General features: G+C 69.7%; 52 protein-coding genes and 1 pseudogene (1 of these 53 only partly in view). 28 read left to right on the top strand and 25 right to left on the bottom strand.

Going from position 1 to position 55,185, the window contains the following annotated elements:
- Positions 1-2,029 carry the 5' portion of a M1 family aminopeptidase gene (locus JYJ93_RS00255; RefSeq protein ID WP_206785696.1) on the bottom strand. The gene continues 578 nt to the left of window position 1, outside the view, so 2,029 of the gene's 2,607 nt are visible here — the first part of the coding sequence; its start codon is at positions 2,027-2,029; its stop codon lies off the left edge, out of view.
- A gap of 143 nt (positions 2,030-2,172) precedes the next feature.
- Here JYJ93_RS00255 and JYJ93_RS00250 point away from each other — a divergent pair, with 143 nt between their 5' ends.
- Positions 2,173-3,069, top strand: coding sequence for a J domain-containing protein (locus JYJ93_RS00250; protein WP_206785694.1), 897 nt, complete (start codon positions 2,173-2,175; stop codon positions 3,067-3,069).
- Here the strand turns inward: JYJ93_RS00250 and JYJ93_RS40475 are convergent.
- The 5 genes and pseudogenes from JYJ93_RS40475 to JYJ93_RS00230 form a co-directional block, all read right to left on the bottom strand.
- Positions 3,066-3,209: a DUF488 family protein gene (locus JYJ93_RS40475; protein WP_269013120.1), complete on the bottom strand. Its 144-nt coding sequence runs from the start codon at positions 3,207-3,209 to the stop codon at positions 3,066-3,068. The genes JYJ93_RS00250 and JYJ93_RS40475 overlap by 4 nt on opposite strands.
- 104 nt (positions 3,210-3,313) lie before the next feature.
- A pseudogene (locus JYJ93_RS40470) lies at positions 3,314-3,457 on the bottom strand (DUF488 family protein); the annotation flags it as partial.
- Positions 3,458-3,537: 80 nt separating this feature from the next.
- Entirely contained in the window at positions 3,538-4,509 is a 972-nt protein-coding gene (locus tag JYJ93_RS00240) for an endonuclease/exonuclease/phosphatase family protein (protein WP_206785692.1), read from the bottom strand.
- A gap of 149 nt (positions 4,510-4,658) precedes the next feature.
- Positions 4,659-5,057, bottom strand: a complete 399-nt coding sequence (locus JYJ93_RS00235; protein ID WP_206785690.1) for a DUF3037 domain-containing protein — start codon at positions 5,055-5,057, stop codon at positions 4,659-4,661.
- A complete protein-coding gene (locus tag JYJ93_RS00230; RefSeq protein WP_128794549.1) occupies positions 5,035-5,817 on the bottom strand; it encodes a HipA family kinase in 783 nt (260 codons plus the stop codon). Before JYJ93_RS00230 ends, JYJ93_RS00235 begins: the two co-directional genes overlap by 23 nt.
- Before the next feature lie 151 nt (positions 5,818-5,968).
- Here JYJ93_RS00230 and JYJ93_RS00225 point away from each other — a divergent pair, with 151 nt between their 5' ends.
- Complete coding sequence (locus JYJ93_RS00225; RefSeq protein ID WP_206785688.1) at positions 5,969-6,412, top strand: MarR family transcriptional regulator; 444 nt, start codon at positions 5,969-5,971, stop codon at positions 6,410-6,412.
- 44 nt (positions 6,413-6,456) lie between these two features.
- Positions 6,457-6,900, top strand: a complete 444-nt coding sequence (locus JYJ93_RS00220) for an organic hydroperoxide resistance protein (protein WP_206785686.1) — start codon at positions 6,457-6,459, stop codon at positions 6,898-6,900.
- A gap of 26 nt (positions 6,901-6,926) precedes the next feature.
- On the opposite strand, the gene JYJ93_RS00215 is transcribed toward JYJ93_RS00220, so the two are convergent.
- Positions 6,927-7,823 (bottom strand): bestrophin family protein, encoded by an 897-nt coding sequence (locus JYJ93_RS00215; RefSeq protein ID WP_206785684.1) that lies wholly within the window; start codon positions 7,821-7,823, stop codon positions 6,927-6,929.
- 172 nt (positions 7,824-7,995) lie between these two features.
- Between JYJ93_RS00215 and JYJ93_RS00210 the strand changes: the two genes are divergently transcribed.
- Positions 7,996-9,828, top strand: coding sequence for a patatin-like phospholipase family protein (locus tag JYJ93_RS00210; RefSeq protein WP_206785682.1), 1,833 nt, complete (start codon positions 7,996-7,998; stop codon positions 9,826-9,828).
- 6 nt (positions 9,829-9,834) lie between these two features.
- On the opposite strand, the gene JYJ93_RS00205 is transcribed toward JYJ93_RS00210, so the two are convergent.
- The 4 genes from JYJ93_RS00205 to JYJ93_RS00190 all read right to left on the bottom strand — a co-directional run bounded on the left by JYJ93_RS00205 (position 9,835) and on the right by JYJ93_RS00190 (position 13,835).
- Positions 9,835-11,070 (bottom strand): DUF6068 family protein, encoded by a 1,236-nt coding sequence (locus JYJ93_RS00205; RefSeq protein WP_206785681.1) that lies wholly within the window; start codon positions 11,068-11,070, stop codon positions 9,835-9,837.
- A 62-nt stretch (positions 11,071-11,132) separates the two neighbouring features.
- A complete protein-coding gene (locus tag JYJ93_RS00200; protein WP_277989440.1) occupies positions 11,133-12,353 on the bottom strand; it encodes a DUF6068 family protein in 1,221 nt (406 codons plus the stop codon).
- Positions 12,354-12,413: 60 nt separating this feature from the next.
- Entirely contained in the window at positions 12,414-13,130 is a 717-nt protein-coding gene (locus tag JYJ93_RS00195) for a double-CXXCG motif protein (RefSeq protein ID WP_206785679.1), read from the bottom strand.
- 3 nt (positions 13,131-13,133) lie between these two features.
- A complete protein-coding gene (locus JYJ93_RS00190; RefSeq protein ID WP_206785678.1) occupies positions 13,134-13,835 on the bottom strand; it encodes a TIGR02269 family lipoprotein in 702 nt (233 codons plus the stop codon).
- 124 nt (positions 13,836-13,959) lie between these two features.
- Between JYJ93_RS00190 and JYJ93_RS00185 the strand changes: the two genes are divergently transcribed.
- Positions 13,960-15,984: a hypothetical protein gene (locus tag JYJ93_RS00185; protein WP_206785677.1), complete on the top strand. Its 2,025-nt coding sequence runs from the start codon at positions 13,960-13,962 to the stop codon at positions 15,982-15,984.
- Here the strand turns inward: JYJ93_RS00185 and JYJ93_RS00180 are convergent, their stop codons facing one another.
- Positions 15,985-17,685, bottom strand: a complete 1,701-nt coding sequence (locus JYJ93_RS00180) for an amidohydrolase (protein WP_242543576.1) — start codon at positions 17,683-17,685, stop codon at positions 15,985-15,987.
- 183 nt (positions 17,686-17,868) lie between these two features.
- On the opposite strand from JYJ93_RS00180, the gene JYJ93_RS00175 reads away from it, so the two are divergent.
- The 3 genes from JYJ93_RS00175 to JYJ93_RS00165 all read left to right on the top strand — a co-directional run bounded on the left by JYJ93_RS00175 (position 17,869) and on the right by JYJ93_RS00165 (position 20,251).
- A complete protein-coding gene (locus JYJ93_RS00175; protein ID WP_206785676.1) occupies positions 17,869-18,513 on the top strand; it encodes an HAD-IA family hydrolase in 645 nt (214 codons plus the stop codon).
- A 65-nt stretch (positions 18,514-18,578) separates the two neighbouring features.
- The gene (locus tag JYJ93_RS00170) at positions 18,579-19,499 is read left to right on the top strand and encodes a DUF6310 domain-containing protein (RefSeq protein ID WP_206785675.1); all 921 of its coding nucleotides are present in this window, start codon (positions 18,579-18,581) and stop codon (positions 19,497-19,499) included.
- Positions 19,496-20,251: a DUF5953 family protein gene (locus tag JYJ93_RS00165; RefSeq protein ID WP_206786078.1), complete on the top strand. Its 756-nt coding sequence runs from the start codon at positions 19,496-19,498 to the stop codon at positions 20,249-20,251. The genes JYJ93_RS00170 and JYJ93_RS00165 overlap by 4 nt, the downstream gene beginning before the upstream one ends.
- A 218-nt stretch (positions 20,252-20,469) precedes the next feature.
- On the opposite strand, the gene JYJ93_RS00160 is transcribed toward JYJ93_RS00165, so the two are convergent.
- From JYJ93_RS00160 to JYJ93_RS00145, 4 genes are all read right to left on the bottom strand, one after another.
- A complete protein-coding gene (locus JYJ93_RS00160) occupies positions 20,470-22,263 on the bottom strand; it encodes a serine/threonine-protein kinase (RefSeq protein WP_206785673.1) in 1,794 nt (597 codons plus the stop codon).
- Complete coding sequence (locus JYJ93_RS00155) at positions 22,260-23,135, bottom strand: DUF2381 family protein (protein ID WP_206785671.1); 876 nt, start codon at positions 23,133-23,135, stop codon at positions 22,260-22,262. Before JYJ93_RS00155 ends, JYJ93_RS00160 begins: the two co-directional genes overlap by 4 nt.
- 108 nt (positions 23,136-23,243) lie before the next feature.
- On the bottom strand, positions 23,244-24,650 hold the full coding sequence (locus JYJ93_RS00150) for an NAD(P)/FAD-dependent oxidoreductase (RefSeq protein ID WP_206785669.1): 1,407 nt from the start codon (positions 24,648-24,650) through the stop codon (positions 23,244-23,246).
- 99 nt (positions 24,651-24,749) lie between these two features.
- Positions 24,750-25,523, bottom strand: a complete 774-nt coding sequence (locus tag JYJ93_RS00145; protein ID WP_206785668.1) for a rhomboid family intramembrane serine protease — start codon at positions 25,521-25,523, stop codon at positions 24,750-24,752.
- Between the two features lie 217 nt (positions 25,524-25,740).
- On the opposite strand from JYJ93_RS00145, the gene JYJ93_RS00140 reads away from it, so the two are divergent.
- The gene (locus tag JYJ93_RS00140) at positions 25,741-26,265 is read left to right on the top strand and encodes a hypothetical protein (RefSeq protein WP_206785666.1); all 525 of its coding nucleotides are present in this window, start codon (positions 25,741-25,743) and stop codon (positions 26,263-26,265) included.
- Positions 26,266-26,291: 26 nt separating this feature from the next.
- Here JYJ93_RS00140 and rnz read toward each other — a convergent pair whose 3' ends face one another.
- Complete coding sequence (rnz, locus tag JYJ93_RS00135; RefSeq protein WP_206785665.1) at positions 26,292-27,215, bottom strand: ribonuclease Z; 924 nt, start codon at positions 27,213-27,215, stop codon at positions 26,292-26,294.
- 129 nt (positions 27,216-27,344) lie between these two features.
- Between rnz and JYJ93_RS00130 the strand changes: the two genes are divergently transcribed.
- From JYJ93_RS00130 to JYJ93_RS00115, 4 genes are read left to right on the top strand one after another with little or no spacing between them, the layout of a single operon-like run.
- Entirely contained in the window at positions 27,345-28,046 is a 702-nt protein-coding gene (locus JYJ93_RS00130) for a DUF2293 domain-containing protein (protein WP_206785664.1), read from the top strand.
- A 58-nt stretch (positions 28,047-28,104) separates the two neighbouring features.
- Positions 28,105-28,869, top strand: a complete 765-nt coding sequence (locus JYJ93_RS00125; RefSeq protein ID WP_206785663.1) for a TetR/AcrR family transcriptional regulator — start codon at positions 28,105-28,107, stop codon at positions 28,867-28,869.
- Positions 28,866-29,972: an efflux RND transporter periplasmic adaptor subunit gene (locus JYJ93_RS00120; protein ID WP_206785662.1), complete on the top strand. Its 1,107-nt coding sequence runs from the start codon at positions 28,866-28,868 to the stop codon at positions 29,970-29,972. The genes JYJ93_RS00125 and JYJ93_RS00120 overlap by 4 nt, the downstream gene beginning before the upstream one ends.
- A 41-nt stretch (positions 29,973-30,013) precedes the next feature.
- Complete coding sequence (locus tag JYJ93_RS00115) at positions 30,014-33,133, top strand: efflux RND transporter permease subunit (protein WP_206785661.1); 3,120 nt, start codon at positions 30,014-30,016, stop codon at positions 33,131-33,133.
- A 178-nt stretch (positions 33,134-33,311) separates the two neighbouring features.
- Here JYJ93_RS00115 and JYJ93_RS00110 read toward each other — a convergent pair whose 3' ends face one another.
- Together JYJ93_RS00110 and JYJ93_RS00105 are read right to left on the bottom strand one after the other, a co-directional pair.
- A complete protein-coding gene (locus tag JYJ93_RS00110) occupies positions 33,312-33,725 on the bottom strand; it encodes a hypothetical protein (protein ID WP_014393433.1) in 414 nt (137 codons plus the stop codon).
- Between the two features lie 203 nt (positions 33,726-33,928).
- Positions 33,929-34,135, bottom strand: a complete 207-nt coding sequence (locus JYJ93_RS00105) for a cold-shock protein (protein WP_014393434.1) — start codon at positions 34,133-34,135, stop codon at positions 33,929-33,931.
- A gap of 282 nt (positions 34,136-34,417) precedes the next feature.
- Between JYJ93_RS00105 and JYJ93_RS00100 the strand changes: the two genes are divergently transcribed.
- A complete protein-coding gene (locus JYJ93_RS00100) occupies positions 34,418-34,966 on the top strand; it encodes a hypothetical protein (RefSeq protein WP_206785660.1) in 549 nt (182 codons plus the stop codon).
- A gap of 605 nt (positions 34,967-35,571) precedes the next feature.
- A complete protein-coding gene (locus JYJ93_RS00095) occupies positions 35,572-37,146 on the top strand; it encodes a Fic family protein (RefSeq protein ID WP_206785659.1) in 1,575 nt (524 codons plus the stop codon).
- Here JYJ93_RS00095 and JYJ93_RS00090 read toward each other — a convergent pair.
- From JYJ93_RS00090 to JYJ93_RS00080, 3 genes are all read right to left on the bottom strand, one after another.
- Positions 37,130-38,494: a hypothetical protein gene (locus JYJ93_RS00090; RefSeq protein WP_206785658.1), complete on the bottom strand. Its 1,365-nt coding sequence runs from the start codon at positions 38,492-38,494 to the stop codon at positions 37,130-37,132. The genes JYJ93_RS00095 and JYJ93_RS00090 overlap by 17 nt on opposite strands.
- Before the next feature lie 289 nt (positions 38,495-38,783).
- Positions 38,784-39,287 (bottom strand): hypothetical protein, encoded by a 504-nt coding sequence (locus tag JYJ93_RS00085; protein ID WP_206785656.1) that lies wholly within the window; start codon positions 39,285-39,287, stop codon positions 38,784-38,786.
- A gap of 138 nt (positions 39,288-39,425) precedes the next feature.
- The gene (locus JYJ93_RS00080; RefSeq protein ID WP_206785654.1) at positions 39,426-40,772 is read right to left on the bottom strand and encodes a TIGR00366 family protein; all 1,347 of its coding nucleotides are present in this window, start codon (positions 40,770-40,772) and stop codon (positions 39,426-39,428) included.
- Positions 40,773-40,857: 85 nt separating this feature from the next.
- On the opposite strand from JYJ93_RS00080, the gene JYJ93_RS00075 reads away from it, so the two are divergent.
- The 8 genes from JYJ93_RS00075 to JYJ93_RS00040 all read left to right on the top strand — a co-directional run bounded on the left by JYJ93_RS00075 (position 40,858) and on the right by JYJ93_RS00040 (position 48,641).
- Positions 40,858-42,330, top strand: coding sequence for an ATPase domain-containing protein (locus JYJ93_RS00075; RefSeq protein ID WP_206785651.1), 1,473 nt, complete (start codon positions 40,858-40,860; stop codon positions 42,328-42,330).
- A gap of 14 nt (positions 42,331-42,344) precedes the next feature.
- Positions 42,345-42,734, top strand: coding sequence for a response regulator (locus tag JYJ93_RS00070; RefSeq protein WP_206785649.1), 390 nt, complete (start codon positions 42,345-42,347; stop codon positions 42,732-42,734).
- Between the two features lie 32 nt (positions 42,735-42,766).
- A complete protein-coding gene (locus JYJ93_RS00065; protein ID WP_206785647.1) occupies positions 42,767-43,588 on the top strand; it encodes a hypothetical protein in 822 nt (273 codons plus the stop codon).
- Between the two features lie 128 nt (positions 43,589-43,716).
- Positions 43,717-44,130 (top strand): hypothetical protein, encoded by a 414-nt coding sequence (locus tag JYJ93_RS00060; protein ID WP_206785645.1) that lies wholly within the window; start codon positions 43,717-43,719, stop codon positions 44,128-44,130.
- Positions 44,123-44,380 carry a DUF5985 family protein gene (locus tag JYJ93_RS00055; protein ID WP_206785644.1) on the top strand — a complete coding sequence of 86 codons (258 nt, stop codon included), beginning with the start codon at positions 44,123-44,125 and terminating at the stop codon, positions 44,378-44,380. The genes JYJ93_RS00060 and JYJ93_RS00055 overlap by 8 nt, the downstream gene beginning before the upstream one ends.
- An 11-nt stretch (positions 44,381-44,391) precedes the next feature.
- Positions 44,392-44,667 (top strand): DUF5985 family protein, encoded by a 276-nt coding sequence (locus tag JYJ93_RS00050; protein WP_206785643.1) that lies wholly within the window; start codon positions 44,392-44,394, stop codon positions 44,665-44,667.
- A gap of 40 nt (positions 44,668-44,707) precedes the next feature.
- Positions 44,708-45,661 (top strand): aldo/keto reductase, encoded by a 954-nt coding sequence (locus JYJ93_RS00045; RefSeq protein WP_206785642.1) that lies wholly within the window; start codon positions 44,708-44,710, stop codon positions 45,659-45,661.
- 142 nt (positions 45,662-45,803) lie between these two features.
- Positions 45,804-48,641: a GAF domain-containing protein gene (locus JYJ93_RS00040; RefSeq protein ID WP_206785641.1), complete on the top strand. Its 2,838-nt coding sequence runs from the start codon at positions 45,804-45,806 to the stop codon at positions 48,639-48,641.
- Positions 48,642-48,662: 21 nt separating this feature from the next.
- Here JYJ93_RS00040 and JYJ93_RS00035 read toward each other — a convergent pair whose 3' ends face one another.
- Both JYJ93_RS00035 and adh read right to left on the bottom strand, forming a co-directional pair.
- On the bottom strand, positions 48,663-49,052 hold the full coding sequence (locus tag JYJ93_RS00035) for a DUF779 domain-containing protein (RefSeq protein WP_206785640.1): 390 nt from the start codon (positions 49,050-49,052) through the stop codon (positions 48,663-48,665).
- Between the two features lie 8 nt (positions 49,053-49,060).
- Positions 49,061-50,587: an aldehyde dehydrogenase gene (gene adh / locus JYJ93_RS00030; RefSeq protein WP_206785639.1), complete on the bottom strand. Its 1,527-nt coding sequence runs from the start codon at positions 50,585-50,587 to the stop codon at positions 49,061-49,063.
- A 218-nt stretch (positions 50,588-50,805) separates the two neighbouring features.
- Here adh and JYJ93_RS39725 point away from each other — a divergent pair, with 218 nt between their 5' ends.
- The 4 genes from JYJ93_RS39725 (at position 50,806) to JYJ93_RS00015 (ending at position 54,002) form a co-directional block, all read left to right on the top strand.
- Positions 50,806-51,483 (top strand): phosphoribosyltransferase, encoded by a 678-nt coding sequence (locus tag JYJ93_RS39725; protein ID WP_242543544.1) that lies wholly within the window; start codon positions 50,806-50,808, stop codon positions 51,481-51,483.
- Between the two features lie 3 nt (positions 51,484-51,486).
- The gene (locus JYJ93_RS39720) at positions 51,487-52,188 is read left to right on the top strand and encodes a dienelactone hydrolase family protein (protein WP_242543543.1); all 702 of its coding nucleotides are present in this window, start codon (positions 51,487-51,489) and stop codon (positions 52,186-52,188) included.
- On the top strand, positions 52,185-53,129 hold the full coding sequence (locus JYJ93_RS00020; protein ID WP_206785638.1) for a ribokinase: 945 nt from the start codon (positions 52,185-52,187) through the stop codon (positions 53,127-53,129). Before JYJ93_RS39720 ends, JYJ93_RS00020 begins: the two co-directional genes overlap by 4 nt.
- A 114-nt stretch (positions 53,130-53,243) precedes the next feature.
- On the top strand, positions 53,244-54,002 hold the full coding sequence (locus JYJ93_RS00015; RefSeq protein ID WP_206785637.1) for a hypothetical protein: 759 nt from the start codon (positions 53,244-53,246) through the stop codon (positions 54,000-54,002).
- A 140-nt stretch (positions 54,003-54,142) separates the two neighbouring features.
- On the opposite strand, the gene JYJ93_RS00010 is transcribed toward JYJ93_RS00015, so the two are convergent.
- Entirely contained in the window at positions 54,143-54,604 is a 462-nt protein-coding gene (locus JYJ93_RS00010) for a hypothetical protein (RefSeq protein WP_206785636.1), read from the bottom strand.
- Positions 54,605-54,675: 71 nt separating this feature from the next.
- Between JYJ93_RS00010 and JYJ93_RS00005 the strand changes: the two genes are divergently transcribed.
- Positions 54,676-55,155: an SMI1/KNR4 family protein gene (locus JYJ93_RS00005; protein ID WP_206785635.1), complete on the top strand. Its 480-nt coding sequence runs from the start codon at positions 54,676-54,678 to the stop codon at positions 55,153-55,155.
- Positions 55,156-55,185 lie beyond the last annotated feature (30 nt).

Below are 55,185 nucleotides of genomic sequence, written 5' to 3'. Positions count from 1 at the left end.
CCGGCGCGCGTACGCGGCCCAGGGCCCGGGCCGCCTCCGCCTCCACGAAGTAGCTGGCGTCTCCAGCCTCCAACAGCGCACGCAGGCTCCCGGCCGCCTCCACGTCGTGGCGGAACTCACCCAGCGCGGCGACGACGGCGCGGCGCACGCGCGGGTGCTCGGTGGCGACCGCATCCAGGAGCAGCGCGCGCGCCTCCGGCGTGCGGATGCGGCCCAGCGCCTTCGCGCACGCGGCGCGGGTCGCCCAGAACAGCTTCGCGTCCTTCAGCGCGCGGCCCAGCGCCTCCACCGACCGCAGGCCCCCGTCCTTGCCCAGCGCGTGCGCGGCCTCCGTGCGCGCGCGGGCCTCCGGGGCGTTCGCCAGCTCCTCGCGCCACAGCCCCACGGCCTTGTCCACGTCCAGCGTGCCCAGCACGTCGCGGCGAGGATCCACGCGCACCTGCGTGGGCGCGGCGGGGCAGGGCAGGTGGAAGCGGTGCTCCGCGTCCGTGAGCTCCAGCCGGTGGCGCGTGTCCTCGCCGTTCACCGTGACAGCCACCTCCAGCGGCAGCCGGAAGACAGGCGTGCCCGAATCCGTGCGCTGCGTCTGGCGCACGGTGATGCGCAGGCGCGCGTCGTCCGCCTCGTAGCGGACCTCCACCTTCAGCTCCGGGTGGCCGGGGGAGAAGACGTACTGGTCGAAGACCGGATCCAGGTTGTGGCCGGTGGCTTCTTCAAAGGCGCGCGCCAGGTCCACCGTCTCCACCACGCCGTGGCGGTGGGACGCGACGTAGTGGCGCAGGGCGCGCACGAAGAGGTCCTCCCCCACGCGGCGGCGCAGTTCGTGGAGCACCAGCCCGCCCTTCTCGTAGAGGTGGCGGTCGAACAGGTCCATGGGCGCCTGGAACTTCCGGGCGACGATGGGGCGCGCATAGCGCTCGCGCGTCTCGGAGAGGTAGGCCTCCAGGTCGAGCGCCCGGTGATGGTCGGCCTCGTCCCGGTTGTCGCCGCGCTCCTTCCAGAGCACCTCGAAGTAGGTGGCGAAGCCCTCGTTGAGCCAGCCGTGGGGCCAGTCGCGGCAGGTGAGCAGGTCGCCGAACCACTGGTGCGCCAGCTCGTGGGAGATGAGCGGCTCGGCGTTGTAGTCCAGGTGCGCCCGCGCATCGTGCAGCACGGTGTCCACCAGCGTGGTGGCCGTCGTGTGCTCCATGCCGCCCAGGATGAACTCCGTGACGAACACCTGCGCGTAGCCGCTCCACGGGTAGGGCTCACCGGTGATGGACTCGTACGCGGCGATCATCTGGGGCGTGCGCGCCACGCACCGGAGCGCGTCCTCGCGGCGGCCCTTGGGGAACAGGTAGCGCAGCGGTGTGGTGCCGGCGGTGTCGGTGGCCTCGTCGAACTCTCCCACCACCAGCGTGACGAGGTAGGGCGCGTGCGGCTGCGCCATGCGGTGGTGCTGGGTGCGCCGCTCGCCGGTGGTGACGTCGCTGACGAGCACGCCATTGGACAGCGACGTCATGTTCGCCGGGAAGGTGGCGATGACCTCCGACGTGGCCTTCTGCGCGGGCGTGTCCAGGCAGGGGAACCAGCAGCGCGCGTCGATGTCCTGCCCTTGAGTCCACGCCTGGAGCGGACGGTCGGGGTAGCCCGCGTCGGGGCCCCAGAAGTAGAGGCCGCGGCGGGGGCGGGCGCGGTAGGTGAGCGCGATGTCGCACGCCTGTCCGGCTTCGAGCGCGCGAGGCAGCTCCACGCGCACGTGCGCGCCGGAGTTGGAGAAGGCGACGGAGCGGCCGTCGACGCGGGCCTCGGTGACGTCCAGGTCCACGGCGTCGAAGGTGACGGTGGACACGGTGCGGACGGCGGACACGCGGGTGGTGCAGGTGCCGGCCAGGGCGCGCTGGGCGAAGTCCAGGTCCAGCTCGATGCGCACGTGCTCGGCGCGCACGGGGCGGGGCGCGGCGTAGTGCTCGGTGGCGCCGGGGAGGCTGAACGGATGCGGGTCGGAGGACCCGGCGGCGGCAGGGGCGTGGCGGTGGCAGCAGCGCATGGGGAAGGGGACTCTTCCGCAAGCCCGCCCCGGGGTCGAGCCGCTTCGAACCGGGTCTTGTCGGAATTCCTGGGTCCAGACCCAGGAGGTTGGGAGGGGAACGAATGGGGGCCGGAGCGCGAAGGCCCTAAGATGGGAGGACCGTGCAGGCCGTTCTCTACTTCTCCGACAAGCAGGTCCGCGAGAAGCTCTTCTCGTTCGTGGACGCGGCGCAGGGGCTGCTGCTGGTGGCGGGGGTGCGTCACGGCGCGGCCGTGACGCGTCCACCGCAGGCGCGCGAGCCCTTCGCGGCGCTGGAGGACCTGTTCGGACACGTGCTGTCGCAGGTCATCGTGGCGGACGAGGGCACCACGGAAGGCATGTGGAGGGATCCGCTGGGGGACCTGGGCGACCGGCTCTACCCGGACGACAAGAAGCGCGCCTACGCGGCGGCCACGGGCTACGTGCTGCTGGAGGGCGGCAAGCCGCGCGCGGTGGTGCGCAAGCACGCCAGCCCCGCGGAAGACCTGTGGTTCCTCCAGGAGGCGCTGAGCCGCCTGTCGCACGGCATCCCCGCGCCCGACCCGGAGAAACGCCCCGGCCACCGCCGCCCGGAGCCCGCGCCCCGAGCGCCGCCGCGCTACGGGCCCGTGAGCGACAGCGGAGCGCCGGAAGAACCCGCCGACCCCTGGCGCCGCTCCAGCGCCCGCGACGGAGGCCGGCAGGGAGCCTCCAGGACCCGCGACGACACGTCCTCGCGGGGAGGCACTGGAGGACGCCAGGGTTCCGGCAGGGCCCGCGCGTGGCAGGCCGACGAAGCCACGCCCCCGCGTGGCAGCCGCGCCGTCGCGGCCGAGCCCGAGACGAAGGACCCGTGGACGGTGCTGGGCATCGAGCGGGGCACTCCCAAGGACGAGGCTCGCAAGGCGTTCCGCGCGCTCATCGCGCAGTACCACCCGGACAAGGTGGCCCACCTGGCGCCGGAGTTCCACGCGCTCGCGGAGCGCAAGACGCGCGAAATCCTGGACGCGTGGGAGGCGCTGGAGCGCGACGCGGATTAGTGCACCGTGCGGCGCGGCTTCGTTCGCGCGGGGCGCTTCAGCCGGGCCTCCAGGTAGTCCTTCAACACCACGGCGTTGTTGTGCTCGGTGTCGCGGGCACCGAAGAGCAGGGTGACGCGGCCCTGGCGCGCGGCCTCCAGCAGCGGCTCCCATGCGTCGTGGTGCGCGTCCAGCTCGCGGGTGACCGGCGCCGGAACTCATCCCAGCGCGCCACGTCGTGGGCGAACCACCGCCGCAGCTCCGTGCTGGGCCCCACCTCGCGAGGCCAGCCGTCCAGATGGAGGTCCGCCTTCTTGAGCCCCCGAGGCCACAGCCGGTCCACCAGGAAACGGGTCCCCGCCCGAGGGTCCGGGCCGTGCTCGTCATAGACACGCTGGAGTCGAATCATCGTCGCGATCCCCCACAAGGCACGCTGCCCACGCGACGCGCGCGCGGGGAGCGCCCGGCGAGAACGCGGCGGCCCGCTGCTCAGGTCACCAGCGCGGGCGCCGGTGCGGCCAGCCGGAAGCGCGCGATGAGCGGCACGTGGTCGGACAGGCCGTGGAAGCGGCTGGTCAAATCTCCGAAGGGCCGCGTCTCCTCCGTGTCCACCCAGCTCACGCCGCCACCGGAGAACAGGTGGTCCAGGTGCATGCGCATGTGCATGAAGCCCGCGGTGGGGAAGGCGCGGGACAGGGCCGGGTTGATCTGCCCCACCGCCGCCTGCGCGCACGTCAGGTGCGCATCCCCCGTGAGGTAGCGGAACACCGGCGACGACGGCGGCGAGTTGAAGTCCCCGCACACCACGAACGGCTCCTCCTTCGCGTGCAGCCCGATGAAGCCCGCGAGCTTCTTCGCCTCGTGGAGCTGGTTGACGCCGCAGCCCATCTTGTCGCGCGTGGCCCAGAACTCGCGGGCGAACGGCGTGGGCAGGCTCAGGTGCGTGTTGAAGACGTGGAACGCGCGCTGGTCCGCGCGGCGGATGACGCGCATGTGCGCGCAGATGCGGCTCTGCTTGCGCTCCTTCAGGCCCTGCACGTGGTGGTGCGTGATGTGCTCCGGGGCCTGCACGTTGTGCTTGTCCACCTGGAGCGTGCGCGTGTTGACGAGCATCGCCAGCCCCGTCGTGTACAGCGACAGCTCCCCCACCTTGTAGTGGTGCGCGCGGAAGTAGAACGCCTCGTAGGGCATGTCCCTCCCCTGGAGGGCGAACGTCTCCTCCACGCGCTCCATGAAGGCTTCCAGCTGCGTCTCACCCGGGCGCGTGGGCCGGTGCACGATGTTGCTGCGCAGCGAGGAGGTCTCCACCTCCTGGAGACAGACGATGTCCGGCAGCGGGTCCAGGGTGGCCAATGCGGCGGCCACCCGGCGCTTGGGGCCCACGGTGCTCGCGAGCCCCCTCAGCATGTGGCCGAAGTAGCGGACGTTGTACGTGACGATGCGCAGCGCTGACGGCTCCATGGTCCGGTCGCTACCTCCCCATGCCTCGCGGTGAAAGTGGGAAGCCCTGGGACGAACGTCCAGGCCTCCCCGCCCTCTTCACCATGGGATGCGCCCGCGCCATCCGCGATGTGCTGGCAGGCGGACAAAGTGCCCGCCCGCCCGCCTGCTCACTGGGCGGGCTTTACCCGCACCATCGTGTCCAGCAGGTGCTCCAGCGCGCGGTCCGGGTCGTCACACAGGCCCGCGTGCACCGGGCCCGTCTGGAGCATCGTGCTCCGCGGGGCCACCAGCCAGTGCCAGCGCTCCTTCTGCGGCAGCCGCCCAATGGGGCCCGCATCCTTCCCGCCCACGCACACGCGGCGGAAGCTCTCCAGGTGGCCCGCGAGCAGCTCCACGTCCGCGTCCGGCGACAGCGCCTTCAGCCGCGCCACGTCCAATTCCACGCGCGCGCCCAGGTAGCGGTGCTGCACGCAGAAGAGAACGACGCCCACGTTGATGAACTCCTCGCGCTCCACGCGCGGCACCAGCCGGATGATGGCGTAATCAAACGAGCTGGGCGTGGGCACGCGTCGCCTCCTCGATGAACGCCGGCGCCGCTTCCAGCCTGCGCATCAGCCACGTCACGTACGCCGCGCGGTGCTCCGCCGTGGACGCGAACGCGGGCTCCTGGCCCAGCCACGCCTCCGGAATGGACCCCACGATGCGCTCCACCACCTCCCGCGTCACCCGCGCCTGGAGCAGGTCCCCGGCCTCCGCCAGCCCGTGCGCCCAGGGCAGCAGCACGTGGTCCTTGATGGGCGCGAAGCGCGTCTGGCTGCGCTCCTCCCAGCCGTCCCACGAGTGGTGGAAGTACATCGCCGCCCCGTGGTCGATGAGCCAGAGGTTGCGGTGCCACACCAGCAGGTTGGGGTTCTTCGGCGTGCGGTCCACGTTCGTCACGAACGCGTCGAACGCCACGATGGCGGACGCCACCTGCGCCTCCGGCACCGGCACCGCCAGCGGGTCGAACGTCACCGAGCGCGGCAGGTAGTCCAGCGCCAGGTTCAACCCCGCGCTCGACTTGAGCAGCTCGCGGATTTCACTGTCCGGCTCGTTGCGCCCCAACGACACGTCCAGCTCCACGAACACCAGCTCCGGAACGCGCAGGCCCAAGACCCGCGCCAGCTCCCCCGCCAGCAACTCCGCGATGAGCGCCTTGGCCCCCTGGCCCGCCCCACGGAACTTCACGACATAGAGCCCCGCGTCGTTCGCCTCCACGATGGCGGGCAGCGAGCCCCCCTCGCGCAAGGGCGTCACGTAGCGCGTGGCGGTGACCGTCCTGAGCATCCCTCGTCCTCGACAGTTCCCGGGCACTCCGGGGGTGGCGGCTGTACCACGGCCCTGCCCGACGGGGGAAACACCCTGCACCTGACCGTGCTTCCCCTCGCGCATCGCTGATTCAGTTGCGCGCAATTTAATTGTGCACTACATATTCCCCATGTCGACGGATGACTTCCTCCGGCTGGACCTGCAGCTGTGCTTCCCGCTCTACGCGGCGTCGCGCGCGATGGTGCAGGCCTACACGCCGCTCCTGGCGAAGCTGGGGCTCACCTATCCGCAGTACCTGGTGATGCTGGTGCTCTGGGAGACGGACGGGGTGTCGGTGAAGGAGCTGGGGGAGAAGCTGTACCTGGACTCGGGGACGCTCACGCCGCTGCTCAAGCGGTTGGAGACGCTGGGCTTCGTGCGCCGCGAGCGCTCCACGGAGGACGCGCGGTCGGTGACGGTGTCGCTCACCGCGCAGGGAAAGGGGCTGCGCCGCAAGGCCGCGTCCATCCCGGAGGCCATTGTCTGCCGCACCGGTTTGACGCTGGAGGAGCTGTCGCGGCTGCGCCGGGACATCCAGCGGCTGTTCGAAAAGGTTTCCTCACGCAGCGCTTGAGACACACGCGGTTTCCAACCCCGACGTCACGAAGGAGCAACACCATGGCCCCGGTCCAGATCTCCCCGCTCTACTCCACCACCGCCATCACCCACGGCGGCCGCAACGGCAAGCTCCTGCTGGACAACAGCCCGCTGAACAACCTGGAGCTGGCCATGCCGAAGCAGCTGGGCGGCTCCGGCAAGGAGACGGCCACCAACCCCGAGCAGCTCTTCGCCGCGGGCTTCTCCTCCTGCTTCGAGAGCGCGCTGCGCCTGGTCGCGGGCAAGGCCGGCAAGAAGCTGGATGAGAAGGCGGGCGTGAAGGCCACCGTCACCATCGGCAAGACGCCCGAGGGCGGCTTCGGCCTGGCGGTGGAGCTCACGGGCATCCTCCCGGGCATCCCCCGCGAGGAGGCGCAGCAGCTCATGGAGGCGGCCCACCAGGTGTGCCCGTACTCCAACGCCACGCGCGGCAACATCGAGGTGAAGGTCTCCGTCGCGGAGTAGTCCTTCACCCGGCCCCTGTCGCGAGCTCAGGCGGCGGAGTCGTCGCGGGCGCTCGCGGCGGGGGCTGGCAGCAGCGCCAGCAGGTTGTTCTGGATGTTCTGGCAGATGGTGTCGAGCGGCAGGTCGTTGTCGTCCGTGCCGAAGGGGTCTTCGATCTCGACGCCAATCTCCTCGATGCCAAAGAAGACATACGCGACGACGAACGTGGCCACGACTGTCACCCAGCCAAAGGTGTCCACCAGCGCGAAGGGCAGGGTGAAGCAGTAGAGGATGAGCGCGCGGCGCAGGTGCACCATGTACGCGAAGGGCATGGGCGTGCGGTGGATGCGCTCACAACCTCCCAGGTAGTCGATGAGCAGTTGGACGTTCTGGTCCAGCTGCATCTGCACGTACTCGGGATAGAGCCCCTGGCGGCGGCCCTCGTCCAGCACGGCCGTCATCCGGCGGGCCACGCCGAGGGGCACGTGCTGGGCCTTGAGCACGTCTGTCACCTCCCCGGAGGGCAGGGTCTCCGTGTGGGGCCCCACGTGCCGCTGCTGGCCGCGCAGCCACGCGGCGGTGGCGAAGGGGAACGCGGCCGTCCAGCGGATGAGCGCGGTGTAGAGCGCCGTCCTGCCCAGGAAGGGCTCCGAGGCGCGCACCAGGTTGCGCGTCTCGTTGACGATGCCGCCCCACAGCTTGCGGCCCTCCCAGAAGCGGTCATAGGAGGCGTTGGTGCGGAACACGAGCAGGAGGCTCAGCGAGATGCCGGCCAGCGTGTGCACCGTGGGGGGAACGCCCACGTTGCGCACGTGCTGGTGGAAGCCCACCACGGCCGCGGCCCAGACAACGCACATCAAGACTCGGCCGACGATCTCCTTCACCATCGAACCGCGCAGGTAGTGGAAGTAGCTCCACCAGCGATGCGGGTCATACTCAATCATGCAGGGGATACCCTCCGGGACGGGAGGCGCATGCTAACCGCACCGCGACGCGTCGCGAGCAGTGCTTTGCGGGATTGCGGATGACGGACGTTTCGGGTGATGGCCGGGCGTCGGGGGCTTCAGCTAAGGAGGAAGACGGTCCGTTTCATCCCTCGTCATGGAGGCGTTCCCCATGCGTCGTCACCTCACGCCCCTGCTGATGTTCCTCGCCGCCACGGCGAGCGGTTGCAGCTTCCTGCGCACGGACGTCCTCCTGGACACGCTCAACGCCCCGGACTCGCCGGAGCCGAAGGACATGCCGGTCCGCGTGCCGGCGGTGGAGCGCGTGGCGGGGCTGACGCGCGCGCAGTTGACGGACTCCTATCTGGACCCCGCGCGAGCGGGCGCGTGGATGGAGGCGCTGGGCGCGTCTCCAGAGGCCGTGCTGGACATGTCGGCGTGCCTGGTCCAGCACGCGGGCAACGACACGGCGTCCTGCTATGAGAACGATGGGCGCACGGGCTACGTCGACCGGACGGTGAAGGCGCCCGTGTGGGGCGTGGCGATGCCGGCGCAATCCCTCTCCACGGCGACGCCGGCCGAGGAGGAGGTGGACGCGGAGCGCTTCCTCGCGAACGCGATGGGGATTGGACCGTCGCTCGCGGCGTTGCAGCAGTCGCTGGAGGTGCCGCTGACGCGCGAGGTACTCGCGCAGGGCATCCAGCGGGGCGCGGCGTCCGCGGCGGCGTACGTGCGGGCGCGCTCGTGGCGCCGCGACCTTCAGCGGCCCAGCAACGCGGTGGTGCTGAGCGGCGGCGGAGCCAACGGCGCGTTCAGCGCGGGGGCCATGTGGCGGCTGTTGGGCATCCTGGAGCAGTGCCGGGGCAAGCCCGCGCCGGAGGGGTGCGGCGACGCGCGGATCGACCTGGCGGCGGGGACGAGCACGGGCGCGCTCATCAGCACGCTGGTGGACCTGTTCCACACGCCGGGCCAGGAGGCGAACGCGCGGCGGCTCCTCCTGGGCAACTACACGTGCACGGTGGAGTCGGACCTGTACTGCGTGAACTCCACGTGGCTGTGGAACCTGGCGGAGGAGACGCGGGGGCTGGTGAAGTTCGACGGCGTCTACGCGAAGCTGGATCAGTTCATCCAGCCAGAGATGTTGCACAACGGCACGGAGCTGGTGTCGGTGTCGGTGGACTTCCAGACGGGCGACGTGTTCAGCGTGAGCGACCAGGACCCGGCGGACTTCAGGCCGGGCGCGTCGGACAAGATTCGCAAGGGCGGGATGGTGCACGCCATCGTGGCGTCCATCGCGGAGCCGGTGCTGTCGAACCCGGCGGGCAGGCTGCCGTCGGCGCAGGGTGACCGCACGGGGACGTACTACGACGGCGGCGTGCGCTCCGGGCTCCCGCTGCTCCAGGCGGTCCAGCGTGGCGCGGAGCGCGTGCTGGTGATTTCGACGGGAGGGATGAACCCGTCCCCGGCCATGGATCCCAAGAACGCGATGAGCGTGCTGATGCGCACCATCGACCTGTTCGTGGCGCAGCCGCGCGTGGCCGAAGTGCAGCAGGCGGAGTTGCTCGCGGTGACGCGCCGGCTGGGCGAGTACAACGTCTGCACGCTGCGCGGCGCGACGGAGGACTTCTGCCGCCGCAAGGGCGGAGGCTTCCAGCCCCAGCTGGCGGGGCCGGGGGCGGGGCAGTCGGTGTGGATGGGCTCGGCGCGCTTCGACCAGGTGGCGAGCAGCTGGCGCAGCACGTGGATGTTCAAGCCGGAGACGGGGCTGGCGACGGCGAGCGGCTACTCGTTCACGCCGGAGGTGATGCAGCCGCTCTTCGTGGCGGGCGTGGAGTCCATGCAGAAGCGCTGCAAGGAGGTGCTGTCCCTGTTCGGCATCCAGGGCACGCTGGCGGCGAAGGAGTGCGCGCGCCAGCTGGTGGAGGTCGCGGACGAGGCGCGCGCGGCGCTCCCGTCCGTGGCGCAGTGCCGCGCGGACAAGCCGGAGCGCCGCTCGTGTGAGTGAGGCGCGCTACCTGCCGCCGTCGATGACCCACTTGCCCCAGCCGGCGAGCGCGGTGCCGTCCTCGGGCACGCGCTTGCCCTTCGGCGGGACGCGGTAGACGGCGTCGGCGAGCGGGATGAAGCGGGCCTCGTCCGCGAGCCCGTTCATCGCGGCGCCCCAGGGGTCGGCGGCGTAGGTGGTGACCAGCACGCGGCGCTCGGCGCCCTCGCCCGCGGGCGCTTCCAGGACGAAGGCGGGGATGGGGTGCTGGGCGACGGTGAAGGTCTCCCGGCGCGGCGGCGCGGTGCCGGCGGCGACGGGGGGCCACTGCTGCGGTTGGCTGACGGCTTCGCTGACGGCGGCGAGCAGGGCCTCTTCCAGGGGCTGTGTTTCGGCGTCGCGGAAGTCGGCGCAGGGGGCGTCGCCGGTGGGGCCGGTCAGCTCCTTGCGAAGGACGAAGCCGCGCTCGGCGCCCAGGCAGACGCGGCGCACGGAGGACGTGCCGGAGAGGTCCTGGCGCACGTCGTACCAGGTGCCCGGGCCCCAGGGCCGGTCGAGCGCGGGCACGGTGCCCTCGGCGTCGGAGCCCTGGCGGAAGGACACGAGCGTGAGCTGCTGGCTGCCGCTGGCGCCGAAGCCGGAGAGCGTGGTGCTGGCGTCGAGCAGGCCGTGGGTGAGGTACAGCGGGCCGGGCTCATTGGCGTAGAGGCGGTTCTGGAGGGGGCCGTCGCTGGGGCGGCGGTCGTCCAGGAAGCGGCGGGCGTCCCAGGCGCGACCGGCGGCGGTGGTCTGTTCGGCGGAGCGCTGGCCGCGGTGTTCTTCCTTCCAGGGCTGCGTCTCCTCCATGCGCATGGGCAGCACGCGGGACTGGGAGAGGCGAGGGTGGGCCAGCGGTTTGCCCTGATCATCCGTGAAGGTGACGGTGAGCCACGCCCAGGGGGCCTGGACGGCGACGACCTCCAGCACGACATGGCCCGCCACGCCCACGCCGGTGTCCGCGCCCGGGCGGCCCCGGTGGGCGGAGAAGGCGTACTCCACGCGGTCGCCCACGCGGGCGCGCTGCCACGGTGAGGGCGAGGTGTCCGTGGTGGGAACGCCAGCGTCCAGCACGGAGGCCTCGGCCGGGGCGGAGGCGTCGGGCTGTTCGGTGGCGGTGGTGCCGTCGGAGGGGGAGACGGCACGGGGCTTCATGCTCTCGCAGCCGGTGCTCAAGAGGAGGGCGGAGCACAGCAGGAGGGGAGCGCGGAAGAGGGGGCGTCGCATGGGGCCGCTAGATACACGGAGCGCCGCGCGGATCCGCGTGGGCGCTGTCCGCATGCGCGGGTTCAACGTGCGCTGGTCGACAGCTCGGGAACCCCCTCCAGCCAGGTGCCCCAGCGCAGGAGCCGGCTGTCCGAGTAGAACTTGCGCGGCGCTCCTTCTGACTGCTGGTAGAGCCCTTCCGAGAGCCGGTCGAAGCGCGCCTCCATGGGCAGCCCCCGGAGCACGGGACTCCACAGGTCCGTGGGATAGCTCTTGGAGCGCATCCAGTCGGAACCCTCGCCTCGGTTGGCGGGGGCTTCTTCGAAGAAGGCCACCACGGACTCCTGGCCCAGTTGGACCCGCACCTTCCTGGGGAGCGGGGCTCCGTAGTCACGAGGCGGCCAGGTGGGAATGTAGACGGAGTCGTTGACGAGGTTGATCAACGCATTCTCCAGCGAAACAACCTCCGCGCCCTGGAAGTCATCGCATCGGACGTCGTCCCGAGGTTTCTCCCAGACCTTGCGCAGCAGATAGCCCTGTTCCGCGCCCAGGCAGACACGCTTCACACGGACGCTGCTGGTGCTGGAGCCCTCCAGCAACTCGTACCAGGTGCCCGGTCCCCAGGGGTTGCCCATGACGGGAGGGGTTCCCTGGACCGTGCCCGAGCCTCGCTGGAACGACACGAGCGCGAGCGAATGGCCGGCGGACATGCTGAACCCGAACGCGTTGAAGTGCACCTCGATCAACCCGTTGGTGAGATAGAGCGGCCCGGGCGTCTTGGCGTAGAGCCGGTGCTGCGTGGGGCCATCCCCTGGAGAGTCGTCGCGGGCAATCCTTTGGGCGATCCAGTGCTGACCGGCGGCGAAGGCCCACTGGCGGGTGGTGCTCGTGCTGCCATCCTCGATGGGGTCGGGGGGATTCGTAGGGGCCTGGCCCATGCGCATGGGCAGTACGAAGCCGTGGCTCAGGAACGGATGCGGATGGGGTTGGCGGTCATTCCGGGTCACCCGGATGAAGAGCCAGACCCAGGGGGAGCGGACCGCGATGACCTCCACGAAGAGCTGACCCGCCGAAGCGCTGGTCCCCCGTCGCGAACCGATCCGGTCCGCGTAGAAGGCATATTCCACGCGGTCCCCCACGCGCGCGTCCTGCCACGACGTGGGCATTTGGTCCGAGCTGCTCCCTGGAGGAACCTCCGTCACGGTGCTGAAGCCCCGCGGCCTGGATGTCCCGCAGCCCATGAGCAAGATGAGCGCCCCCATGGCCCACGCGGTGAATCCCTGGCGAAAAGACTGTCGTTGCATCTGGCGGAGACCCCCGTCTGCCATTGAGCCACGGACTGGCTTTCGGCGCCAGGGGACTTGCTACTCCACGGAGATCTCCCGGTAGACCACGTCACTGGGGCCCATCCGGTTCACGGTGTCGACGAAGCGCTCGGAGACGACGATGCGGGTCGTGTCTTCCACACCGAAAAGGTCGAGGCCCGTGGGAATGGACGCACCGAGCAGCCAGCGCTCCGGTGGGAGCGAGAAGCCATTGCGCCCGCAGTACTCGCAGGTGGGCACCCGGTCCCGGTCCTGGATGCACGCGGGGTGCAGCTTCACCAGGGAGCGCGCTTCCAGTTCGTACTGCGGCAGTTCCTTCGTGCGGCGGTTTCGCAGCTCCGCCCGGACCGGGATGATGCCTTTCAGCCCTGCCTCTTGAATTGACGCTAGCGTGTCCTCCCTTACGAGCACTTCCCAAGAAGGCCTCGCGGTGACAGGACCAAACCGGCCCATTGACGTGCCCACCAGGGGACCGAAACTACAGCCCGGCTCGATAGGAAGCTCCTGTGGCACGTATGGACGTACCAGGGCCGCACGCCGTGCGTACTCCTCCAAAGGCTGGGGCCATCCGTTCGTCAGCGAGTCGTTCTCTGTCAGGTTGGACAGGTCCACCGACGGATAGGCCAACATTCCGCTCCAGGGCGTGCAGCGGGGACAATCGATTCCCGGCAGGCACCACTTGCGCGTGGCCCGGTAGGTCCCGCTCCAGTGGACGTTGTCCAGATCGCGCGGCGTGGACAGCTCGAAGTAGCGCACCCGTCAGTCCTCCACCGGAACGGGCGAGAGGTCCACCAACTGCCAATAGGTCATGGTCAAGCCAAAGAGACCGTACTTCTGAATCATCAGGGTCGCGTAGTCGAAATGCATCTCCTGGTTCCCCGTCCGTCCCTGGCCATCGATGAAGGCTTGCCAATCCTGGTTCCAGGGACCTCCATTCGCTCCACGATGAATGCGTTTATGCAGGTCCGCATCGATGGCGATGACGTACTGATGGATGTCGATGCCCTTGGTGACGAAGTGGTTCTTGAACGCCTGCGGGAAGATGTGGTGCCGCTCCTTCGGGCGCTTCGCCCAATCCTCCATCGCCTTCTGCCGCTTCACCTCGCTGGGCAGCTTCTCGCGCGGATACCACCGGAACACCATGACGGGTGTCGCATCGCCCGGTAGCCCCTGGGCACTGCCCCACGTCCGCTGGGGCCCGCTCCCCGGTGCCACGAACACCGGCGGCACGAGCGCGCTCCGCGTGCGCACCACGCGGCCTGGTTCCAGGTCCTCGCACCGGAACAGCGCGCAGGTCCCATCCACGCACCAGGGCGCGAGGCATTGGTCCTCGTCCCCATCCGCGCATTCACTTCCAGTCCCCGCCTCCGCCCACAAGGCCTCCGGCGAGAACGCCGGAGCGGATGACGTCGACGCACAGCTCCAGAGCAGCCCTACGAGCAGCCAGCACAGTCCGCGCATGCCTCTCCCGGAAATGACGCTCCGTGCAGCATGCCAGCGTCGCCACCCCCACCCGGAGTGGAACCCTGTCCCCTGGCGCTGCTAGACCATGGGCCGCAGTCACACCGCACCTGGAGCCCCGCGCATGCCTTCGCCCCTGTCCATCCGCCGCGTCGTCCTCTACAAGCACGGCGTCGGCTACTTCGAGCGCCGGGGGAAGGTGACCGGCAGCGAGACCGCGCACCTGGACTTCAAGGCGCGCGACATGAACGACGTGCTCAAGTCCATGACCGTGCTGGACCTGAACGGCGGCTCCGTGTCCGCCGTGAGCTACGACTCCACCAAGCCCCTGGAGCAGCTCCTCTCCGAAGCCACCATCCGCATCCCCGAACACGGCAGCCTCACCGCGCTGCTCGGCCAGGTGAAGGGCGCCCGCGTCCGCGCCCGCGTCGGCGGCGCGCAGGTGGAAGGCGCCATCGTCGGCCTGGAGTCGCTGCCCGTCGTCCAGGGGGAAGCCAGCGTCGTGCGCCCCTTCCTCACGCTGCTCGTCGGCGCGTCGCTGCGCACCTTCGACGTGCTGGAATTGGGTGAGCTGGAGTTCCTCGATGAGGCCGTGCGCAAGGACCTGGAGTTCTACCTGGCCACCGTCATGTCCTCGTACAAGAAGGACTCCAAGCGGATGTCCATCCTCACCGCCGGAGAGGGCTCGCGCGAACTGTTCGTCAGCTACGTGCTGGAGTCCCCCGTGTGGAAGACCAGCTACCGCATCCTCCTGGACGAAGGGCAACCGCCGCTGCTCCAGGGCTGGGCCATGGTGGACAACACCGGTGACGAGGACTGGGTGGACGTGGAGCTGTCCCTCATCGCCGGCCTGCCGGTGTCCTTCGTCCACGACCTCTACAACCCCCGCTACCTGCGCCGCCCCGTCGTGGAGGTCCGCTCGGAGACCGGCGTCGCGCCCGTCATCCCGGAAGAGGCCTACGAGAGCGCCCCCGCCGAGCCCATGATGGAGTCCGCGGACGACGAGTCCTTCGGCTCCTCCGCGGACATGGCGTCCCCCATCATGCCCTCCATGGCCGCGCCCGCGGCGGCGCCCCGCATGATGCGGAGCAAAGGCGGCCCCATGATTGGCGGCGGACGCGGCGGCCTGCGCGAGACGCTGGAGCAGAGCACCGCCGTGACGACGCTGACCAAGGAGGTGGGCGACCTCTTCGAGTACGGCGTGGACCGCCCCGTCACCGTGCACCGCAACCAGAGCGCGCTCGTGCCCATCCTGCACCGCCCGTTCGAGGGCCGCCGCGTGCTGCTCTACAACCGCGCCACGCGTGAGAAGAACCCGATGGCCTGCATCGAGTTCAAGAACACCACCGGCCTCACGCTGGAGGGCGGCCCCGTCACCATCACCGAGGACGAGACCTACGTGGGCGAGGCGATGCTCGACACGCTCAAGCCCGACGACACGCGCTTCGTCCCCTATGCTGTCGAGCTGTCCTGCGCCGTGTCCGTGGAGGAGGATCAGGAGGACGGCCCGGTGTTCCGCGCGCGGCTCAACCGGGGCACCCTGGTGGTGGAGTTCTTCCACCTGCGCCGCACGAAGATCCTCGCGCGCAACAAGGCGAAGCGCCCCCAGGTGCTCTTCGTGGAGCACCCGCGCACCGGCTGGGAGTTGAAGGACACGGTCGCCCCCGCGGAGACCACGGACGGCTTCTGGCGCTTCAAGCGCGAGCTGGCCCCGAGCACCTCCGACACGCTCGTCATCACCGAGCGCACCAAGGGCCACCGCCAGTACTACCTGGGCAACCTGGGGCTGGAGGAGGTGACGTTCTTCCTCGACTCGCGCTACATCGACCCGCGCGTCGCCCAGGCCCTGCGCGACGTGGTGGCCATGCGCGAGAAGCAGTCGAAGGTCGGCCAGGACCTCCAGCGCCTCAACGAGGAGCGCACCCAGCTCTTCAAGGACCAGGAGCGGATCCGCTCCAACATCGACTCGCTCAAGAGCGGCGCGTCCCAGCGTGAGCTGGTGGAGCGCTTCGTCACCAAGCTCAACGCGCAGGAGGACCGGCTGGAGATCATCGGCCGGGAGCTGGAGCGACTCGAGCAGGAGCGCACCCGCCTGCAGGCGGAGGTGAACCAGCGCATCGAGTCGCTCTCCTACGAGGCAGACCTGTAGCTACTTCGAGTCCGCGCGGAACACCTCGCGGCCCGCCACCACCGTCAGCCGGACCTGCCCGGTGAGCAGGTCCGCCGGGGGCGCGTCCACGGGGTCCACCGACAGCGCCACGAAGTCCGCGTCCATGCCCGGCTTCAGCCGGCCGCGCTGCGCCTCCGCGAAGGACGCGTACGCCGCGCCCGCCGTGAAGCCCTCCAGCGCCTCTTCACCACTCAGGCGCTGGTCGGGGTGCCACCCGCCCGGCGGCTGTCCGCTGGCGTCCTGCCGCGTGCGCGCCGCGTACAGCCCCGCGAGCACGTCCGGCCGCTCCACCGGGAAGTCGCTGCCCAGCGCCAGCACGGCGCCCGCGGCCTTCAGCTTCTGCCACGCGTAGGCGTTCTGGATGCGCTCCGCGCCCACGCGCTTCTCCGCCCAGGGCATGTCGCTGGTGGCGTGCGTGGGCTGCACGCTCGCAATGAAGCCGTTCGCGCCCAGCCGCTGGATGTCCTCGGCCGTCATGATCTGCGCGTGCTCCACGCGAGGGCGCGCGTCCTTCGCCCCCGTGGCCGACAGCTCCCGCGACAGCGTGTCCAGCAGCAGCGTGTTGGCGCGGTCGCCAATCGCGTGCGTCGCCACCTGGAAGCCCCTGCCCACGAAGGCGTGCACGCGCGAGGCGTACTCCTCCGGGGACAGCAGCAGCAGGCCCCGGTGGCCGGGCTCGTCGCTGTAGGCCGCGCCCAGCGCCGCGCCCCGGCTGCCCAGCGCGCCATCCAGGGTGAGCTTCACCGCGCGCATCGTCAGGAGCTTCCCCTGGAACGGACCGTCCTTCAGGTACTGCACGCGGTCATCCGTCTGTCCGTCCGCCATGGCGTAGACGCGCAGGGGCAGGGTGCCCGCCTTGTCCCAGGCCTGGAACAGCCGGAACGTGCGCAGGTCCATGCCCGCGTCGTGCACGCCGGTGAGGCCCACGCGCGCGCAGTGCTCCAGCGCGGCCTTCATGCGCGCCTCGTGCTGCTCCTGCGTGGGCGGGGGCAGCGCCTTCAGCGCCAGGTCCATGGCGTTGTCGATGAGCACGCCGCTGGGGTCGCCCCCCGGCAACCGCTGGATGCTGCCGCCCTCCGGGTCCTTCGTGTCGCGGGTGATGTTCGCGCGCTTGAGCGCCGCGCCGTTGAGCCACAGCGCGTGCCCGTCGATGCGCCACAGCGCCACGGGCGTGTCCTTCAGGTGCTCGCCCATGTCCGCGACGGTGGGGAAGCGCGGCGTGTCCCAGTCGTTCTGGTCCCACCCCTGACCGACCAGCCAGTCGCCCTGGTAGGCCGTGGCCGGGGCCTTCTCCAGCCGCTGGCGCACCTCCGCCAGCGACGTGGTGCTCTCCAGCCGCACGCCCGCGAGCGCCTGGCCCAGCCCCGCCAGGTGGCCGTGCGCATCCGTGAGGCCGGGGACCACCGTCGCGTCGCCCAGTTCCACCACGCGCGCGGTGGCTCCCGCGGCGGCGAGCACCTCCTCGCGCGTGCCCACGGCCAGCACCTTGCCGTCCCGCACGGCGAGCGCCTGGGCCTCTGGCTTCGCGGCATCCAGCGTGCGGATGCGTTGGGCCACGTACACCGTGGGCGCGTTCGCGACCACCTGCTCCGCGGGCGTTCCCTCCGGCACGCGCCGCGAGCAACCCGTGCCCGCACACAGGACCAGCGCCCCCAGCATCCAACCGAGACGTCCTCGCATCATCCGCGCACCCGCCATGACCGTTTGCCCGGGCAGGAAGGTCCCGGGACATCGCGCGCGGCACTCTGACGCACGCCCCGCGCGACGGCCAGTCTGGGATGCCTGCACGCCAGGCGTGGACCGGGCCGCGCCGCGACGCACAATCCGTGCACGCGCCGCGTGAAAGGGCGTATGGAACAGCGCGTGAGCACTGTGACCCCTCGCGGCATCTGTTTCGACCTGGACGGCACGCTGGTGGATTCGCTGCCGGACATCATCGACAGCTTCCTCCACGGCTTCACGCACCACGGCCTGCCCGCGCCCTCCGTCGCGGAGGTGAGAGCGCTCATTGGTCAGCCGCTGGAGGCCATGTACACGCGCTTCGCGCCCGAGCACGCCACCACGCTCTGCGTGGCCTACCGCGAGCACTACCCGCTCAACTTCCACCGGCGCTCCCGGCCCTTCCCCGGCGTGGAGCGCGTCCTGCGCACGCTGCGCGAACGGGGCTACCTGCTCGCCGTCGCCACCACCAAGCGCGGCGACATGGCGCGGCGCTTCGTGGACGCGATGGGGCTGGGCGGCCTGCTGCACCACGTGCAGGGCACGGACGGCTTCCCGCACAAGCCCGCGCCGGACGTCATCCACCACGCCCTGAAGGCGCTGGACACCGGCGGCCTGTGGATGGTGGGCGACACCACGCTGGACCTGCGCGCGGGCCAGGCCGCGGGCCTCAAGACGTACGCCGTCACCTGGGGCACGCACGCCCAGGAGGAGCTGGCCACCGCCTCGCCGGACGAGCTCCAGCCGGACCTGGAGCGGCTGCTGCACCACCTGCCGCCGCTCGTCTGACAGCGTGGCTGGAGTCAGGCGACCCTTGGCCCCCCAGCATCCCGCTTGATTGAAAGGACGTGACCATGAGGCGCCTCCACGCCTGTATCGCACTGGTGCTCTTTCTCTCGGCGTGTGCCACTCCTGCGCCGAGCCGGAATGAGCTGACGGTCCAGAACCCGAAGCTTGCCAACCTCCAGCGAGCAGCGAAGCTGCCGTGGACGGATGGGGGACGGTGCGTCGTCCGCGAGGCCGCACAGCCTTGGCCCGCGTTGGTGGAGAAGTGCTATCGGACCCTCGACCGTGACCGAGTGGAGTTCCACGACACCACGGGAAGGTGCTCGGTCGCCTCAGCGGATGCCGCGACCGTGGGACTTGGGTTCTGCGTGCTGGCGGCCCCTGAGATTGCCGTGGGCGCCGTGATCGCGCTTGGCGTGGTGGTGGTCGGTGTCGCCATCAAGGAAGCGATTGATGCCTATGAGTTCCGCCATGCCTCCCCTGAGGAAGCAGGAGCCTCACGAGGAACGAAGGTGGCCTCCCGGGAAACCGAAGCGCAACGCAAGCCCAGGCTGAAGCCCGAGCCAGGGGGGCAGGACTGGCAGCCCCCGGTGCCGCCCGTGCCCGTGGGCCGGACGGGACGCGCCAGCTGTGAACCTGTTCCGGTGCCCCATGCGGGCGAGGACGACCCACATAATGAATGTGCCGACAAGTTCCCACCCAACCGTTACCCCGGGATGGACGTGCTCGTTGGCGGAGTGCGCTTCGATGCGCTGCAAGTTGGCGTGCGCAAGCTGTGGGAGATCAAGACCCATCGATTCGACACGTACCCTGGCTTCATCCGGCGGCGGGAGATTGAGAGGGAGTTGGAGCAAATACAAAAGGAGCGAGCTGCTGCTGCGGCATGTGGATATGACTTCGTCATTGGGGTGAGCACCCAGGAGCACAAGGACGCGCTTATCGAAGTGGACTTCTCTCTGGATGTCGTCGTCACGGGGTGCGAACGATGACCAGGCGTAAAGCCCTCTCCCTCATTGTTTATGCGCCTCCGCTTGTCAGCAGGGATGGCCGCACGCTCGCCGTCGTCCATGGGATGGAGAAGGCGCTTCCCGGCCTGCGACTGGAGTGGGAAGTCGGCAAGGGAGTGCGACCCACCGTATTGTCGCAGCGCGACGCATGGCTCGCGGAAAGGACGCAGGACGGGAGATTCCCTCTGCTGTGCAACGGGGACGCGCGTTACCCCGTGACGGTGAACGGGAGGGGAAGACCTGGACTCCTCAGCCCAGGCGGTCAGTCCCTGTCTGAAGTGCATGCGGAACTGCCACTGGATGAGGCCGTGCTCGCGGCAGCGGCGGCTTTGCTTGAGGGCATGTCTGAGGGGGCGTGCTCGTTCTGGGGACATGCGTCGCCGTATGGCTACGGTTCGGAAGTCGCGCCGCAGTTTCGCCGATCGCCTCATGGGCCCGAGTTGGCACCCCGTGGGCTTCCCATGATCAGCCTGCCAGAAAAGCTCACCGCGCCTGAGATCCCCTGGTTCCTCGGGTGGCTGAACTATTGGTCTGCCGCTGCCGCGCGGGCCATCGGGTTCCCGGAACCGACCCGTGACGCCGAACTGCTTTCACGGGCTCGGCGCACGGCATCGGGCGGCTGGATCGTGCAGCTCACCGATGCGCCGCTCGACCTGGACAACCCCGCCCACCTGGACACGCTCAAGCGGACCTACGAGCGGTTCCCCGAGATTGGCGGACGTGCAGCGCCTTGACCCGATTCAGGACATGGCGGAGCGTTCCTCTGCGTATGACGTGCCGGCCCATCCGCCCGCTGAACGCCCACGAGGAACTGGCCGCCGCCACGCCGGACGAGCTCCAGCCGGACCTGGAGCGGCTGCTGCACCACCTTCCGCCGCTCGTCTGACAGCGTGGCTCAGTGGGGCTGAACTGGAGGGGGGAACACCTCCCCGCCGCGTCCTCTCGACCCCCCTCAGGGCCAGCGGAACACAACGTGCCCCACTCCCCGATTGCGCGCCTTCACCTTGCCATCCTTGAACTCAGCGACTGCCCCCTCAACGACGAAGCAAATTGGATAATCGGCCTGCCCCGGCAGTCTCACGCGGTCATACCGCACGACGAGCGCGGGCCCATCCGCACGCCCCATCTTGTCGGAGAGATAGTACGCCTTGCCGTAGAAGCGTGTTCCAGCAGGGGCGACCGCCTCCTGCCGGTCATCTCCGACGCCTGTCGGGGCCACTCCCACCACTTCCGAGCCAGCGGTGAACCACACATTCGCATCCCCCTTCTGGCGGTCGTCGAGTTGGATGAGGAAGGTCTGGTTCCACTGCCAATGGAGCTGCTTCTCCATTGCTTCTTTCGCCCCGTCCGGGCAGCTGAAGGACTCGGGCCGGATTTGAGCTCCCGGACAACCCGCCGCCAGCGCCGCGACGAGCGACAACGACGCGCACTCCATGGCGGCGATGGCCTTCTTCGGCATGCGGGGGGGGTGTCCTTGGGTTGGGACTTCGGGGGCGCGGGTCTTCAAGGCGGATCCTTCCTTCGGAGCAACGGCGATTGACGGCCCCGGGGCGGTCACGCGTGAGGGGCTGGGGATGGACATAGCAGGAGGGATTGTCTCGGACGGTGCGGAGTGGAGAGTGACGGGAGGGCGCGGGCCCGCGGCGACGTGAGGCCCGGCAGAACCCCCGGCGAAATTCCAGACGAGCGCGGCGAGGACAATCGCGACGATGCCGGCGAGGAGCGCACGCCATTGGCCCTGGCCTGGGTTGCGCTCAGCCCGGGCGACGTGCCGCTTGAGCGATGGGAGAGGGGTGGGCCTCGCCGGCGTCTCCGGGCGCGGCCCGCCATGGCGCTGCTCCGATGGCGGATGGACTGGCACGTCGTAGTCGGAGGAAGGGGCGGCTCGGAGCTCGGCCAGTTCACGGCGCAGCGCCTCGGTGTCGACCGGACGCTTCCTGGGGTCTCGGGCCAGGATGCTCTCAACGAGGTCGCTCAGTTCCTCGGGGACTCGCGCATTCGCCAGGCGGGGCGACGGTGGAGGCATGGCCGCATTGTTCAAGTCGAAGCGCGGACGGAACTCCGTGGGTCGCGGGTCCGTCAGCAGCTCATGGAGCATGACGCCGACCGCGAAGATTTCGTCGGCGACCTGGAAGGCGTAGCGGGCCCGCCGCTCGTCCTTGTGTTCGCGCAGGAACTTGAACTGCTCGGGCGCGCGGTAGCGGTCTGTGCCCGGAGGGAGGCCCCCGTCCGTCAGGTCTTCCGCGAGGGTGTAGGTCGCGCAGCTGAAATCGATGAGGACAGGCTCGCCGTCGTTCTGGCGGATGAGCACGTTGGACAGCTTCAGGTCCCGATGCAGGATGCCCCGGCCGTGCATGTATGCCAGCGCACCGGTGAGCTTCTCGAAGACGCCGAGGACTTCGCGGACCGTCGGGTGCTTGCGTTCGGCCCACTCCGCGAGCGTCCAGCCCTCCACGTAGTCGAGCGCGAGGTACAGGTTGCCGCTCTCCGCGACGCCATGCCCTTGCGGCCGGACGATGTTCGGATGGTCCAGCATGAGCAGCGCCGTCAACTCCCGCAGCGTCCGCGCATGGGTCTGCTTGAGGTCGCCGCTGGACTCCCGGTGCTGGGCCACCTTGATGGCGCGTTGCCTGCCGTTCTTTTCGCCCAGGAAGACGAACGCGAAGCCTCCGTCTCCGAGTTCCTTGGCCACCTGCCATCCATCAATGAACGAACCCGGAGGCAGCTTGATCATTGCCGCGTTCATCGGGCATCCCCTGCGGCGGGCCGCGGAAAGCGCACGCCCGGAATCGTGAGTCGACGTCCCTCCTCCCCGAGCACCTCCAGGGTGAAGACAAGGTTTGCGTCCGTGGCTGTCACTTCCACGGCCGCCAGGAAGTGCCTGGCCTCCCCAGGCGGAATCGGTCCCGGCTTCATTGCGACGAGCCGCGCTCGCAGGGGCGTACCGCTCATCCCTACGAATGTCGCCTCTCGGGGTGTCCATGCGGGCTGCTCAAGGCTGTTCGAGATCGTCACGTCCGCCAGAATCCATGTCGTGCCTCGAAAGGCCACGAGCGATTCAAAGGAAAGACCCTGCATCGCCTCCAGCGAGCCCTTTCTTCTGGACGTTGAGATGCCCTTGTCGTCCAGGTAGCCGAGCCGCACGAAGTCTTCCGGCTTCGGCGCCGGGGCTTGCGCGGTGGGTTGGCAGGGTTCGTTCGGTGGCGCCGGACGCTGAACGTCGATCCGCGAGTCCACTTCGGCAGGGTCGGTGACGAGCCTGAAGGCGGCCCGGGCGGGTGCTCGGCCATCTTCGAAGAAGACGCCGAGTTCCTGACGCTCGCCATCGCCAAGGTTGGCCACGGGCTGGATGATGACGGAGCGCTCGCCGGTATCCAGGACGCGGATCCGTGACTCGTCGAAGGTCAGGGTCTTCTTCTGGATCGGCGAGGGAAAGAACAGCAGTGTCATGGTGTCCCGCGCAACGCGGACGACGGGCAGCGGCTCCGCGGGCGTGCTGGCGAGGGGCACGGAGCGCTGACGCTCAACGCGCGTCCTCTCGGTCGGCTGGGCCTGCGCGGATGTTCCCCACGCGAGCGTAAGCGCCAGGGGAAGAGCCAATCTCAAGGGTTGGAGCAATGGTGCGTGACCTCCCGGATGGGCACGTTACCATCGCGATTGCTCACGCAGCTGGGCTCTTTCCAGCAGCTGAAACCGCGTTCCAAGCCCTTGAGAGCCAGGCGCCACTCAGTGCTGCGAGCGCGGGTGCAGCGCCTGCACCTGGCGCACCTGCTGGCGGCTGTTGAGCGGCAGGGCCGGCAGCGTGAGCTGATCCAACTCCCGCGGACCGATGACCTGCACCACGTCCTTGCGGAAGAGCAGGTCCAGCGTCCAGCCCATGGCCACGCGCACCTTCGTCTCCAGCCTGGGCAGCTTGAACAGGTAGATGGTGCGCCAGAGCACCCACGCGAAGGTGCCGGAGAACTTCAGCCCCAGGATGCGCGCCACGCCCGAGCGCTGGCCAATCGTGGCCAGCTGCCCCAGCATCTTGTAGCGGAACACCTTCCCCGGCCGGCCCTTCAGCGCCGCGCACACGTTGCGCGCCACCGCCACGCCCTGGCGGAGCGCGTGCTGCGCGGTGGGAGGACAGGGCTTGCCTCCGTTGGTGATGTCCGGCACCGACGCGCAGTCGCCCAGCGCCCACACGCCCGGGAAGCCGGGCACCTCCATGCGCTCGTTCACCTTGAGCCGCCCGCGCTCCTTCTCGCACGGCAGCGTCGACAGCAGGGACGGCGGCGTGACGCCCGCGGTCCACACCACCGTCTTGGTGGGCACCACCGTGCCGTCCGGCAGCTCCACGCCCGCCGCCGTCACGTCCTTCACGTGGACGCCGGTGCGCACCTCGATGCCGTGCTCGATGAGCTTCTTGCGCGTGTACGCGCCCAGGTCCTCGCCCAGCTCCGGCAGCACCTCCTTGCCGCCGTGCACCAGCATCACGCGCACGTTGGCGTGCTGGATGTTGGGATAGAAGGGCAGGGCGCCATGGATGAAGTCGTTGATGGCGCCCGCCGTCTCCACGCCGGCGAAGCCGCCGCCCACCACCACGAAGGTGACGATGGCGTTGCGCGCGCCCGTGGTGACGCAGTCCGTGTCCGCCTCCTCCAGCCGGTCCACCAGGCAGTTGCGCAGGAGCATCGCGTCGCCCAGCGTCTTCATGGTCAGCGTGTAGTCGCGTGGGCCCGGCTTGCCGAAGAAGTTCGTCTCCGAGCCCATGGCCATCACCATGTAGTCGTACTCCAGCGTGTGGCTGTGGCCGTCCAGCCCGCCGTGCGCCACCGTGACCCGCTTCGACTCCAGGTCCAGCCCGCTGACGTCGCCCTCCACGAACGTCAGGCGCGGCAACAGCTTGCGCAGCGAGATGACGATGGCGGTCGCGTTCAGGTCGCTCGCCGCCACCTCGTGGAGCATGGGCGTGAAGAGGAAGAAGTTGTCACGGCTGACGAGCGTCACCTCCACGTCGTCCCGCTTCCCCAGCTGCCGCTCCAGGTGCAGCGCCGCGTACATGCCGGCGAAGCCGCCTCCCAGGATGAGCACCCGCTTGCGCGACGGCGGCGCGTCCACGCAGAGCCCTTCCGACTTCTGGTCCGCCCCCATGCCCGCCTCCTCACGGCGCGAAGAACACTTGCCCTCAATCTCGGGGCGCTCCTCCGCATCCGCATCCCGGGCCGGCGGGGGCCTGTCCGCCCGCTCGCCTCAGGGGTGGTTCGGGTGCATCCGGTGCCGCCAGGTCGTGCGCTGGGATGTGTAGCGGGGGTTCTCGAAGAGCTTGATCAGCACCATGCCCGCCACGAACCCGCCGATGTGCGCCCACACGGCGACGCCGCCGGACACCTCCGGCCTCAGCGTCATCAACTGCGGCAGGCCGGTGATGACCTGGAGCACGAACCACCACACCAGCACGGCCCACGCGGGGATGGGGAAGACGCGGATGAGGATGAAGATGATGAACAGCATGTTCACGCGCACGCGCGGGTAGAGCACCAGGTACGCGCCCAGCACCCCCGCGATGGCGCCGGACGCGCCCACCGTGGGCACCGGCGACGTGGGGTCCACCGCCACGTGCGCCGCCGCCGCCACCAGCCCGCACACCAGGTAGAAGACGAGGAAGCGCAGGCGCCCCATGCTGTCCTCGATGTTGTTTCCGAAGACCCAGAAGAACAGCACGTTGCCCAGGATGTGCCCCCAACTGCCGTGCAGGAACATGGACGTGAGCGGCGTGAGGCGGTTGATGGCCTCGTTGTCCACCACGCACGCGAGCCCGTCCCCCAGCGGCACCGCCTGCCCCAGCGGCGCGCGGCCGGTGAGCTCCCCGGGCACCAGGCCCAGCTCGCAGATGCTGGTGGCCAGCCGCACCATGTTGAAGCCCGCGCCCTGGAAGAACACCCAGGTGAGGCCGATGGCCGCGAGCAGGAGGTACGTCATCACTGGGGTGCGCAGGGTCGGGTTGTCGTCGCTGATGGGAATCATGTCCGCCCACCAGCATGACCCCGCCACCGGCCCCCCGGACGGCCTCGTGCTCACGGATGTGCGGCGCCGGACGCATCACCGGAAGGCGGCCGGGCTCTATGCCAAATGAAGGTTGCCTGATGGAGGTGACCCTCTCCCGGAAGGGCCCGGACTTGGCTTCCAGGCCCGCCCCGGGCGAAATTCCGCAACCGCCTTCTCTTTCATGGAGTCCGGAGCAATGAATCCCTCGAAATCGTCCCGCGCCTCGGCGCTGTTCGTGGTGTCCGTCCTCGCCCTCGCCTTCAGCAGCGGCTGCGCCGCGCGCCGCCAGCAGTCGTACCTGGAGGACAAGGCCATGGGGCACGTCTACCGCAAGCCCATCGCGGAGGTGTGGCCGGAGGCCCTGGCCCTGATCAAGGAGAAGGGCTTCTCCGTGACGAACACCCAGACCGGCTTCGAGACCACGACGGAGTGGCTGATGACCAGCGCGCCCTCCTCGCTGGGCACCTCCTACGCGCGCTACCTGATTCGCGGCTTCGAGCGCGGGCCCGGCCAGTGCGCCGTGGAGTTCCGCCGCCAGGACCGCTCCGAGTCCCGGGCCGCCGACAGCACCGACGGCCGCGCCAAGGAGACGGGGGAGTCCTCGGTGGGCGCGGGCGCCTCCCAGATGCGGCGCGACTCCGAGCTGGAGTGGGAGCTGCTCCAGAAGGTGGACCCGGACGCCGCCTCCGCCCTCAAGGCCGAGGCGAAGAAGATCGAGTAGTCACGCCGTTCCAGGCTGCCGCCGCGTCAGTCGCGCAGCGGCAGCTCCACGGTGAGGCCATCGAAGGCCACCTCCACCGGCCCCTTGAACGCCTCACGCGCCTGCGTGAGCAGCCGTCCGGGGTCGGTGTCGTGGCGGCTGGACAGGTGGGTGAGGATGAGCCGCTTCGCCCCCGCGTCCCGCGCCACCTGCGCCGCCTCCCGCGCGGTGGAGTGCCGCGTCTCCAGCGCGCGCGCCTGCTCGTCGTCGGAGAAGGTGGACTCGTGCACCAGCAGGTCCGCGTCCTTCGCCGCCTGCACCAGCGACGGGCACGGCCGCGTGTCTCCGGAAATCACCAGCCGCCGCCCGGACCGGGACTCGCCCAGCACGTCCTCCGGCTTCACCACGCGCCCGTCCGGCAGCGTGACGGACTCACCCTTCTGCAGCTTGCCGAAGGACGGCCCCTCCGGCACGCCCAGCTCCCGCGCCTTCTCCAGGTGGAACCGCCCCGGACGGCTGTCCTCCGCCAGCACGTAGCCCAGCGCGTGGATGCGGTGGTCCACGCCCACCGCCTGCACGGTGTAGCCATTGCGGCGCACCGTGTCCCCGTCCTTCAGTTCGTGGATTTCGATCGGGAAGGCCAGCGACTCCAGCCCCAGGTGCACGGCCTGATGCAAGAGCCGCCGCGCCGGAGGAGGCCCATACAGGTGCATGGGCGCGGTGCGGCCCATCATCCCCAGCGTGCGCAGGAACCCGATGATTCCCAGGTAGTGGTCGGCGTGGAAGTGCGTGAAGAACGCCGCGTCCACGGTGAAGCCCGTGCCGAAGCGCACCATCTGCCGCTGGGTGCCCTCGCCACAGTCGAACAGGAGCAGGTCCGCGTGCGCCTTCACCGCCAGGCCGGAGAGGCCGCGATGCAGCGTGGGCTGCGCGGCGGAGGTGCCGAGGAAGGTGAGCCTCAGTAGGGACATGCCAGCGCTTCCCACGTCGAGAGTGGCCTCCTCGCACGCGCGGAGTCTGCCTGCGCGCGCGCGTTCCCGGGGCATTTACCAGGGTGCGAGGGGGCGTGCTATGCAGCCGGCCCTTTCGGACCCGCCCCCATGCCTGATTCCCTGACGGTCGGCCCCACGGCCGACCCCCGCCGAGTGAAAGCCCAGGACGGCCGCCTGCTCACCGTCCCTGACGGCTGGGCCCTCCTCCCCCCCGGCGACGCCGGCCTCACCCGCCGCGTGAAGGCCGCCGGCCCCTCCTGGACCGTGGTGGAGAAGGTGGGCCGCAAGCTCTTCTCCCGGGGCGTGTGGGCGCCGGAGGCCCACATCGTCCACGCCAAGGCCGCCCTGGAGGACGAGCGCGCCACCCCCGCCTACGCGAAGAAGCTGGCCCAGGGCCGCGAGCGCCGCGCGAAGGAGCAGGCCGAGTACGAGGTCGACTTCGCCAACGCCGTCCTGCGCTTCCTCGCCTTCAGCCCCGCGTGGCTCCCCCACGCCAAGCGCCTGGCCGTGATGGTCGCAGGCCACGCCACCCCCGTGGGCAGCGGCACCGTGGCCCGCACGGAGCGCATCCCCATTGAAAGGCGCGCGGAGGCCGCCGTCATCGCCTGGATGCGCCACCAGACCACCAGCTACGACGACATGCGCATCGCCCGCGTGAAGGGCGCCCGCCGCGAGGTGCGCCGCGAACTGGCGGAGGTGTCCCGCGCCATCCTGGACCTGCACCGCCGGGACGCCCCCCACGCCCCGCCCGGGTGTCCGCTCTGCTCCGCCCTCCTGCGCCCTCCGCCGACACGCCCCTCGGATTCCTGACCCGGCGTTCAGCAACGACTGTTTTATTTCTGACCGGCGGGTTAGGAATGCGTCCGCCATGCCCCGCCACGCCGACCCCAAAGCCCGCAGCGCGCTCATCGCGTCCGCGCGGGTGGAGTTCGCGAAGCGGGGCGTGAAGGGCGCGCGCATCAGCGACATCACCGCCGCCAGCGGCCTGTCCAAGGGCGCCTTCTACCTGCACTTCCCCTCGAAGGAGGCCCTCTTCGCGGCGCTGGTGGAGGGCTTCCTGGAGGCGCTGGAGGTGCTGGCCACGAAGCGCATGTCCTGCATGGAGCGCTTCCGCGCGGACCACGGCGGGCTGCCGGGCCCCGGGGACGTGGCCGCGCGCTCGGAGCGCTATGTCGACTTCCTGCGCGTGGAGGCCGCGCTGGACGTGGAGATGCTGGAGCTCATGTGGGAGCAGCGGGAGCTGGTCACCGCGCTCATCGTGGGCAGCCAGGGCACCGCCTTCGAGTCCGTCATGTGGGACGTGGTGGACCGCGAGGTGGAGCGCATCGCCCGGGAGTTCCACCACCTGCGCGGCCAGCAGCCGGACACCCCGGACGTGGACCCCAGCCTCTTCGGCTCCTTCGTCGTGGGCACCTACCTGCTCTTGGCCCGGCGCATGGGCCGGCTGACGCAGAAGCCGGACCTGGCCGCCTGGGCCGTGGGCCTCCAGCGTCTGATGCACGAAGGCTCGCTGCCCCGCGAGGCCGTGCCCGCGACGCCCGCCGCCGTCGCGCGTCCCTCTTCACCGCCTTCCACGCGCCGGTGCCACGCCCGCGCGGACCACCCGCACCGCCCGCCAAGGAAACGCCCGTGAAACCGTCCACGAAGCCCTCCGCCTCCCGCGCCCTCACCGCCCTGGGGATGGCCGCCGCGCTCTCGCTCTCCGGTTGCGACAAGGCGGATGCCGCGTCCTCGGCGCCCGCCGCGGCCGCGGGCCAGGAGAAGCCGGCGCCGGCCGTGAAGGTCGTCTCCGCGCGCGGCGTGCAGGCCTCGCAGTCGGAGGAGGTGACGGGCACGCTGTACCCCGCCCAGGGCCTCCAGGTCGGCTTCGAGGTGGGCGGCCGCCTGGAGGCGGTGCGCATCCACAAGGGCCAGGCCGTGAAGAAGGGCGACACGCTCGCCCAGCTCAACTCCGAAATCGCGGACGCGCAGGTGGCCGGCGCGGAGGCCGCCGTCGCCGCCGCGGAGGCCGCCGCCTCCATGGCGAAGGACGCGGCCGAGCGCACGGAAAAGCTCAGCACCGGCGGTGGCGTCAGCGACCAGCAGCACAAGAACGCCGTGGCCGCCGCCGCGCAGGCCCAGGCGCAGGTGATGGCCGCGAAGGCGCAGCTGGCGCAGGCCCGCGCGTCGCGCCGCCGGCACGACCTGAAGGCGCCCTTCGCGGGCACGCTGATCGAGTCCCCGGACCAGACGGGCGCCACGGTGGGGCCGGGCTCGCCCCTGTTCACGCTGGAGCAGCTGGACACGCTCATCTTCCGCACCACCGTGGCGGAAGGGGCGCGCGCGCTGCTCAAGCCCGGCACGAAGGTGCGCGTGGCGGCGCTGGGCAACGGCGCGTCCACCGACGAGGCCGTGGTGCGCACCATCCTGCCCTCCGCGGACCCCACCACCCGCCGCATCCCGGTGGAGATCGCCGTGCCCAACGCGGACGGCCGCTTCGTGGCCCACACCCTGGCGCGCGCCATGCTGAAGCTGGGCGAGACGCAGGAAGCGCAGCTGCTGCCCACGACGGCGCTGTCCTCCTCCAACGGGGACCACGTCCTCGTCGTCAGCGACGGCGCCCTCCAGCGCGTGGACGTGCAGGTGTTGGAGCGCCGCGACCGCGAGGTGGTGGTGCGCGCCGCCGCCGTCCTCCAGCAGGTGGTGGACTACCCCACGCCCTCGCTGACCCCCGGCACCCGCGTCTCCGTGAAGTAGCCGCAAGCCGCCCCTTTTCGCCGAGTGCGTGAGCTCTTCCCATGATTCTCAGTGACGTTTCCATCCGGCGGCCGGTGTTCACGGCCATGGTGTCCCTGCTGCTCATCGTGCTGGGCGTGATGGGCCTCAAGCGCCTGGGCACCGACCTCTACCCGGACGTCAGCTTCCCCGTGGTCGTGGTCAACACCCTCTACAAGGGCGCGGGACCGGGCGAAATCGAGACCCAGGTCATCAAGCCCCTGGAGGACGCGGTCGCCGGCATCAGCGGCGTGGATAAAATCCACTCCTTCAGCCGTGAGAACGTGGGCACCGTGGTGGTGTCCTTCACGCTGGGCACCGCCCTGGACACCGCCGTGCAGGACGTGCGCGACAAGGTGGGCCAGGCGGTCAACAAGCTGCCCACGGACGCGGACGCGCCCATCGTCAGCCGCGTGGACCTGTCCGCCGCGCCCATCCTCACCTACGCCATCTCCGCGGACATGAAGTCCCAGGCGCTGCGCAAGCTGTTGGATGACCGCATCAAGCCCGCGCTCGCGCAGCTGGCCGGCGTGGCGGAGGTGCGCATCACCGGCGGCGACACGCGTGAAGTCCAGGTCGACATTGATTTGGACAAGGCCCGCGCGGTGGGCATCGCGCCGTCGCAGGTGTCCCAGCGCATCGCCATGGAGAACCTCAACCTGCCCGCGGGCCGTCTGCAGTTGGGGCCCAACGAGCTGACCGTGCGCGCCATGGGCGAGTTCCGCACCGTGGAGGAGTTGAAGAAGCTGCCCATCGCCCGCAGCACCACCGGCGCGCAGGTGCGCCTGGAGGAGGTCGCCACCGTCACGGACGGCGTCGCCGAGCGCCGCACCACCGCGCGCCTCAACGCCCGCGACGCCGTGGTGCTGGAGATCGTGAAGCAGCCGGGCTCCAACACCGTGAGCGTCAGCGACGCGGTGAAGAAGACGCTCGCGGACATGACGCCGGTGGTGGGGCAGGGCTTCCAGGCCACGCTGCTCATCGACCAGTCGGACCTCATCCGCGCCAACACCCACGAGGTGTGGATCGCCCTCATCTTCGGCGGCCTGATGGCGGTCCTCATCATCCTGATGTTCCTCTTGGACCCGCGCGGCACGTTCATCTCCGCGCTCGCGCTGCCTACGTCCGTCATCGGCACGTTCTTCGTGATGTATGTGTTGGGTTACTCGCTCAACCAGATGACGCTCCTGTCACTGTCGTTGGCCATCGGTCTGCTCATCGACGACGCGGTGGTGGTGCGTGAGGCCATCACCCACCGGCTGGAGCAGGGCGAGGACCCGATGAGCGCCGCGTACCACGGCACCAAGGACGTGGGTCTGGCGGTGCTCGCGACGACGCTGGCCCTGGTGGCGGTGTTCATCCCCGTGGCCTTCATGCCCGGCATCGTGGGCCAGTTCTTCAAGCAGTTCGGCATCACCATCTCCGTGGCGGTGCTCATCTCGCTGTTCATCTCCTTCACGCTGGACCCCATGCTGTCCGCGCGCTTCGCCAAGGCGCACACGCCGGGGGCGCAGCGGAACGAACCCGCCGTCTTCCGCGCGCTGCGCCGCTTCCTGGAGGCCACGGAGTCCACCTACGCCCGCATCCTGGGCTGGGTGCTGCGCCACAAGTGGACCACCGCCGGCCTCACCGTGCTGGCGCTGTTCCTGTCCTTCGGCGCCGCCAGCCGCCTGGGCGTGGAGTTCATGAGCGCGGAGGACCGCTCGCAGCTCATCGTCGAGCTGCAACTGCCGGACTCCTCCAGCCTGGCTCAAACGACGGAGCGCGCCGCGGAGGCGGAGGTGCTGCTCAAGAAGATTCCGGAGGTCACGGACATCTACACGACCGTCGGTCCCAACGGAGACGTCTACAAGGCGCGCCTGCGCGTGCTCACCGTGGGCAAGGACCAGCGCACGAAGAGCATCCCCGTCATCAAGGAGGAGGCCCGCGCGCTGCTGGTGCCCAACCTGGTCTCCACCGCCATCACCCTGTCGGACCCGCCGTCCATCGAAGGCCTGGGGGACTGGTTCCCCATCATGGTGCGCGTGGTGGGCCCGGACCTGAAGCGCGTCAACGAGGAGGCCGAGCGCGTGGCCAGCATCCTGCGCACCTTGGGCACCTCCGACGTGCGCGTGGACTCCAACCCGGCCAAGCCGGAGCTGCAGATTCAAATCGACCGCGCGCGCGCCGCGGACATGGACCTGTCCGCCGGGGCGCTCGCCTCGCAGCTGCGGCTGGCCATCGACGGTGACGTGACGGCCAAGCTGCGCGAGGGCACGGACGAGACGGACATCCGCGTGCGCCTGCGCGAGGAGGACCGCGCCACGCCGGAGCGCGTGCGCCAGTTGATGATCTCCACGCCCAAGGGCCTGCACCAGGTGACGGACGTGGCGGAGGTGTCGCTCAAGGACGGCCCCAGCGTCATCGAGCACGAGAACCGCGAGCGCCAGGTGGCCGTCGTGTCCCAGCTGGCCAAGGGCGCCGCGCTGGGTGACGTGGCCACGAAGTTGAAGGCCGCCATCGCGGAGAAGCCGCTGCCGCCCGGCTACGCCATCGTCTACGACGGCCAGATGAAGAGCCTGGATGAGCAGAACGACGCGTTCGGCATCGCGTTCCTGCTGGCCTTCGTCTTCATCTATATGGTGCTCGCCAGCCAGTTCGAGTCCTTCAAGCACCCCTTCACCATCATGGTGTCGCTGCCGCTGGCGCTCGTGGGTGCGCTCTTGGGGCTCGTCGTCACGAACTACCACGTCAGCATGGGCGCGATGATTGGCGTCATCCTGCTGATGGGCCTGGTCACCAAGAACGCCATCCTCCTCATCGACGGCGCGCTCCAGCACCTGCGTGAAGGCGACTCCGTGGACGAGGCCCTGCTCAAGGCCGGCCCCCGCCGCCTGCGCCCCATCCTCATGACGAGCGCGGCCATGGCCATTGGCATGGTGCCCACCGCCGTGGGCACGGGCATCGGCTCCGAGTTCCGCGCCCCCATGGCCATCTCCGTCATCGGCGGCGTCATCACCTCCACCTTCCTCACGCTGCTGGTGGTGCCGGTGGTGTTCGCGGCGATGGAGAAGCTGTCCTTCCGCAAGAAGCAGCCCCGCGCGCAGGGGCCGCACGCCTCGCTCCCCGTGGACGGGCCCGCGGCGCACGACCGCGCCGCCTGAGGCACCTCACCGCTGGAAACAAGAAGGCGCGGGTGACGGTGTCGTCACCCGCGCCTTTCATTTGAAACAAGGGGGATGAAACAAATCCCGGCCAGGCGTCCTTTCGCGGGAGGCCACCGGCTCCGGGCCTTGCCGGAGACGGGGCGTTCGCGGGCGTCCCTGCCCGGGAGGAGCCGCTCTAGCGAGCGGCCGAGAAGCCTTCGCCGTTGAGCAGGCGAACGCGCGCCTTGGCGAGCTGGTTCTGCGCTTCCTCCAGCGACACACAATCCACGGTGATGTCGTCGTTGGGGGATGCTTCCGACGCCACGCGGGCCGTCTGCAGCCGCGCGATGGTGGAATCCGACACGTGCGCGCACATGGCGCAGCCGTTCTTGCGCCCGTGGTCGACGATCTCGGAGAACAGCTTCGCGGATTCCGGCTCCAGCGGGCGAAGACCCCGCATGTCGGCCAGAACCAGGTGCCGCCCTCCGCCGTAGCTGTCCGTGGCCTTCTTGTAGACGGCCACGTACTCCTTCATCTCGTTGGGCCGCATGAAACCGCTCATGCGGGCAGTGATGGTCCGACGGCTGACATCGTTGGTGACTTCGAACATAGGTGCGCCCTCCCTCGCAGGATCAAAGCCTAACAGCACTCTTTCGGACTTTCACCAGCCCCCCCGTGATTCCCGGGGGGGTGTAAGGTTTGAAAGGAATTGCGTGTTATTCCTTCTCGGTGGGTTGTAAAAATGAAGAAGCCCGGCCCGCGTGAGCGGAGCCGGGCTTCCGTGCTCTGTGTTGGACCCAGAGCGGGTTGGGACTAACCCACTGCGCGGACGTTCTGCGCCTGCAGGCCCTTGGGGCCGCGCGTCACCTCGAACTCCACCTTCTGGCCTTCCTGAAGGGTGCGGAAGCCGTCCATGTTGATGGCGCTGTGGTGGCAGAACACGTCCTCACCACCGCCGTCCTGCGTGATGAAGCCAAAGCCCTTCGCATCGTTGAACCACTTCACCGTACCAGTAGCCATGAATCGTCTTCTCTTTGTTGGGTGGGGCGCGGCACCCACCGCCCGAAGCGGTCGGTCCTCTCGAAATGTGAGGGCCTGAGTGCGAACAGCAGTCTGCCCGGCGGGGCGGGGTGGGTGGAAGCCCCCTTGCCCAGCAGCCAACAGTTCGCGGGGTGGTTACCCTGCCCACCCATTGTTGGCACAGGCAGGCGGGCGTGGGGCGGGGGCGGCTCCGGCGCCCCGGTCCGGGGGCGTGGCTACCGTTCCGGGGAAGGCCACGACGGCCGGGAGAGGAGTCACGTCATGTACGAGGTCCGAGGCCCCGAGCCCCTGCTGCCCCCCGTTCCTCCGCGCGCGGAGGGCGCCGTGCGCCGCGAGTGGCGCCGGATGAGGGACCACAGCGCGGCGGCGGGCATCCTGTCGCGTCCGCTGCTGGGCCGGCTGCCGTTGCGCCGTTGGGTGTCGCAGGACCTGCACTCGGTGCTGGACTACGTGGGCGGCGCGGCGCTGGTGGCGGTGGGGAGCGCGTCCGGCGACAGCAGGGCGAAGGCGGCCGGCTGGGCGCTGGGCGGGGCCGCGGTGGGCGTGTCGCTGTTCACGGACTACCGGCTGAGCCTCACGAAGCTCATCCCCATCGAAGCGCACGAGCTGGCGGACTACGCCTACGGCCTGGGCGCGGTGCTGGCGCCCTTCGTCTTGGGATACGCGAAGCGCTCACCGGTGGCGGCGGCGCTGCACGTGCTGCTGGGCGTGAAGGTGCTGGCCGCGTCGCTCGTCACGGACTACCGCTGCCAGACGGGCATGCACCTGGGCGGGGAGCTGGCCACGGACCCCGAGGGCATCGGGGCCTGAAGTCGCGGGTGGGGTAGGCGCGCTGGGCAGAAGCAAGTGGCAGGGGGGCGCTTGCGTGACCGCGGGTTCGGCGTCTCCGTGCGCAGGACGCGCCACTCGCCAGCTTGGGGCTTGGGTGTCCTCTCCAGCTCGATATCGCGGGGGGAAATCGTGAGTCCCCAGGAAGCATCATCGACTGTCCCCCTGACAGGAGGACGACCGATGGACCGCGCTTCAGGGGCTGACCAAGCCGAGCGTCAAAATCGTTTTGCGTACGAACGCTACGAAATGAGTGCTTCCTGGAGCCCCCTAATCATTTTGGTGGACGGAATCCCCACGGTAACGATTTCTGGAGCCCCCTAATCGTTTTGGTGGACGGAATCCCCACGGTAACGATTTCTGGAGCCCCCTAATCGTTTTGGTGGACGGAATCCCCACGGTAACGATTTCTGGAGCCCCCTAACCGTTTTGATTACGTTCTCCTCCTGAGTAACGGTTTCTGGAGCCGCCTAACCGTTTTGTGCACGAATCCCCTGGAACGAACGATTTCTTGAGTCGATCTCCCGTCATGGCAGGTCTGTTTCTTCCCCGGATGCCGTGCCGTGTAGTCGAGATGGCGTGACCCAATGCCCGCGCATCCGCCATCAGAGCGCTCCCGAGCGATTCGTGCACGCCTGGGCGTTGACCTTCCTCCCAAGTCGGAGCCCATCGGTTATGCCCAGGTCATCCTGGAGCATGAGCTCGTCGTGCTACCGCATCACCAGGTGTCCTTCGTCGCACCTGGGGGGGGGAAGCGTGAGCGCGTCGAAAGAGGGCGGAGCATCGTCGTCTATCCCCCGGCCTACGCTCCAGAGCCAGGGCTCTTCCATCAGCTGGAGTTCGCGCTCAAGTACGAGGGGGTGTCGCTCGAAATCCTCTCTGCCCTGTTCGAGAAGGTCACAAGGGGAGTACTGGAGCCACTCCTCAGGGAGTACATCCAGCAACGGCCTACCGGGCAGTACTCGCGGCGGCTCTGGTTCCTCTATGAGTTCCTCACCGGAAACATGCTGGACCTGCCGGACGCGACCATCGGCAATTACGTCCCGTTGCTAGACCCCCAGGAGTACTTCACCGCCACGGATGAACGGAGCCGGCGCCATCGCGTCATCAATAATCTATTGGGCACCGTGGAATGCTGCCCCATGGTGCGGCGCACCGAAAAGCTTGAGCGCTTCGCCAGCCTGAAACTGGCGAATCAGGCTTCCCGGCTCATGGAGGAGTACGATGAGGACGCGCTCCGTCGGGCCGTCAATTACCTCTATGCCAAGGAGACCCGCTCCTCCTTCGCAATCGAGCGGGAAAAGCCAAGTCAGGACCGCACCGAGCGCTACGTGGCCCTCCTGCGGCGCGTTCCCCAGTGGGACACGCTGGATGAGGCGGCGCTGACGGACATCCAGAACCAGACCGTGGATCCGCGCTTCGCGGAGACGGGTTACCGGCAGGGGCAGAATTACATCGGTGAGACAGTGAGCTTCACCGAGCAGAAGGTCCACTACCTGCCGCCCCGTCCCGAGGACGTCCCGTCCCTCATGAAGGGGCTGCTCGCCAGTGTCGAGCGGATGGCGAAGGCCCACGTGGACCCCATCGTTCAAGCGGCGGCGGTGTCCTTCATCTTCGTTCTCATCCACCCGTTCCTGGATGGGAACGGGCGTCTGCACCGCCTGCTCATCCACTACATCCTGTCGCGCTCAGGCTTCACGCCCCCGGGGCTCATCTTCCCTATCTCCGCGGTGATGCTGCAGAAGCGCTCCGAGTACGACGCCTGCCTTGAGTCCTTCTCTGTCCCGCTCATGCAGCAAGTCGACTACACGCATGACGAGGAGTGGCAGGTCACGGTGAAGGGGAAGACCCGCAACCTGTACCGTGCAATCGATTGCACGCGGATGGCGGAGGACCTCTACGCGTGGACCGAGGAGACCATCCGCACGGAGTTCCGCAAGGAGCTGGAGTTCATCGTTCGCTACCGTCAGGCCCGTGAGCAGATGGAGCAGGTGGTGGACATGCCGGACCGGCAACTGAACCTGTTCATCCAGGTGGTCCTTCACAACAAAGGCAAGCTCTCCTCCACCAAGCGCGCCTCACACTTCGAACTCCTCACCGACGCGGAGGTCCAGGCGCTGGAGACCATCCTCCAGGAGCAGTTCTTCAAGGGTTCAGCTTGAGCAGAAAGCCGTCCTGCAGCGGCCGTGACGGTTCGTCCTCCGGGACGGACCGGTTGAAGCCGCCGGCGAGCAGCACGCCTCCAGTGGCGTCCACGCTCACGGCCCGGGCCTGGGCCACGGTGCCGGGGCTCGCGAAGCCGCGCACCCAGAGCGACGTGCCCTCTTCCGGCAACAGCTTCGCCACATACAGGCCCGGCGGCAGGTTGCCTCCGCCCAGGGCGAGGCCGCCGTCATGGCCGCCCGCCACCGTCAATTGCCCCGCGTCGTCGGTGGCCACCATGGGCGCGCCAGTGGGGAAGGTGCGCGCCCACTGCTGGCCGCCCTGCGCGTCGTAGGCCAGCAGGAAGCCGTCGCGCGAGTCCGCGCGGTGGAAGGTCTTCTGGAAGTACAGCCGGCCGCTGAAGCCTCCGCCCACGAAGACGCGGTCCGCCCCCACCGCCACGGACACCGCCGTGCCATCCGTGCCGCGCACGTCATGGCTCCAGACGTGGTCTCCGTCCCGGGTGAGCTTCACCACGAAGGGCGTGTGCTGGCGCACGGTGACGAAGGTCGCGTCGCCAAACGACACCGCACCGGCATAGCCGCCCACCACGTGCACGTCGCCAAAGACATCCACCGCCACCGCCCGCGCGGAGACCTCGCCCTCGCTGGAAGGCATCCACACGCGGCTCCAGTGCTGCTCACCCCGGGGGCCCACGCGCAGCGCGAAGCCCGCGTGTCTGCCCTGGGGCGTGCGCTTCAATCCCTCTCCCAGGTCGCGCGCGCCGGCGAAGTCCCCCACCAGCACCGCGCCGCCATGGTGGTCGGGCGTGACGCCGTTCACCGCCACCGGCCCCTCACCCGGCAGCGAGCGCACCCAGTCCAGCGCGCCGCCGCCATCCAGCCGGGCCAGGAACGGCCCCTCCGGCAGCGTGGCGCCGTCGCGGGTGAAGCCCGCGGACATGCCCGTGAGGAAGATGTTGTCGTGGGCGTCCACCGCCAGGCCGCCCACCCGGGCCCGCGCGGCATGCCCGGGCGTCCAGCCCCGGGCCCACTTCAGCGCGCCTTCCGACGAATACCGCGCCACCAGCAGGTGTGGCGCCACGACGTTGCGATTGAAGGGCAGGGGACCCGCCCCCAGGTCGATGGGCTCTTGATAGGTCGCCGCCACGAGGACGTCCCCGTTGGAGGTCACCACCGCGTGCGGAGCCTGAGGGTCCCCAACCCTCAGGGTCCGCGACCACACGTGGGCCTCCACGCCCTCTGACGCGACCTGTCCACCCACCTCACCGAGCACCGGGATGCGCGGTGCCGTGGCTCGGGCTTCCTCGCACCCCACGAGAAAGAGCCCCCCCACGAACACCGCCATCCGAATCCACGCCACCGCCGCCCCCCGTCCCGGAACCCGCCCCACCCAACCCCGACTCCCCCGCCCTTCAACCGCGCCCCATCCCTACTGCAAGGGTGCGGCCAACGTGTCCCTGTGAAGGTGTCCCCTCGGAGGACGCCCCGGGGAGCCGGATGCAGGGGCAGGGGCCCTGTCCGTCAGCCGGTAATTCCTGCCGACCGCGGGGAGGGGGGACGGTAAAGAAAGACGCCCGCGCGGGTCTCCCCGGCGGGCGTCGATGGATGTGTTGTGTTTTGGACCGGGCGAAGGACTACAGCACCTTCACCGGCACTTCCTTGAGCACCTGGTCGCCGCGCATGACGGTCACGGTCCACGCGCCGGCCTTGGGCAGCCGCACGCCGGTCCACTGACGCGCGCGCCAGCCCTCGCCCTTCACCTTCACGTCCTTCGTCTCGCGCACGGTGGTGCCCTGCTTCACCTGCACCGTGAGGTCCTCGATGGAGTCGCCCTGGGGCACCAGGTAGCTCTGCCACAGCATCACGTTGGTGCCCGCCTTGACGCCCTCGGGGCCCACCTCGGCGGTGCACTCGTACTTGTTGGGGCCGTCCTTGGCCACCTCCGTGCAGAGCTTGGCCTCCACCAGCACGGGGCCCTGGCCCTGGCCCTTGTAGAAGTAGTTCCAGGTGTCACGCACCGCGTCCGCGCTGGGGGCCTTCACCGACTCCGCCGCCGGCGCCGCCGCCTCCTGCGCTCCCGCCACAGACGCCACACCCAGCACCGCGCACAGCACGCTTCCGTTGAACAGGCTCTTCATGACTTGGGGTCCCCTCATTGATGTTGAAGGCGGCCGGCCCACGTCCGGCCCCTCGGTGTGCCTGTCTACCATGAAACATCCCGCGCCATTCCCCGAGTCCCGGATTCCAGGGTTTCGTCCCGGGGACGCCGCGCCGCGCTACCCGAACAGGAAGAAGCCGAGCGTCACCAGCGGCAGGTACGCGAGGAAGGCCACCAGGAGGAAGCCGAGGATGTCCTTGAACTCCAGCCGGGCCACGGCCAGGAGCGGCAGCGCCCAGAAGGGCTGGATGAGGTCGGTGGCCATGTCGCCCCACGCGTACGCCAGCACCACCTTCTCCGGCGCCACGCCCAGCCGGCCCGCCGCGTCCAGCAGGTAGGGCGCTTCAATGGCCCACTTGGAACCTCCAGAAGGCACGAAGTAGTTCACCACGCCGCTGTAGAGATACACGATGGCGGGGAAGGTCTTCTGCGTGGACAGCGACACGAAGAGCTCCCCGATGCGGTCCGTGAGCCCCGTGGCCTTGAAGATGCCGTAGATGCCCGCGTACAGCGGGAACTGCAGCACAATGCCGTGCAGCACGCTCGCGGCCTCCTCGCTCGCCTTGAGCAGCCGCGCGGGCGTGCCGTGCAGCAGCACCGCCAGCGTGAGGAAGGTGAAGTTCACCACGTTGAGGTTGAGCGCCTTCCAGCCGCCGTTGAGCCACAGGTGCCGCGCGAACCACACCAGGCCCAGCACGCCGAAGACGGCGTTGAGCAGCCACGCGTGGTCCAGCCACTCCGCGGGGCTCAGCTTCCCCTGAGGCTTTCGCGGCGGGACGAAGTCGCCCAGCTTCTCCAGCACCGCGGGCTCCACGCGCACGGTGCGCTCCGGCGAGGGGTGCAGCGCCCACGCGAGCGCCGTGAGCAGCGCCACCGCGGCCAGGGTGAGGCCCACGTTGAAGGGGGAGAAGAGCGTCCGGTCGATGGGGATGACCCCCAGCTGCTTCTCCAGGAAGTGCCCCGGCGTCGCCACCAGCAGCGGCGCGGAGGCGGACAGGCCCGCGTGCCACGTGGCGCCCAGGCCGAAGTAGGCGCACGCCACCAGCAGGCGGTAGTCCACATCTGGACGCCTGCGCGCGATGAAGCGCACCAGCATGGCGCTGGCGACGAGCGACAGGCCCCAGTTGAAGTACGCGAGCGCCATGGACACCGCCGCCATCAGCGCGGTGGCGCTCCTCGGGCTCTTCGGCAGGCGGGCCACCCCCTCCAGCAGGGCCTTCACCGGGGCGGTGAGCGCGAGCAGATAGCCAGTGAACATCACCAGGGCCATCTGCATGGAGAAGGTGAGCAGCTCCCAGAAGCCTCCGCCCCACGCGTCCAGCACCGCCGGCGGCGTGGCGCCCACCCAGCCCAGGGCCAGCGCCATGGTGAGCAGGGTGAGCAGCACCGCGATGGCGAAGGCGCTGGGGACGAAGCGCGCGGAGAAGCGCCCCAGGCCTTCGGCGAACCGGACGAGGGTTTCCACGGTGTGAGGGCTCCAGGCGTGCAGGGGGGCCCCGGCGTGAAACTCCCAGGGCGACACCCCGGGTTTTACGGTATGAGCGGTCGCCATGTCCCCTAGCGAGCAGCACCCGCCCGCCTTCGAACGCATCGCGACAGGCGTTCCCGGACTGGATCCCATCCTGGGCGGTGGCCTGGTGGCTTCAGGTGTCTACATCGTGGTGGGGGAGCCCGGCGCGGGGAAGACCATCCTCGCCAACCAGCTGTGCTACTCGCAGGCGCGGCAGGGTACGCGCTGTCTGTATGTGACGCTGCTGGCCGAGTCGCACTCGCGCATGCTGGCGAACCTGCGCAGCATGGCGTTCTTCGACGCCTCCCAACTGCCCCAGCGCATCTACTACGTCAGCGGCTTCCGCATGCTGGAGGAGCAGGGGCTGCCGGGCCTGCTGGAGCTCCTGCGCCGGGAGATGCGCAACCACGGCGCGGGCATCCTGGTGCTGGACGGCCTGGTGCAGGCGCAGGAGGCCGCGGGCAGCAGCCGCGACTTCAAGAAGTTCATCCACGAGCTCCAGGTGTCCGCCGGCCTGTCGCGCTTCACCGCGCTCCTGCTCACCAGCAGCGTGGGCCCCACCGTGCACCCGGAATACACCATGGTGGACGGCATCCTGGAGCTGCGCGAGCGCACCGCGGCCATGCGCTCCTGGCGCGAAATCCAGGTGCGCAAGTTCCGCGGCAGCGCCAGCCTCAACGGCGCGCACCACTTCCGCATCTCCGAGGCGGGCCTGGAGGTCTTCCCCCGCCTGGAGACGATGGTCAGCCGCGCGCAGCCGCCGGACTGGGGCACGCAGCGCGTGAGGTTCGGCGTGCCCACGCTGGACGCCATGATTCCAGAGGGCTTCGCCGCGGCGTCCACCACGCTGGTGATGGGGCCTCCGGGCTGCGGAAAGACCATCCTCGGCGTCAGCCACCTGGCGGAAGGGCTGCGGCTGGGCGAGCCCTGCCTGATGGTGAGCTTCTACGAGGGGCCGGACCGTCTGATGCACAAGGCGGCCAACGTGGGGCTGTCCCTGGGCAGCGCGGTGAAGGACGGCCGGCTGGTGCTCCAGTGGAACATGCCCGCCGAGTGCAACCTGGACCTGGTGGCGCACTCGCTGATGGAGGACGTGCGCAGACGCGGCGTGAAGCGCCTGTTCGTGGACGGCCTGAGCGCCATGGTGGAGACCACCCACGAGCCGGCGCGCATCAGCCCCTTCTTCGCCGCGCTCACGCAGGAATTGCGACGCCACGGGGTGACGACCGTCTTCACGCTGGAGACGCCGCGCCTCTTCGGCCCGGACATGGATGTCCCCCTGGGCACCGGCCTGTCCGGCGTGGCGGAGAACCTGCTGTTCATGCGCCACCTGGAGCTCAATGGCCGCCTGCGGCGGCTGCTCTCCATCTTCAAGCTGCGGGACGCGGACTACGACCCGACCCTGCGCGAGTTCCTCATCACCAGCCAGGGAATCGAGATCCAGCCGCCCTTCCAGCCGTCGCCCGAGTTGCTGCTCACCGGCATCGCCCGCTTCCCGGGCAACCACTCCTGACCTCGAGAGGCTCCGTGGTTCCCGCGACCGAGACAGTGCTGGTGGTGGACGACGAACAGGGCATCCTGGAGGCGCTCGCGGACCTTCTGCGAGAGGAGGGCTACCGCGTGCTCACGGCGTCCCATGGCCGCGAGGCCCTGGAGCGCATGGCGGAGGTGAAGCCGGACCTGGTGCTCACGGACTGGATGATGCCCGTGCTGGATGGGCCCGCGCTCATCGCGCGCATCGAGCAGGACCCGGCGCTGCGCCACATCCCCGTGCTGGGCATGAGCGCCGTGGACGTCAACGGCCTCAAGCGCCTGCACCCGGGCATGGAGTTCCTCCAGAAGCCGTTCGACATCCGGGCCCTGATGAAGCAGGTGCGCCGGGCCCTGGACGCGAACCCCCGCGTCCGGGGAGGGTGAGGCGCACCGCCCGCGTGCCCGGAGGGTCCGCCATGTTCCACCTGCTCAAGCTGGGTCCCGTGCCTCTCTCCGTGGGCACCACCGGTGTCTACCTGCGCATCGGCGAGTCCGGCGACCCGTCCGCCCCCGTCTTCGAACAGACGGACCTCGCCGGCGTGCGCGCCCTCATCGCCGGCCTGGAGCCGTCCCAGGTGTCCTGCGAGCCCGCCCTGGCGGACGCCGCTGGCGAGCTGGGCCTGGCCGTGGCGCCCCCGTCCCTGGCGGCGCTCTCCGCCCGGGCGGCCATCGCCACCTTCCTCGCGTGGGGCCAATTGGGCGTGTCCGGGCTGGGCAGCGACAAGGCCCTGCTCTTCGTCCAGGCCGCCACCGAGTTCTGGGACGCGAAGCCCTGGGCGCACTGGGACGACAGCCAGGCCTTCACCGTGGACGTGACGGGCGCGCACGAGCACACCTACGAAGGCTGCGTCTTCCATGGCGAGGACGAGGGCCCCTCGGGCCTGGCCCTCTATCTGTCCCCCGGTTCGCTGGGCCGGCTCCTGGAGCTCCAGGTGCACGGCGCGGACAAGGAGGCGCAGGCCCTGCCCGCCATCACCGTGTCGCTGGAGGCCCGCCCCACCTACGCCGTGGACGCGCTGTCCGCCGCCGGCCGCGCGCCCCGGCTGCCCCTGCCCGTGAAGGCCGGCCCCGAGGGGCTGTCCGTTCCTTCCAGCCTGGAGTCCCTCATCCTGGTGGCCGCCCTGCGCGCCGTGGCCCGCCTGTCGCCGTCCCAGCCAGAGGCCCTGAGCAGCATGGTGGCCGGCGACGCCCGCATGGACGTCCGTGTGCGGGCCCCGGCCCCCAGGGTGCGTAACTAGGCGGAATCAGGGGCCCCCTGGCGTGACGCACCCTGACCAGCCAGGCGGCCGGGCTCGTGTGGGACTGTGAACAACCGCCTGTACCGAAAAGGTTGATTCACAAAGTATCTGGGTCCATAGGTGGAGACGTGACTGACGCCGGCCTCGCACCACGGGTCCAGCGCTTCCTCACGACGCACATCGATTCCATCGAGAAGCTGGAGGTGCTCCTCCTGCTTCGCGCCCGGACGGAGCGGGCGTGGACGGCGCCGGCGGTGGCCCTGGAACTGCGCATCACCGAAGCCTCCGCGGCCCGCCGTATGGCGGAGCTGAAGACGGGAGGGCTCCTTCTCCAGGATGGGGTGGAGCAGGACGCCTACCGCTTCAGCCCTGGCCGCTCGGAGGACGTGCAGGCCACGGCGGAGCTGGCGGCGGCGTACTCGGCGCGGCGGGTGAGCGTGATTTCGTTCATCTTCTCACGTCCCATGGACCGGGTGAGGGGCTTCGCGGACGCGTTCGTGCTCAAGCAGGACAGGGACAAGGACGGCGACGGACATGGCTGAGGCGGTCTACATCCTGTGTGCGTTGACGAGCCTGTCGTGCGCGGTGCTGCTGCTGCGGGCCTGGCGCCGCACAAGGAACAAGCTGCTGCTCTACAGTGGCCTGTGCTTCGCGGTCTTCACGCTGAACAACGTGCTGCTCTTCGTGGACCTGGTGTTGGTTCCGGCGGGCGACCTGTCGCTGGCGCGCACCGTCACGTCGCTGGCGGGAGCCAGCGTGTTGCTCTTCGGCCTCATCTGGGACGTGTCCTAGGGGGGGACACCATGTTCAAGATCCTGCTCGATGGCGCGGTGTTGATGGCGTACCTGGCGTGCGCCCTGTTCTTCCTGCGCTTCTACCTCCAGTCGAAGGACCGGCTGTTCGCGCTGTTCTCGCTGGCCTTCACGCTGATGGGCGTCCACAACCTGCTGGGCGCGCTGGTGGCGCCGGACCTGGACACCGAGCGCATCCACTACCTGTATGTCGTCCGCCTGATGGCCTACCTGCTCATCCTGGGAGCCATCTGGGACAAGAACCGCGCGGGGCGAAGCGCGCGGTGAGATGCTGTTCTCCTCCTGGGCCTGACGGGAGGACCTCTTCATGACCACGACATCGCTTCCCCGCTTCACCCCGCGCCGCGTGCTCGGGCGCACGGGCTTCGCCGCGACGGCGGTGGGCATTGGCGACCTGGCGGACCGCACGGTGCCTCGCGAGGAGCTGGTCGCCACGCTCGCGCGGGCGCTGGACGCGGGGCTCAACGTCATCGACACGGCGCCCGGCTACGAGGACGGCCTGAGCGAGGAGGTGGTGGGCGAGGCGCTGCGCGGCCGGCGTGAGGGCGTGTTCGTCATCGACAAGGTGGACGAACTGGACGCGCCGGTGGCGCCCCAGGTGGAGGCGTCCCTGCGGCGGCTGGGCCTGCCGTCGGTGGACCTGTTCGCGCTGCACGCGGTGAAGTCGCTGGCGCATTGGGAGGACCTGGCCCGGCCGGGCGGCGCGCTGGAGCAGTTGGAGGCGTGCGTGGCCCGGGGGCAGGCGCGCTTCAAGGGCATCTCCTGTCACCACCCGGACGCGCTGGTGGCGGCGGTGCGCTCCGGGCGGTGCGACGTGGTGATGTTCCCGCTGGGGCCGTTCGTGGACGCGCGCTACGTGGAAGAGGTGCTGCCCCTGGCGCGAGAGAAGGGCGTGGGCGTGGTGTCCTTCAAGACGTTCGGCGCGGGCAAGCTGCTGGGCGACACGGAGGGCTACGGCCGGCCGCTCCAGGCGCGCCCGCGCGGCAAGGTCGGCTCCGGTGGCGCGGCGCCAGGCACGCCGGTGCTGCCGCACCTGTCGGTGGCGGAGTGCGTGCGGTACACGCTCACGTTGGATCCGGACGTGATGTTGATGGGAATGGGCTTCCCGAACGAACAGGACGCCGCGCTCCAGGCGGCTTCGGCCTTCCGGCCCCTGGACGCCGCGGGGATGCAGGCGGTGCGGGAGCGCGCGCACGCCGCCATCCAGGGGAAGGGGGCGGTGTGGTGGAACCCCCCTTCACCGGACGTGGCGGCGGGCTGAGCCGCGGCGCGCGGACGGGTTGCCTGCCGGACACTCGCCCGGAATCCCGCGGCCTTGGAGGCTTGTTGCCTCCGGGGGGCCGTCATTATCGGAGCGTCCCATTGGTGGGGCGTCATTCCCGTGACGCCATGACCCGCGCTCCATGCCCGAACCATCCCTCGAGCCTTCGACCGAGCCTCCCGGTGAGCCCCCGCCGCCGTCCTCCGTGACGGCGAACGACGCGGTCTCCGTGTCCGTGGGGGGAGACGGGGCCAACGTCGTGGAGCCCATCGCGACCGGGTCCCTGGCCGGTTCGCGCGAGGCGTCCTCCTCCGGAGAGGAGGGGCGCTTCGCGTTCCTGGCCCGCGCGGGCGAGGTGCTGTCGTCATCGCTGGACGAGCCCACGGTGCTGCGCCAGTTGGCGGAGCTGGTGGTGCCGGAACTGGCGGACTGGTGCACGGTGGACGTCGTCGCGCCCTCCCGCACGGTGGTGCGCCGGGCCGCGGCGCACCGCGACCCCACGCTCGTGCCCTCCGTGTATGCCATCGCCGAGCGCTGGGCCCTCCATGAGAACGGTTCCCAGGGCGTGGCCCACGTGCTGAGCACCGGCCAGGCCCGCCTCATCCCGGAGGTGCCCGAAGAGGCGTTCCATGCGCTGGCGCGGGGGAATGCCGCCCTGGAGGAGACGTGGCGCCTGGGCTGCCGCTCCGTGATGCTGGTGCCACTGGTCGCGCGGGGGCGGGTGCTGGGGTGTCTGTCATTGATGTCCGCCACGGCCGGCCGCTATGGCGACGGCGACCTGGAGCTGGCGCGCGAGCTGGCCCGCCGGGCCGCGCTGTCCCTGGACAACGCGCTCCTGTATGGCGAAGCCCGTCAGGCCCAGGCGCGCACGGCGAGGTTGCAGGCGGTGACGGCGGCCCTGTCCCGCGCGGCCACCGAGGACGCGGTGGCGCAGGTGCTGGCGCGCGAGGTGTGGGAGGCGAGCGGCGCCACGCGCGTCGCGGTGCTGGCGCTGGAGGAGGACGGCCTCCTGCGCCCGCTGCGCGTGTTGGGCTATCCGGAAGACGCGCTGGCGTCATTCAACCGGCCCGCGGACAGGGCGGCCCCGGAGGTCCGGCGCGAGGTGGGGTGGTTCGGTTCGCTGGAGGAGTTCGTCGCGCGCCATCCGGAGGGCGCGGAGTTCGCGCGCCGCCAGGGGCCGGGGGCCCGCGCGGTCCTCCCGCTGTGGGGGGAGACGCGCGTGCGGGGCCTGCTGCTGCTCGGGTGGCCGGAAACCCGCGTCTTTCCCGCCGCGGAGCGCGCGTTCCTGGAGGCGCTGGCGCACCAGTGCGCGCAGGCGCTGGAGCGGGCCGCGCTCTACGAAGCGCTGCGCGAGCGCACGGAGCGGCTGCGGCAGGCGCTGGTGACGGGCGACATGGGGACGTGGCGCCTGGACCTGGTGCGCGGCAAGGAGCTGCGCGACGCGGCGCTCAACCACATGCTGGGGTTGCCGGCGGTGGACTCGACGGTGGCGGTGGGGGACATGCTGGGGTACCTGCACCCGGAGGACCGGCCGCACGTGGAGGCGGAGTTCCACCGCCACCAGCGCGAGTCGCCGGGCTACTTCGAGCTGGAGTTCCGGGTGATGCGCCGCGACGGCGGCGTGCGCTGGCTGCACAGCGTGGGGCAGTCCTTCGCCGGGCCGGAGGGAAGGGTGACGGAGCTCACCGGCGCCATGGCGGACGTCACCCGGCGCAAGGAGGCCGAGGAGCGGCTTCAGCTGCTGCTGGACGCGAGCCGCGTGCTGGCGCTGCGCCTGGACGACGTGGAGGAGGCGCTGCCGGAGGTGGCGCGGCTGGTGGTGGACCACGTGGCCACCGGCTGCCTGGTGGACCTGGCCGCGCCGGACGGCACCCTGCGGCGGGTGACGGCGGCCCACCGCGTGCCCGAGCAGGACACCCGGCTCCACGCGGCCCTGGGCGGCACGGACCGCGGGCCCGCGCACCCGGCGCTCCAGTGCTTCCGGTCGGGGGAGGTCTGCTTCCTGTCGCGCCTGGACTTCAAGCTGTGCGACGCCGTCTCCACGAGCGACTCGCACCGGGCGCTGGTGGACCGCATGGCGCCCACGTCCGTGCTGTCGGTGCCGCTGCGCGCGCGGGGCCGCACACTGGGCGTCATCACGCTGTTCACCGCCGAGCCCCAGCGCACGCTGGTGGCCGCGGACGTGACGATGGCGGAGGAGCTGGCGCTGCGCTTGAGCGTGGCGCTGGAGAACGCGCGCCTGTTCCACGACGCCCAGTCCGCGGTGCGGCTGCGCGACGAGTTCCTCTCCGTGGCGAGCCACGAACTGAAGACGCCGCTCACCAGCCTCATCCTCCAGCACAACCTCATTGGCCGGGCGATGGAGACAGCGGGCATGCCGGCGCCCGTGACGGGGAAGCTCAACACCGCGCAGCGGCAGGTGTTCCGGCTGACGGCGCTGGTGGACAACCTGCTGGACGTGAGCCGGCTGTCGCTGGGCAAGCTGTCGCTGGAGCGCGCGGAGGTGGACCTGGTGCAGTTGACGCGCGACGCGGTGGAGCGCCTGGAGGACGTGTTCACCCAGGCGCGGTGCCCGCTCAAGCTGGAGCTGCCGCGCACGCTGACGGGCCAGTGGGACGCGCTGCGGTTGGACCAGGTGCTGGTGAACCTGCTCTCCAACGCGGCGAAGTACGGCGCGGGCCACCCGGTGTCGGTGCGCGCGGGCGTGGACGCGCGCGACGAGGCCTGGGTGGAGGTGCGCGACGAGGGCATCGGCATCGAAGCGGATGCGCTGCCGCGCCTCTTCGGCCGCTTCGAGCGCGCCGTGAGCGAGCGGCACTACGGCGGCATGGGCCTGGGGCTCTACATCAGCCGCCAGATCGTGGAAGCGCTGGGCGGCCGCATCGACGTGGACAGTCAGCCGGGGCAGGGCGCCACCTTCACGCTGCGGCTGCCCCGGAACGCGGCGGAGGCGCGGCTCCCGCATCCCCCGGAGATGTGAGGGAGGCGAGGAGCGCGGCCTTCAGTGCTGGGGTCCCCTGGGCGGAGGCCCCTCTTGTTCGAGCGCGCGGTACTCGTCGTCCGTGAACAGGCGTGAGCGGATGAGGAAGCGCACGCCTTCGGGAGCCTCGACGGAGAAGCCGCTGCCGCGGCCGGGCACCACGTCCACGGTGAGGTGGGTGTGGCGCCAGAGCTCGAACTGCGGACCGGACATGTAGAAGGGCGTGCGGACGATGTCACCCAGGTACACGTCCTCCTGTCCCACGCGGAAGTCGCCGCGCGGGAAGCACATGGGCGCGCTGCCGTCGCAGCAGCCGCCGGACTGGTGGAAGAGGAGCGGACCGTGAAGGCCCTGCATCTTGTGGATGAGGGCCTCGGCGGCCGGCGTGACGTCGACGCGCGGCACGGGCATGGGGCGGCCTAGAAGAAGCCCATGGGCTTCGGGTCGTAGCTGACGAGCAGGTTCTTCGTCTGCTGGTAGTGATTGAGCATCATCTTGTGCGTCTCGCGCCCGATGCCGGACTGCTTGTAGCCGCCGAACGCCGCGTGCGCGGGGTACAGGTGGTAGCAGTTCACCCAGACGCGGCCCGCCTGGATGCCGCGGCCCATGCGGTACGCGGTGCTGTTGTCACGCGTCCACACGCCAGCGCCCAGGCCGTAGAGCGTGTCATTGGCCATCGCGAGCGCGTCCGCCGCGTCCTTGAACTTCGCCACCGCGACGACGGGGCCGAAGATCTCCTCCTGGAACACGCGCATCTTGTTGTGGCCCTCGAAGATGGTGGGCTCCACGTAGTAGCCCTCCGCCAGCGCGCCGGACAGCGACTTGCGGCCGCCGCCGGTGAGCACCTTCGCGCCCTCCTTCTTGCCGATGTCCAGGTAGCTGAGGATCTTCTCCAGCTGATCATTGGACGCCTGCGCGCCAATCTGCGTGGCGGTGTCCAGGGGGTTGCCCTGCACGATGCGCTTCGTGCGCTCCACCGCCCTGGCGATGAACTCGTCGTAGAAGCGCTCGGCCACGAGCGAGCGGGACGGGCAGGTGCACACCTCGCCCTGGTTGAGGGCGAACATGGCGAAGCCCTCCAGCGCCTTCTGGGCGAAGTCATCGTCCTTCGCGAAGACGTCCTCGAAGAAGATGTTGGGGGACTTGCCGCCCAGCTCCAGGGTGACCGGGATGATGTTCTCGGAGGCGTACTGCATGATGAGGCGGCCGGTGGTCGTCTCACCCGTGAAGGCAATCTTCGCGATGCGCTTGTTGCTGGCGAGCGGCTTGCCGGCCTCGATGCCGAAGCCGTTCACGATGTTGAGCACGCCGGGGGGAAGCAGGTCGCCCACCAGCTCCGCGAACTTGAGGATGGTGACGGGGGTCTGCTCCGCGGGCTTGAGGACCACGCAGTTGCCCGCGGCGAGCGCGGGGGCCAGCTTCCACGCGGCCATGAGCAGCGGGAAGTTCCACGGGATGATCTGCCCCACGACGCCGAGCGGCTCCGTGAAGTGGTAGGCGACGGTGTTGTCATCCAGCTGGCTGAGCGAGCCTTCCTGCGCGCGGATACAACCCGCGAAGTAGCGGAAGTGGTCGATGGCGAGCGGCAGGTCCGCGGCGAGCGTCTCGCGGACGGGCTTGCCGTTGTCCCATGTCTCGGAGACGGCGAGCATCTCCAGGTTCTGCTCCATGCGGTCGGCGATCTTCAGCAGGATGTTGGCCCGCTCGCCGGCGGCGGTGCGGCCCCACGCGTCCTTCGCCTTGTGCGCGGCGTCGAGCGCCTTCTCGATGTCCTCCGCCGTGGAGCGGGGAATCTCGCAGAAGGGGCGGCCGGTGACGGGGCTGATGTTCTCGAAGTACTGGCCCTTCACGGGCGGGACGAACTCACCGCCGATGTAGTTGCCGTAACGGCTCTTGTACTCGACCTTGCTGCCCTTCTGACCCGGAGCTTCATAGACCTTCGACATGGGGACTCCCTGCGTTGGGTTTTGACGCACTCCTGTGGGGGTTGAAGCGGAACAGACCATAGGCAGGTAACGCTTCGCGTTGTGTGCGCGGAGCCGGAGGGAAATGTTTGTTAATGGTTGATCGCTGAATCAGTCACTCGGGCGTGATGCGAGCGGGCGGCCAGGGTGCCCTTGCTGCCATCCAGCAGGTCTTCCACCTCAAGAGGTGGGGGCACGTCATGCAACTGTTTCGAGACCGCGTCGACGCCGGCCATGCGCTGGGCCAACGGCTCCGCGTCCTGCTCGGTGGAGGCGATGACCTGTTGGTGTTGGCGCTGCCGCGCGGCGGTGTGCCGGTGGGGTTCGAGGTCGCTCGGATCCTCGGGGTGCCACTGGACGTGTTCGTGGTGCGCAAGCTCGGCACGCCGGGGCACGAGGAGCTGGCCATGGGGGCCATCGCCACCGGCGGCGTCACGGTCCTCAACGAGGGGGTCGTGCGGAGGCTGGGGATTCCCCGGTCGGCCATCGCGGCGGCGGCGGAGCGTGAAGCGCGGGAGCTGGCCCGCAGGGAGCATCTCTTCCGCGAGGGCAGGCCTCCCGCGCGAATCGAGGGGCGGACGGTGATCGTGGTGGATGACGGGCTGGCCACGGGCTCCACCATGCGGGCGGCGCTCCGGGCGCTGCGTCAGCATCAGCCCGCGCGCATCGTGGTGGGAGTGCCGGTAGGCGCGCCGGAGACATGCGCGGACCTGGAGCGAGAGGCGGACCTGCTCGTCTGCCTTCACACTCCGGAGCCGTTCTACGCGGTGGGGCAGTGGTTCGAGGACTTCGCGCAGACCACCGACGACGAGGTGCGCGAGTTGCTGGCGCGCGCGGCGCACGGGGAAGGGGCTGCCGTGAGTCCGGCGGAGGGTTGAAACATGGCTGAATACAGGATTTCAGAGCACGCGGTGCGGCTGGAGGTGGAGCCCGGCGTGGAGTTGGACGGAACGCTGAGCGTGCCGGAGCCGGTCTCGGGCGTGGTGCTGTTCGCGCACGGCAGTGGCAGCAGCCGCTTCAGTCCGCGCAACCAGTACGTAGCGAGGGTGATGCAGCAGGCGGGGCTGGCGACACTGCTCATGGACCTGCTCACGCAGGAGGAGGAAGAAGCCGAGCGGTGGACGCGGCACCTGCGCTTCGACATCGAGTTGCTGGCAGGGAGGCTCGTGGGGGCCGTGCGGTGGCTGGCGCGGGTGCCGGGGCTGGAGGGGCAGCCGCTGGGGCTGATCGGTTCGAGCACGGGGGCGGGAGCGGCGCTGGTGGCCGCGGGGCGGATGCCCGGAGCCATCCAGGCGGTGGTGTCCCGGGGCGGCCGTCCGGACCTCGCGGGTGCGATGCTGTCGGCGGTGCGAGCGCCGACCCTGCTCATCGTGGGCGGGGATGACACGCAAGTGATTGAGCTCAACCAGGAGGCGCTGGAGGCGCTGCGCACGCACAAGCGGCTGGAGATCGTCCCGGGGGCGACCCACCTCTTCGAGGAGCCGGGGACACTGGAGCAGGCGGCCCGGCTGGCCCGGGACTGGTTCCTCCAGCACCTGGTCACGGCCGCGCGGGAGCGTCCCTTCGGCGAGGCTCCGCCATGAGCCCGCGCATCGCGGTGGTGGGCGGCGTGGCCACGGACTACCTGGTGCACGGGCGGTCATTTCCGGAGCCGGGAGGCAGCGCCGAGGGCGACGTCTTCCAGGAGGCGCTCGGAGGAAAGGGGGCCAACGGCGCGGTGGCCGCCGTGAGGCTGGGGGCGCGGGCCTCGCTGGTGGCGCGAGTGGGGTCGGATGGGCGCGGCCTGAGGCAGGTGGCGTGGCTGGAGCGGGAAGGCGTTGCGCTGGAGGGGGTGGTGCCTGATGCGGAGGCGCCTTCGAGCGCGGTGCTGGTGATGGTGGATGGGCACGGGAGGAAGCAGACCTTCTTCTCGCCGGGCGCCAATCACAGACTGTCCATCCGGGATGTGCTGCGGAGCGCGGAGCGGATCGCGACCGCGAAGGTATTGCTCGTGCAGTTGGAGGTGCCGCTGGACGCGGTCCAGGCGGCGGTCCGTCTGGCGCGAGCGGCCGGAGTCCGGGTGGTGTTGGATCCCGCGCCAGCCGTGCCGCTGCCGGAGGTGCTGTTGGAGGATGTGCACGTCATCCGGCCCAACGCCGTCGAAGCCCGGGCGCTGACCGGCATCCCGGTGCATGGCCGTGCTTCCGCGCGGAGAGCCGCCCGCAACCTGCTGCTGCGCGGCGTGGGAGCGGCCATCATCGCGGCACCCGGAGGCAGTCTGCTGGTGTCGCGGGAGGAGGAGGCGTGGCTGCCTGAGTTGCCGGTGGACACGGTGGATACGACCGGAGCGGGGGATGCGTTCTCCGCGGCGCTCTGTGTGGCCCTGGCTGAAGGCCAGTCGTTGCTCTCGGCCGCGCGCTTCGCGCACGCCGCGGCCGCCATCGCGACGACACGGCTGGGGACGCAGGCGGGACTGCCCTACCGGGATGAAGTGGAGGGCCTGCTCGCGGACGTGAGGCCGGACGTGCGGCCCGCGCCGCCGTAGCGGAGACATTCGAGACACATCGCCCGCTGTCCCACCATGCCTCTTCTGGGGGATGTCGGCGCGCGTGGGCCGTGGGCCATGCTGACGCCATTCACTGCATGGAGGATGAGGGGAATGGCGTACGAGCGACCAGCGCCGGAGTCGAAGCCAAGCAAGCCCGAGCGAAAAGAACTACTGGCGCGGTATTATGGCGAGTATCGAGCGCAGGCGGTCGAGGATCCCTCCTGCTTGAATCGCAAGGTTCCGCGGGAAGCGTTTGATGCGTTGCTGGATCAAATCGGAGCGCTACTGCTTGAGCAGGCTGCGGCGCTGGCAACGACTCCTGGCCCCGTTCGCGAGTTCCTCGAACAGAACCCGTTGCCTCCGTCGCTCAAGGGGATGCTCCCCGATGACTTCCGGGCATTCTCGCTGACGCTGAATGCATTGAAGCAGTGGGTGGCCGCTGAACAGGCGGCGACCGATCGCTACCTGCTGGGCGGGAACGCTCGAATCGAGTGCCGGGCCGCAGCCGACGTGTGCATCGTTTCAGGTGCACCGCTGGCTGATGGAGTCGTTGAGCTTCATCACCCCGTGCGGGACGGTCGCCCACCGATTCCGGTCAGCAAGGATGGTCACGACCAGATCGAGGAGCAGGTTTCCAGTCCCCACGACGACAGTGTGGGGTCCGCGTTGCGTGAGCTGAGGCGACAATCGAATCGCTCCTGGGTCCACCTGCGCCGGGGCTGCCTCGACCTTCTGAATGAACCCGTGGAGCATTCGACACCGAGTGTGGCCGCGTCTTCCAAAGCGTTCGCACGGAACGCGGCAAGGGTAACGGGGATGTCATACCAGGAGATCATCTCGTGGCTTGATGACGCGGGCCTTGGAGCATGAGCCGTGAAGAGGCACTGTCGGGCGCGGTGCGGTAGTCGAGTGGCGGTCAGTGGATGAGGGCCAGGTCGACCAGCTCCAACTCCAGACAGCGTGCTCGTATCGAAGGCCCAGAGCGTGGCGTCACAGCCGTGGCCCGCCCGTCACTTCTTGGTCTGCTGTCGCTCCAACGCTCGCCGCACGCGTGCCTCCTTCTCCTGCTTCTTCCGCAACTTCTGCTGGACCTCGCCCTCGAACGACAGGTGCTCCAGGAACGCGTGCAGTTCATGTTGCGATAGAACCGGGCACTTCCAGTTCAGGTCCCGCATGCGCTGCAGGAACGCATCCGGCAGCGCCACGCCGTAACGCAGGACGTAGTACGGAAGGTCCGCCCGCCAGTGCCAGACGCCGTCCGTCAACGCATGGTGGGGCGCGATGTTCTTCTCGCCCGTAAACCAGTCACTCAGCGGCCCCGAGCTGACCGCGAAGACGACGCCTGACGCGAGATAGCGCCCGATCCGAGAGCGATCCTCTTCCGGAATCTTCCCTCGCGACTCCACGAGAGAAGGTCCTTCATCGGACTCCGGGACGAACTCACGGAAGTACCCTACGGCGTGGAGGGGCATCCCTGCTCCCTATCAGGAAGGACGCATTCAGCGCACCGCCGCCCCGGGACCCAAGGCATGGTGGCAATCCCATGTCGATGAACGCCCTGCTCGAAGAGGTCTCGCGCCTCCACCACGCTCGCCCTCCCGCGACGCCCGCGCAGCTCGATGCCTTCGAACATCGCGTCGGATGGCGCCTCGACCCGGACCTCCGCGCCTTCTACCTGCACTGCGACGGCGCGGACCTGTTCGACCGCGTCGACCCCGCGTTCTCCTTCCCCCCGCTGTCGGAGCTCCGCCGCGCGCGAATCGTCATGAGTCAGGCCGACACGGACCAGTCAGGGCCCGCGTCCTGGTACGCCCTCTGCGAGGTCCGCGATGGGAACTACGTCCTGCTCGACGTGAGCCAGCAGCACGACGGCCGCTATCCCCTGCGCGACGGCTTCCGCGAAGGCTTCCCGGATCCGGCGCAGTGCCCGCAGGTCGCCAGCTCGTTCTCCGAGTTCCTGGCGGGCGCGCTCCGCTCCAACGGCCGCTGGTTCTGGCTGAAGAAGCTGATGCAGGACGGGTGACGGATCCCGCGTCCCCACCGCACGCAGCCG

This window comes from Corallococcus sp. NCSPR001, assembly GCF_017309135.1.
GTDB lineage: Bacteria > Myxococcota > Myxococcia > Myxococcales > Myxococcaceae > Corallococcus.
The sequence above is the reverse complement of the archived record's forward strand: the minus strand, read 5'-3'. Positions and strand labels throughout refer to the sequence as shown.

What these genes read in the sequence shown, in the direction of transcription:
- JYJ93_RS00035 (WP_206785640.1), bottom strand. Translation starts at nt 49,052, where the DNA reads ATGCCCGTGCCGCGCGTCGACGTCACGCCGGCCGCCGAGGCCCTCATC.
- JYJ93_RS00020 (WP_206785638.1), top strand. Translation starts at nt 52,185, where the DNA reads ATGAGCCCGCGCATCGCGGTGGTGGGCGGCGTGGCCACGGACTACCTG.
- JYJ93_RS39725 (WP_242543544.1), top strand. Translation starts at nt 50,806, where the DNA reads ATGCAACTGTTTCGAGACCGCGTCGACGCCGGCCATGCGCTGGGCCAA.
- JYJ93_RS00165 (WP_206786078.1), top strand. Translation starts at nt 19,496, where the DNA reads ATGACCAGGCGTAAAGCCCTCTCCCTCATTGTTTATGCGCCTCCGCTT.
- JYJ93_RS00170 (WP_206785675.1), top strand. Translation starts at nt 18,579, where the DNA reads ATGAGGCGCCTCCACGCCTGTATCGCACTGGTGCTCTTTCTCTCGGCG.
- JYJ93_RS00055 (WP_206785644.1), top strand. Translation starts at nt 44,123, where the DNA reads ATGGCTGAGGCGGTCTACATCCTGTGTGCGTTGACGAGCCTGTCGTGC.
- JYJ93_RS00220 (WP_206785686.1), top strand. Translation starts at nt 6,457, where the DNA reads ATGGCCCCGGTCCAGATCTCCCCGCTCTACTCCACCACCGCCATCACC.
- JYJ93_RS00160 (WP_206785673.1), bottom strand. Translation starts at nt 22,263, where the DNA reads ATGAACGCGGCAATGATCAAGCTGCCTCCGGGTTCGTTCATTGATGGA.
- JYJ93_RS00145 (WP_206785668.1), bottom strand. Translation starts at nt 25,523, where the DNA reads ATGATTCCCATCAGCGACGACAACCCGACCCTGCGCACCCCAGTGATG.
- JYJ93_RS00190 (WP_206785678.1), bottom strand. Translation starts at nt 13,835, where the DNA reads ATGCGCGGACTGTGCTGGCTGCTCGTAGGGCTGCTCTGGAGCTGTGCG.
- JYJ93_RS00015 (WP_206785637.1), top strand. Translation starts at nt 53,244, where the DNA reads ATGGCGTACGAGCGACCAGCGCCGGAGTCGAAGCCAAGCAAGCCCGAG.
- JYJ93_RS00105 (WP_014393434.1), bottom strand. Translation starts at nt 34,135, where the DNA reads ATGGCTACTGGTACGGTGAAGTGGTTCAACGATGCGAAGGGCTTTGGC.
- JYJ93_RS00240 (WP_206785692.1), bottom strand. Translation starts at nt 4,509, where the DNA reads ATGGAGCCGTCAGCGCTGCGCATCGTCACGTACAACGTCCGCTACTTC.
- JYJ93_RS00125 (WP_206785663.1), top strand. Translation starts at nt 28,105, where the DNA reads ATGCCCCGCCACGCCGACCCCAAAGCCCGCAGCGCGCTCATCGCGTCC.
- JYJ93_RS00050 (WP_206785643.1), top strand. Translation starts at nt 44,392, where the DNA reads ATGTTCAAGATCCTGCTCGATGGCGCGGTGTTGATGGCGTACCTGGCG.
- JYJ93_RS00180 (WP_242543576.1), bottom strand. Translation starts at nt 17,685, where the DNA reads ATGCGAGGACGTCTCGGTTGGATGCTGGGGGCGCTGGTCCTGTGTGCG.
- JYJ93_RS00110 (WP_014393433.1), bottom strand. Translation starts at nt 33,725, where the DNA reads ATGTTCGAAGTCACCAACGATGTCAGCCGTCGGACCATCACTGCCCGC.
- JYJ93_RS00215 (WP_206785684.1), bottom strand. Translation starts at nt 7,823, where the DNA reads ATGATTGAGTATGACCCGCATCGCTGGTGGAGCTACTTCCACTACCTG.
- JYJ93_RS00090 (WP_206785658.1), bottom strand. Translation starts at nt 38,494, where the DNA reads ATGGCGGTGTTCGTGGGGGGGCTCTTTCTCGTGGGGTGCGAGGAAGCC.
- JYJ93_RS00085 (WP_206785656.1), bottom strand. Translation starts at nt 39,287, where the DNA reads ATGAAGAGCCTGTTCAACGGAAGCGTGCTGTGCGCGGTGCTGGGTGTG.
- JYJ93_RS00045 (WP_206785642.1), top strand. Translation starts at nt 44,708, where the DNA reads ATGACCACGACATCGCTTCCCCGCTTCACCCCGCGCCGCGTGCTCGGG.
- JYJ93_RS00205 (WP_206785681.1), bottom strand. Translation starts at nt 11,070, where the DNA reads ATGCGACGCCCCCTCTTCCGCGCTCCCCTCCTGCTGTGCTCCGCCCTC.
- JYJ93_RS00130 (WP_206785664.1), top strand. Translation starts at nt 27,345, where the DNA reads ATGCCTGATTCCCTGACGGTCGGCCCCACGGCCGACCCCCGCCGAGTG.
- JYJ93_RS00185 (WP_206785677.1), top strand. Translation starts at nt 13,960, where the DNA reads ATGCCTTCGCCCCTGTCCATCCGCCGCGTCGTCCTCTACAAGCACGGC.
- JYJ93_RS00005 (WP_206785635.1), top strand. Translation starts at nt 54,676, where the DNA reads ATGTCGATGAACGCCCTGCTCGAAGAGGTCTCGCGCCTCCACCACGCT.
- adh (WP_206785639.1), bottom strand. Translation starts at nt 50,587, where the DNA reads ATGTCGAAGGTCTATGAAGCTCCGGGTCAGAAGGGCAGCAAGGTCGAG.
- JYJ93_RS00210 (WP_206785682.1), top strand. Translation starts at nt 7,996, where the DNA reads ATGCGTCGTCACCTCACGCCCCTGCTGATGTTCCTCGCCGCCACGGCG.
- JYJ93_RS00010 (WP_206785636.1), bottom strand. Translation starts at nt 54,604, where the DNA reads ATGCCCCTCCACGCCGTAGGGTACTTCCGTGAGTTCGTCCCGGAGTCC.
- JYJ93_RS00225 (WP_206785688.1), top strand. Translation starts at nt 5,969, where the DNA reads ATGTCGACGGATGACTTCCTCCGGCTGGACCTGCAGCTGTGCTTCCCG.
- JYJ93_RS00140 (WP_206785666.1), top strand. Translation starts at nt 25,741, where the DNA reads ATGAATCCCTCGAAATCGTCCCGCGCCTCGGCGCTGTTCGTGGTGTCC.
- JYJ93_RS00100 (WP_206785660.1), top strand. Translation starts at nt 34,418, where the DNA reads ATGTACGAGGTCCGAGGCCCCGAGCCCCTGCTGCCCCCCGTTCCTCCG.
- JYJ93_RS00095 (WP_206785659.1), top strand. Translation starts at nt 35,572, where the DNA reads ATGCCCGCGCATCCGCCATCAGAGCGCTCCCGAGCGATTCGTGCACGC.
- JYJ93_RS00040 (WP_206785641.1), top strand. Translation starts at nt 45,804, where the DNA reads ATGCCCGAACCATCCCTCGAGCCTTCGACCGAGCCTCCCGGTGAGCCC.
- JYJ93_RS00075 (WP_206785651.1), top strand. Translation starts at nt 40,858, where the DNA reads ATGTCCCCTAGCGAGCAGCACCCGCCCGCCTTCGAACGCATCGCGACA.
- rnz (WP_206785665.1), bottom strand. Translation starts at nt 27,215, where the DNA reads ATGTCCCTACTGAGGCTCACCTTCCTCGGCACCTCCGCCGCGCAGCCC.
- JYJ93_RS00230 (WP_128794549.1), bottom strand. Translation starts at nt 5,817, where the DNA reads ATGCTCAGGACGGTCACCGCCACGCGCTACGTGACGCCCTTGCGCGAG.
- JYJ93_RS00115 (WP_206785661.1), top strand. Translation starts at nt 30,014, where the DNA reads ATGATTCTCAGTGACGTTTCCATCCGGCGGCCGGTGTTCACGGCCATG.
- JYJ93_RS00065 (WP_206785647.1), top strand. Translation starts at nt 42,767, where the DNA reads ATGTTCCACCTGCTCAAGCTGGGTCCCGTGCCTCTCTCCGTGGGCACC.
- JYJ93_RS00200 (WP_277989440.1), bottom strand. Translation starts at nt 12,353, where the DNA reads ATGCAACGACAGTCTTTTCGCCAGGGATTCACCGCGTGGGCCATGGGG.
- JYJ93_RS00150 (WP_206785669.1), bottom strand. Translation starts at nt 24,650, where the DNA reads ATGGGGGCGGACCAGAAGTCGGAAGGGCTCTGCGTGGACGCGCCGCCG.
- JYJ93_RS39720 (WP_242543543.1), top strand. Translation starts at nt 51,487, where the DNA reads ATGGCTGAATACAGGATTTCAGAGCACGCGGTGCGGCTGGAGGTGGAG.